This is a genomic window from Serpentinimonas maccroryi (assembly GCF_000828915.1).
Lineage (GTDB): Bacteria > Pseudomonadota > Gammaproteobacteria > Burkholderiales > Burkholderiaceae_C > Serpentinimonas > Serpentinimonas maccroryi.
The window spans coordinates 2,361,650-2,418,314 of record NZ_AP014569.1; the positions used below are offsets into that span (position 1 = coordinate 2,361,650).

Annotated in this window: 51 protein-coding genes and 1 pseudogene (2 of these 52 cut by a window edge); 18 read left to right on the forward strand and 34 right to left on the reverse strand. The window is 65.6% G+C overall.

Annotated features, from left to right (window positions below; all coding sequences use genetic code 11):
• From SMCB_RS10880 to SMCB_RS10915, 8 genes are all read right to left on the reverse strand, one after another.
• Positions 1-139 carry the start of a sulfate/molybdate ABC transporter ATP-binding protein gene (locus tag SMCB_RS10880; RefSeq protein WP_045536987.1) on the reverse strand. The gene continues 950 nt to the left of window position 1, outside the view, so only the first 139 of its 1,089 coding nucleotides appear in the window; the start codon lies at positions 137-139; its stop codon lies beyond the left edge, outside the window.
• The gene (gene cysW, locus SMCB_RS10885) at positions 136-1,041 is read right to left on the reverse strand and encodes a sulfate ABC transporter permease subunit CysW (RefSeq protein WP_045536989.1); all 906 of its coding nucleotides are present in this window, start codon (positions 1,039-1,041) and stop codon (positions 136-138) included. The genes SMCB_RS10880 and cysW overlap by 4 nt, the downstream gene beginning before the upstream one ends.
• Complete coding sequence (gene cysT, locus SMCB_RS10890) at positions 1,038-1,916, reverse strand: sulfate ABC transporter permease subunit CysT (RefSeq protein WP_045536991.1); 879 nt, start codon at positions 1,914-1,916, stop codon at positions 1,038-1,040. Before cysT ends, cysW begins: the two co-directional genes overlap by 4 nt.
• A complete protein-coding gene (locus SMCB_RS10895; RefSeq protein WP_045538062.1) occupies positions 1,917-2,933 on the reverse strand; it encodes a sulfate ABC transporter substrate-binding protein in 1,017 nt (338 codons plus the stop codon).
• Between the two features lie 120 nt (positions 2,934-3,053).
• Entirely contained in the window at positions 3,054-4,085 is a 1,032-nt protein-coding gene (locus SMCB_RS10900; protein ID WP_052468508.1) for a sulfate ABC transporter substrate-binding protein, read from the reverse strand.
• A gap of 135 nt (positions 4,086-4,220) precedes the next feature.
• Positions 4,221-4,763 carry a flagellar transcriptional regulator FlhC gene (gene flhC, locus SMCB_RS10905; protein WP_045536993.1) on the reverse strand — a complete coding sequence of 181 codons (543 nt, stop codon included), beginning with the start codon at positions 4,761-4,763 and terminating at the stop codon, positions 4,221-4,223.
• Between the two features lie 43 nt (positions 4,764-4,806).
• Entirely contained in the window at positions 4,807-5,169 is a 363-nt protein-coding gene (gene flhD, locus SMCB_RS10910) for a flagellar transcriptional regulator FlhD (RefSeq protein WP_045536995.1), read from the reverse strand.
• Between the two features lie 198 nt (positions 5,170-5,367).
• Positions 5,368-5,946, reverse strand: a complete 579-nt coding sequence (locus SMCB_RS10915) for a cob(I)yrinic acid a,c-diamide adenosyltransferase (RefSeq protein WP_045536997.1) — start codon at positions 5,944-5,946, stop codon at positions 5,368-5,370.
• Between the two features lie 106 nt (positions 5,947-6,052).
• On the opposite strand from SMCB_RS10915, the gene SMCB_RS10920 reads away from it, so the two are divergent.
• Positions 6,053-7,468, forward strand: a complete 1,416-nt coding sequence (locus SMCB_RS10920; RefSeq protein WP_045536999.1) for an FAD-binding oxidoreductase — start codon at positions 6,053-6,055, stop codon at positions 7,466-7,468.
• The gene (locus SMCB_RS12245; RefSeq protein ID WP_052468509.1) at positions 7,465-10,638 is read left to right on the forward strand and encodes an EAL domain-containing protein; all 3,174 of its coding nucleotides are present in this window, start codon (positions 7,465-7,467) and stop codon (positions 10,636-10,638) included. The genes SMCB_RS10920 and SMCB_RS12245 overlap by 4 nt, the downstream gene beginning before the upstream one ends.
• A gap of 102 nt (positions 10,639-10,740) precedes the next feature.
• Here the strand turns inward: SMCB_RS12245 and SMCB_RS10930 are convergent, their stop codons facing one another.
• Both SMCB_RS10930 and SMCB_RS10935 read right to left on the reverse strand, forming a co-directional pair.
• Positions 10,741-11,721 (reverse strand): ParB/RepB/Spo0J family partition protein, encoded by a 981-nt coding sequence (locus SMCB_RS10930; protein ID WP_045537001.1) that lies wholly within the window; start codon positions 11,719-11,721, stop codon positions 10,741-10,743.
• A gap of 48 nt (positions 11,722-11,769) precedes the next feature.
• Positions 11,770-12,543 (reverse strand): ParA family protein, encoded by a 774-nt coding sequence (locus SMCB_RS10935; protein WP_045537003.1) that lies wholly within the window; start codon positions 12,541-12,543, stop codon positions 11,770-11,772.
• Between the two features lie 186 nt (positions 12,544-12,729).
• Between SMCB_RS10935 and SMCB_RS13140 the strand changes: the two genes are divergently transcribed.
• A complete protein-coding gene (locus SMCB_RS13140) occupies positions 12,730-13,107 on the forward strand; it encodes a DUF4143 domain-containing protein (RefSeq protein ID WP_231851294.1) in 378 nt (125 codons plus the stop codon).
• A 180-nt stretch (positions 13,108-13,287) separates the two neighbouring features.
• Here the strand turns inward: SMCB_RS13140 and SMCB_RS10945 are convergent, their stop codons facing one another.
• Both SMCB_RS10945 and SMCB_RS12890 read right to left on the reverse strand, forming a co-directional pair.
• On the reverse strand, positions 13,288-13,710 hold the full coding sequence (locus SMCB_RS10945) for a DUF302 domain-containing protein (RefSeq protein ID WP_034114093.1): 423 nt from the start codon (positions 13,708-13,710) through the stop codon (positions 13,288-13,290).
• Positions 13,711-13,833: 123 nt separating this feature from the next.
• The gene (locus SMCB_RS12890; protein WP_052468511.1) at positions 13,834-14,046 is read right to left on the reverse strand and encodes a hypothetical protein; all 213 of its coding nucleotides are present in this window, start codon (positions 14,044-14,046) and stop codon (positions 13,834-13,836) included.
• 6 nt (positions 14,047-14,052) lie between these two features.
• On the opposite strand from SMCB_RS12890, the gene SMCB_RS12895 reads away from it, so the two are divergent.
• The gene (locus SMCB_RS12895) at positions 14,053-14,412 is read left to right on the forward strand and encodes a Crp/Fnr family transcriptional regulator (RefSeq protein WP_052468512.1); all 360 of its coding nucleotides are present in this window, start codon (positions 14,053-14,055) and stop codon (positions 14,410-14,412) included.
• A 15-nt stretch (positions 14,413-14,427) separates the two neighbouring features.
• Here SMCB_RS12895 and SMCB_RS10955 read toward each other — a convergent pair whose 3' ends face one another.
• The 7 genes and pseudogenes from SMCB_RS10955 to SMCB_RS10990 all read right to left on the reverse strand — a co-directional run.
• Entirely contained in the window at positions 14,428-15,132 is a 705-nt protein-coding gene (locus SMCB_RS10955; RefSeq protein WP_045537005.1) for an ABC transporter ATP-binding protein, read from the reverse strand.
• Positions 15,129-16,322, reverse strand: a complete 1,194-nt coding sequence (locus SMCB_RS10960) for an ABC transporter permease (RefSeq protein ID WP_034114097.1) — start codon at positions 16,320-16,322, stop codon at positions 15,129-15,131. Before SMCB_RS10960 ends, SMCB_RS10955 begins: the two co-directional genes overlap by 4 nt.
• Positions 16,323-16,346: 24 nt before the next feature.
• Positions 16,347-17,507 (reverse strand): efflux RND transporter periplasmic adaptor subunit, encoded by a 1,161-nt coding sequence (locus tag SMCB_RS12255; RefSeq protein WP_082027370.1) that lies wholly within the window; start codon positions 17,505-17,507, stop codon positions 16,347-16,349.
• 6 nt (positions 17,508-17,513) lie between these two features.
• A complete protein-coding gene (locus tag SMCB_RS10975; protein WP_034114106.1) occupies positions 17,514-17,792 on the reverse strand; it encodes an OsmC family protein in 279 nt (92 codons plus the stop codon).
• A 299-nt stretch (positions 17,793-18,091) separates the two neighbouring features.
• Positions 18,092-18,886, reverse strand: coding sequence for an NAD(P)/FAD-dependent oxidoreductase (locus SMCB_RS10980; protein ID WP_045537010.1), 795 nt, complete (start codon positions 18,884-18,886; stop codon positions 18,092-18,094).
• A gap of 9 nt (positions 18,887-18,895) precedes the next feature.
• Entirely contained in the window at positions 18,896-19,225 is a 330-nt protein-coding gene (gene fdxA, locus SMCB_RS10985) for a ferredoxin FdxA (protein WP_045535622.1), read from the reverse strand.
• A 157-nt stretch (positions 19,226-19,382) separates the two neighbouring features.
• Positions 19,383-19,682 (reverse strand): annotated as a pseudogene (locus SMCB_RS10990) (elongation factor 1-alpha C-terminal domain-related protein); the annotation flags it as partial.
• Positions 19,683-19,820: 138 nt separating this feature from the next.
• On the opposite strand from SMCB_RS10990, the gene SMCB_RS10995 reads away from it, so the two are divergent.
• Positions 19,821-21,161, forward strand: coding sequence for an IS1380 family transposase (locus SMCB_RS10995; protein ID WP_045537014.1), 1,341 nt, complete (start codon positions 19,821-19,823; stop codon positions 21,159-21,161).
• A gap of 186 nt (positions 21,162-21,347) precedes the next feature.
• Here the strand turns inward: SMCB_RS10995 and rsmG are convergent, their stop codons facing one another.
• Positions 21,348-22,010, reverse strand: a complete 663-nt coding sequence (gene rsmG / locus SMCB_RS11000; RefSeq protein ID WP_045537015.1) for a 16S rRNA (guanine(527)-N(7))-methyltransferase RsmG — start codon at positions 22,008-22,010, stop codon at positions 21,348-21,350.
• Entirely contained in the window at positions 22,007-24,010 is a 2,004-nt protein-coding gene (gene mnmG / locus SMCB_RS11005; RefSeq protein WP_045537016.1) for a tRNA uridine-5-carboxymethylaminomethyl(34) synthesis enzyme MnmG, read from the reverse strand. The genes rsmG and mnmG overlap by 4 nt, the downstream gene beginning before the upstream one ends.
• A gap of 257 nt (positions 24,011-24,267) precedes the next feature.
• Between mnmG and zorA the strand changes: the two genes are divergently transcribed.
• From zorA to nadS, 5 genes are all read left to right on the forward strand, one after another.
• The gene (gene zorA / locus SMCB_RS11010) at positions 24,268-26,325 is read left to right on the forward strand and encodes an anti-phage ZorAB system protein ZorA (RefSeq protein ID WP_045538073.1); all 2,058 of its coding nucleotides are present in this window, start codon (positions 24,268-24,270) and stop codon (positions 26,323-26,325) included.
• Entirely contained in the window at positions 26,322-27,032 is a 711-nt protein-coding gene (locus SMCB_RS11015; protein ID WP_045537017.1) for an OmpA/MotB family protein, read from the forward strand. The genes zorA and SMCB_RS11015 overlap by 4 nt, the downstream gene beginning before the upstream one ends.
• Positions 27,033-27,036: 4 nt before the next feature.
• Positions 27,037-28,866 (forward strand): EH signature domain-containing protein, encoded by a 1,830-nt coding sequence (locus tag SMCB_RS11020; protein WP_082027371.1) that lies wholly within the window; start codon positions 27,037-27,039, stop codon positions 28,864-28,866.
• Positions 28,867-29,156: 290 nt separating this feature from the next.
• Positions 29,157-32,630 (forward strand): SNF2-related protein, encoded by a 3,474-nt coding sequence (locus SMCB_RS11025; protein ID WP_231851207.1) that lies wholly within the window; start codon positions 29,157-29,159, stop codon positions 32,628-32,630.
• Positions 32,596-32,940, forward strand: a complete 345-nt coding sequence (gene nadS, locus SMCB_RS11030; protein WP_231851208.1) for a NadS family protein — start codon at positions 32,596-32,598, stop codon at positions 32,938-32,940. Before SMCB_RS11025 ends, nadS begins: the two co-directional genes overlap by 35 nt.
• Before the next feature lie 131 nt (positions 32,941-33,071).
• Here nadS and SMCB_RS11035 read toward each other — a convergent pair whose 3' ends face one another.
• The 13 genes from SMCB_RS11035 to SMCB_RS11095 form a co-directional block, all read right to left on the reverse strand.
• Complete coding sequence (locus tag SMCB_RS11035; RefSeq protein WP_045537025.1) at positions 33,072-33,965, reverse strand: lysophospholipid acyltransferase family protein; 894 nt, start codon at positions 33,963-33,965, stop codon at positions 33,072-33,074.
• A gap of 85 nt (positions 33,966-34,050) precedes the next feature.
• The gene (locus tag SMCB_RS11040) at positions 34,051-35,535 is read right to left on the reverse strand and encodes an aldehyde dehydrogenase (protein ID WP_045537028.1); all 1,485 of its coding nucleotides are present in this window, start codon (positions 35,533-35,535) and stop codon (positions 34,051-34,053) included.
• 15 nt (positions 35,536-35,550) lie between these two features.
• Positions 35,551-36,393: an ABC transporter permease gene (locus SMCB_RS11045; protein WP_045537030.1), complete on the reverse strand. Its 843-nt coding sequence runs from the start codon at positions 36,391-36,393 to the stop codon at positions 35,551-35,553.
• Positions 36,394-36,412: 19 nt separating this feature from the next.
• The gene (locus SMCB_RS11050) at positions 36,413-37,405 is read right to left on the reverse strand and encodes an ABC transporter permease (RefSeq protein ID WP_420834908.1); all 993 of its coding nucleotides are present in this window, start codon (positions 37,403-37,405) and stop codon (positions 36,413-36,415) included.
• The gene (locus tag SMCB_RS11055; RefSeq protein ID WP_045537032.1) at positions 37,366-38,469 is read right to left on the reverse strand and encodes an ABC transporter ATP-binding protein; all 1,104 of its coding nucleotides are present in this window, start codon (positions 38,467-38,469) and stop codon (positions 37,366-37,368) included. The genes SMCB_RS11050 and SMCB_RS11055 overlap by 40 nt, the downstream gene beginning before the upstream one ends.
• A 135-nt stretch (positions 38,470-38,604) precedes the next feature.
• Positions 38,605-39,735, reverse strand: coding sequence for an extracellular solute-binding protein (locus tag SMCB_RS11060; RefSeq protein ID WP_045537034.1), 1,131 nt, complete (start codon positions 39,733-39,735; stop codon positions 38,605-38,607).
• Between the two features lie 121 nt (positions 39,736-39,856).
• A complete protein-coding gene (locus SMCB_RS11065; RefSeq protein ID WP_045537036.1) occupies positions 39,857-41,251 on the reverse strand; it encodes an aspartate aminotransferase family protein in 1,395 nt (464 codons plus the stop codon).
• 76 nt (positions 41,252-41,327) lie between these two features.
• Complete coding sequence (locus SMCB_RS11070; protein WP_045537039.1) at positions 41,328-42,695, reverse strand: glutamine synthetase family protein; 1,368 nt, start codon at positions 42,693-42,695, stop codon at positions 41,328-41,330.
• 1 nt (position 42,696) lies between these two features.
• Complete coding sequence (locus tag SMCB_RS11075) at positions 42,697-43,545, reverse strand: gamma-glutamyl-gamma-aminobutyrate hydrolase family protein (protein ID WP_045537041.1); 849 nt, start codon at positions 43,543-43,545, stop codon at positions 42,697-42,699.
• A gap of 47 nt (positions 43,546-43,592) precedes the next feature.
• Positions 43,593-44,909: an NAD(P)/FAD-dependent oxidoreductase gene (locus SMCB_RS11080; protein WP_045537043.1), complete on the reverse strand. Its 1,317-nt coding sequence runs from the start codon at positions 44,907-44,909 to the stop codon at positions 43,593-43,595.
• A gap of 172 nt (positions 44,910-45,081) precedes the next feature.
• Positions 45,082-46,026 (reverse strand): agmatinase, encoded by a 945-nt coding sequence (speB, locus tag SMCB_RS11085; protein WP_045537045.1) that lies wholly within the window; start codon positions 46,024-46,026, stop codon positions 45,082-45,084.
• 25 nt (positions 46,027-46,051) lie between these two features.
• Complete coding sequence (locus SMCB_RS11090) at positions 46,052-47,347, reverse strand: YbfB/YjiJ family MFS transporter (protein WP_082027372.1); 1,296 nt, start codon at positions 47,345-47,347, stop codon at positions 46,052-46,054.
• A 66-nt stretch (positions 47,348-47,413) separates the two neighbouring features.
• Positions 47,414-49,735 carry a heavy metal translocating P-type ATPase gene (locus SMCB_RS11095; RefSeq protein ID WP_082027478.1) on the reverse strand — a complete coding sequence of 774 codons (2,322 nt, stop codon included), beginning with the start codon at positions 49,733-49,735 and terminating at the stop codon, positions 47,414-47,416.
• 104 nt (positions 49,736-49,839) lie between these two features.
• Between SMCB_RS11095 and SMCB_RS11100 the strand changes: the two genes are divergently transcribed.
• From SMCB_RS11100 to SMCB_RS11135, 8 genes are all read left to right on the forward strand, one after another.
• A complete protein-coding gene (locus SMCB_RS11100; protein ID WP_045537048.1) occupies positions 49,840-50,067 on the forward strand; it encodes a heavy-metal-associated domain-containing protein in 228 nt (75 codons plus the stop codon).
• A gap of 462 nt (positions 50,068-50,529) precedes the next feature.
• Positions 50,530-51,261 (forward strand): septum site-determining protein MinC, encoded by a 732-nt coding sequence (gene minC / locus SMCB_RS11105; RefSeq protein WP_045537050.1) that lies wholly within the window; start codon positions 50,530-50,532, stop codon positions 51,259-51,261.
• A 27-nt stretch (positions 51,262-51,288) separates the two neighbouring features.
• The gene (gene minD, locus SMCB_RS11110; protein ID WP_045537052.1) at positions 51,289-52,101 is read left to right on the forward strand and encodes a septum site-determining protein MinD; all 813 of its coding nucleotides are present in this window, start codon (positions 51,289-51,291) and stop codon (positions 52,099-52,101) included.
• Positions 52,102-52,106: 5 nt separating this feature from the next.
• The gene (gene minE / locus SMCB_RS11115) at positions 52,107-52,370 is read left to right on the forward strand and encodes a cell division topological specificity factor MinE (protein ID WP_045537054.1); all 264 of its coding nucleotides are present in this window, start codon (positions 52,107-52,109) and stop codon (positions 52,368-52,370) included.
• Positions 52,371-52,470: 100 nt separating this feature from the next.
• Complete coding sequence (locus tag SMCB_RS11120) at positions 52,471-53,697, forward strand: acetate/propionate family kinase (RefSeq protein WP_045537056.1); 1,227 nt, start codon at positions 52,471-52,473, stop codon at positions 53,695-53,697.
• A gap of 96 nt (positions 53,698-53,793) precedes the next feature.
• The gene (gene fabI, locus SMCB_RS11125) at positions 53,794-54,552 is read left to right on the forward strand and encodes an enoyl-ACP reductase FabI (protein WP_045538078.1); all 759 of its coding nucleotides are present in this window, start codon (positions 53,794-53,796) and stop codon (positions 54,550-54,552) included.
• Positions 54,553-54,654: 102 nt separating this feature from the next.
• Positions 54,655-56,610 carry a DUF47 domain-containing protein gene (locus SMCB_RS11130; protein WP_045538080.1) on the forward strand — a complete coding sequence of 652 codons (1,956 nt, stop codon included), beginning with the start codon at positions 54,655-54,657 and terminating at the stop codon, positions 56,608-56,610.
• On the forward strand, positions 56,607-56,665 hold the start of the coding sequence (locus SMCB_RS11135; protein ID WP_052468516.1) for a PEP/pyruvate-binding domain-containing protein. Its footprint extends 1,567 nt past the window's final position; 59 of the gene's 1,626 nt are visible here — the first part of the coding sequence; its start codon is at positions 56,607-56,609; its stop codon lies beyond the right edge, outside the window. Before SMCB_RS11130 ends, SMCB_RS11135 begins: the two co-directional genes overlap by 4 nt.

A 56,665-nucleotide genomic window follows, 5' to 3' on the forward strand; every position in this document is an offset into this window, starting at 1 on the left:
TGCGCAGCAGCGTGGTTTTGCCGCAGCCCGAGGGGCCCAGCAGCGCCAGCAATTCGCCCGAATCAATGTCGAGGTTGACGTCGCGCAGCGCCGTAAAGCTGCCAAACTGCTTGCTGATCTGGCGGATGGCTATGCTCATGATGCGTGGGTCCTTGGGGTGTAGGCAGGGGGGCTGGATGGGCGCTCAGGCGCCAGTTCGGCCAGGGTTTGCATTTCGCGTTCCATGCGCCATTCGGCCACGGTCTTGATCACCAGCGTCACCAGCGCCAGCAGCGCCAGCAGCGAGGCCACGGCAAAGGCGGCCACCGACTGGTATTCGTTGTACAGCACCTCCACGTGCAAGGGCATGGTGTTGGTCAGGCCGCGGATATGGCCCGAGACCACCGAGACCGCGCCAAATTCGCCCATGGCGCGCGCGTTGCACAGAATCACGCCGTAGATCAGGCCCCACTTGATGTTGGGCAGGGTCACGCGCCAGAAGGTCTGCCAGCCGCTCGCGCCCAGCACCAGCGCCGCCTGTTCTTCCTCGGTGCCCTGGGCCTGCATGAGCGGAATCAGCTCGCGCGCGATGAACGGGAAGGTGATGAACAACGTGGCCAGCACGATGCCGGGCACGGCAAAGATGATCTGGATGCCGCGTTCATCCAGCCACGGCCCAAACCAGCCCTGGGCGCCAAACACCAGCACATAGATCAGCCCCGCCACCACGGGCGAGACCGAGAACGGCAGGTCGATGAGCGTGGTCAGGAACGATTTGCCCCAGAACTCGAACTTGGCCACCGCCCACGCGGCGGCGACGCCAAACACCAGGCTCAAAGGCACGGTGATCGCCGCCACCAGCAGCGTGAGCCGGATCGCGGCCCAGGCGTAGGGGTCGCGCAGCGCCTCGAAGTAGGCCCCCACGCCCATGCGCAGCGCCTCGGTGAACACCGCCAGCAGCGGCAGCACCAGAAACAGCAGCATAAAGCCCAGCGCCAAGCCGATCAGGCACCAGCGCAGCCACGGCGATTCGCCGCGTTGCAAAGCGCGCCGGCCGTTCATGCGCCGTCTCCGGCGCGGCGACGCTGCCACGCTTGCAAGCTGTTGATGGCCAGCAGCATGATGAACGAGAACAGCAGCATCACGCTGGCCACCGCGGTTGCACCCAAGTAATCAAAGGCCTCGAGGCGGCCGATGATCACCAGCGGCGCAATCTCGGACACCATCGGGATGTTGCCGGCGATGAAAATCACCGAGCCAAACTCGCCCACGCCGCGCGCAAAAGCCATGGCAAAGCCGGTGAGCAGCGCCGGCAAGATGGTGGGGAAAATCACGCGCCAAAAAATCTGCCAGCGCGTCGCCCCCAGGCACTGCGCGGCCTCTTCGAGCTCTTTTTCGGCCTCTTGCAGCACCGGCTGCACCGTGCGCACCACAAAGGGCAGGCCGACGAAGATGAGCGCGATCACCACCCCGGTGGGGTTGAAGGCGAGTTGGATGCCAAAGGGCTCAAAGAATTGGCCGATCCAGCCGTTGCCGGCCAAAATCGCCGTGAGCGCAATGCCGGCCACCGCCGTCGGCAGGGCAAAGGGCAGATCGACCAGCGCATCGACCACCTTTTTGCCCGGAAAGCTGTAGCGCACCAGCACCCAGGCCACCAGCAAGCCCATGAAGGCGTTGACCACCGCCGCCAAAAAAGCCGCGCCAAACGAGAGCCGAAACGATGCCAGCACGCGCGGCGTGGTGACTGCGTCCCAGAAATCGGCCCAGCTCATGCTCAAGGTCTTGAGGATCAGGGCCGCCAGCGGGATGAGCACGATCAGGCTCATGTAAAACACGGTGTAGCCCAGCGCCAGATGAAAACCCGGCAACACCCGGCGCTGGGCCCGGCGCGGCGGCGCCGCCTCGGGCGCGGGCAAGTCGATGGCTGCGGTCGTCATTTAGCGCCTTTGAGCAAAAATCTGGTCAAACTGGCCGCCGTCGGCAAAGTGCTGCCGCTGCGCCTCGCCCCACGAGCCAAAGTACTGCCCGACCTCGAACAACCGGATCGGGCGCAGGTGCTGGCTGTGGCGCCGCAGCACCTCGGGGTTGCGCGGCCTGAAGTGGTTGCTGGCGGCAATCTCTTGGCCGGCGTCGCTGTAGAGGAACTCCAGATAGGCTTGCGCCAGCGCCCGGCTGCCGCGCTGGTTCACGGTGCGCTCGACCAACGCCACCGGGTTTTCGGTCAGCAAACTGGTGCTCGGGTGCACCACATCGACCCGGCCGACGCCGAACTCCCTCTCGACCGAGATCACCTCGGATTCGAAAGTCACCAGCACGTCGCCGATGTTGCGCTGCAAAAACACCCCCGTGGCGTCGCGCCCGCCGCGCGCCAGCACCGGCACGTTTTGGTACAGCTGGCGCACAAAGGCGGCGGCGTCGGCATCGCTTCCGCCTTGGCTGCGCACGAAGCCCCAGGCGGCCAGATAAGCCATGCGGCCGTTGCCGCCGGTTTTGGGGTTCACCACCACCACCTGCACCCCAGGGCGGATCAGGTCGCGCCAGTCGCGGATCTGCTTGGGGTTGCCGCGGCGCACCAAAAACAGCATGGTCGAGGTGGTGGGCGAGGCGTTGTGCGGCAGGCGCTGGCGCCAGTCGCGCGCCACCACGCCGCGCTCGGCCAAAAAGTCGATGTCGGTCACGGTGTTCATGGTCACCACGTCGGCATCGAGCCCGTCGGCCACGGCGCGCGCTTGGGCGCTGGAGCCGGCGTGCGACATGTTCACGCGCAGCGTCTGGCCCGTGCGCTGCTGCTGCTGGGCGATGAAGGCGGCGTTGATCTCGCGGAAATACTCGCGCGAGACGTCGAACGAGACGTTGAGCAGGGTGTCCACCGGATTGGCGTGGGCGCTGACGAGCGCAGCGGGCCCGAGGGCGGCGGCACCGAACAGGTGCAACAGGTGGCGGCGGGTGGTCATGGGGAAAATCTCCATCGAGGGTGGGCAGAGGGCGCAGTGTGCCAGCGGCGCTTCAGATTACAAACGACTTTGTTTTTGTTTTGTTATGCAGCTGGTGCATTAGGCGGGCAGGCGGCGGCATTAGCGCAGGGTGAAAATCTGGTCGAACACGCCACCGTCGGCAAAGTGCTCGCGCGTGGCCGCTGCCCAGCCGCCAAAGGCTTCGTCGATGGTGAACAGCGGTATGCGGGGCAAACGGCTGGCGTGGCGCGCCAGCGCCGCCGCCGAGCGCGGGCGGTAGAAATGGCGCCCGATCAGGTCTTGCGCTTCTTCGCTGTAGAGGTGCTCTAGGTAGGCTTGGGCCACGGCGCGGCTGCCTTTGCGGTCCACGTTGCGATCGACCAGCGTCACCGGCGGCTCGGCCAGAATGCTGATGCTGGGATAGACGAAATCCACGCGCTGGCCAAACTCTTTTTCCAGCAGATGGGCCTCGTTCTCCCAAGCCAGCAGCACGTCGCCCTGGTTGCGTTGGGCAAAGCTGGTGGCCGAGCCGCGCGCGCCCACGTCGAGCACGGGCACGTTGCGGTACAGGCGCGCCACAAACTCGCGCGCGCCGGCGGCGCTGCCGCTCTGGCGCCGCGCAAACTCCCAGGCCGCAAGGTAGTTCCAGCGCGCGCCGCCCGAGCTTTTGGGGTTGGGCGTGATCACGCGCACGTCGCTGCGCACCAGGTCGCCCCAGTCGCGGATGTTTTTCGGGTTGCCGCTGCGCACCACAAAAATAATGGTCGAGGTGTAGGGCGTGCTGTTGTGCGGCAGGCGCCGCTGCCAGTCGCGCGGCACCCAGTTGCCGTTGTTGTGCAGGGCGTCGATGTCGGCCGCCAGCGCCAGGGTGGCCACGTCGGCGTCGAGGCCGTCGATGATGGCGCGCGCCTGCCGCCCCGAGCCGCCGTGCGACTGCTGGAAGCGCAACTCCTGCCCGGTGCGCTCGCGCCAGCGCTGCGCAAACAGCGGGTTGTAATCGGCGTAGAGCTCGCGCGTCGGGTCGTACGAGACGTTGAGCAGCGTCAGCGGCGCGGCGGGGGTGGCGCGGGTGTTGGCGCTGGCAATGCCGAACGTGGCAGTTCCGAGAGTGCTGGCGCCCAGCAGGTGCAACAGATGGCGGCGGTTTGGCATAGATTCCTCGCAAAAAAGATCGTTGGGAGACCGATCATGCGAGAAAGTCTTAAAAACTCAAACGAATATAATTCAATTATTTTATGCCAAAAACATCTAATACATGGGCGGCGGCAGGGCAAAAAGGCCCCGCACTCACGCCAAGCGCAACCCGCCAGCCGCGCGGCCCTTGCCGGCGCGCGCTGGCGGTTTGCACAGTCCGCAGACGTAGTAGCGCGCGTTCTCGTAGGGGTCGGTGACGAAGTGTCCGCCGCAGCAGGTGCAGCGGGTGCGCACCAGCATGTTGGCGGCCATGAACTTGCTCAGACGCCAGGCGCGGGTGAAGCTCAGCAGCGGCTCGATGCCGCAGATCTGCATCTGCTCGGCGTAGAGCTGGTAGGCCTTCATCACCACCTCGATCGAATCGAGGGCCACGGTTTTGTCGAGGTAGCCGGCGATGTTGGCGTAGAGCGAGGCGTGGATGTTGGGCTGCCAGCTCAGAAACCAGTCGGTGGAAAAGGGCAGTTGGCCCTTGCTGGGCGATTTACCCGCCACCTCTTTGTACAGGCGCAGCAGCTTTTCGTAGGACAGGTCGGTCTCGCTCTCGAGCACCTGCAAGCGCGCCCCCAAATGGATCAGCGCCACGGCGCGTTCGATGTCTTTGCTTTCGCTGACCAGGCTTTTGGTGGCGGTGCTCATGGTGCTGCTCCTAATGGCTGTGTGCTGCGTTGGGGGAGCGGGTTCAGGCGTTGGCCAGCCGGCCGGCCATGAGGATGCTGGCGTGCAGCTGCTGCGTGGTGTCGTTGCCGCTGCGCTGCGGGCCGTGGCGGCTGGTGAGCAGGCTCCAGACCATGTTCTCGTCGGCGCGCATGCGGCACAGCAAGGTGTTGCTGCTGGCAAGCTTGAGCACCTGCGCCGGCGAGAGCGCCGCGATCAGCTCGGCCGACTCCTCGCTCACGCCCAAGCGGTACACCGCGGCCGCCAGATCGTGGCGGATCAGCTGCTGCGCCAGCATCAGGTAGGTGAAGTTGACTTCGCGGATTTGCTCCAGCAGCGGATCGGGGGCAGAGGTCGGGGCGGTGGCGGGGATGGCGGTGGCGTTCATTTTCACTCTCCAGTTAGGGCCTCAAAACGTCTGCCGGTGGCACGGCGCTAAAACGTTGAAGCGATGAAATGGATTGTGAAAGCAGGCCAGTTCTACTTGAATCAGAAGACGGCTGGTGCGTGCGTCGGGGTTTGCGCCGGGCCTTGTAGGGGGATTGCTGACACGGCGCAGAGGGGGCGTGGCGCCAGGAGCGCCACCCTAGGCCTGATCCGCCTCGGGCGCGGCGCGCTGCAGCCGGGTGCTGCGCCAATACACGTCGTCGCCGCCGTCGGCGCGGTTGAGCACGCGCGCCAGCACGAACAGCAGGTCGCTCAGGCGGTTCAGGTACTGGCGCGGGGCCTCGTGCAGGGCTTCTTCGTTGCCCAGCGCCACCAGCTGGCGCTCGGCGCGGCGCGCCACCGTGCGGCAGACATGCGCCTGCGCGGCGGCGCGGTTGCCGGCCGGCAAAATGAACTCCTGCAGCGGCGGCAGCTGGGCGTTGTAATGCGCCAGCGCCTCGTCGAGCTCCAGCACGGCGGCGCTGCCGAGCAGCTCGTAGCCGGGGATGCTGAGCTCGCCACCGAGGTTGAAGAGCTGGTGCTGGATCGAATCGAGCAGCGCGCGCACCTCGGGCGGCAGCGCCTCGCACAGCAGCAGACCGAGCTGCGAGTTGAGCTCATCGACCTCGCCCATGGCGTGGATGCGCAGGCTGCTCTTGCTCACGCGCTGGTTGTTGCCCAGCCCGGTGGTGCCGGCGTCGCCGGTGCGGGTGGCGATCTGGCTCAGGCGGTTGCCCATGTTGGTGCTCCTGTCATAAATGCCCCTTGCGTGGCAGTAAAATGTATACTATGCTAAAAGATTGCAATCCAAGCAGCGCGTGGGAGTACTTTCAATAGGCACTTACATGACCCATAGCCAAACCCAGCCGTCACCCCCGATGCCGCTTAGCGCCTCACCGGCGTTTTTGGCGGCACTGCGCCAGTGCTTCGGCGACCAGTGCAGCACCGCGCTGGCCGTGCGCGAGCAACACGGGCGCGACGAATCGGCCTACATCGACGTGCCGCCGCCGGTGGCGGTGGTCTATGCCGAATCGAGCGCCGACGTCTGCGCCGCGGTGCAGTTGTGCGCCGCGCACCAGGTGCCGCTCATCCCCTACGGCGCCGGCTCCTCGCTCGAGGGCCAGTTGCTGGCGCTGCACGGCGGCATCAGCCTCGATCTGAGCCGCATGAACCGCGTGCTCGCCATCTACCCCGACGACCTGTGCGCCACCGTGCAGCCGGGCGTGACCCGAATGCAGCTCAACGCTGCGCTGCGCGACCAGGGGCTGTTCTTCCCCATCGACCCCGGTGCCGACGCCAGCCTCGGCGGCATGGCCGCCACCCGCGCCAGCGGCACCAACGCGGTGCGCTACGGCACCATGCGCGACAACGTGTTGGCGCTCGAGGTCGTGCCGGCCAGCGGCGTGCCGGCGCGCACCGGCACGCGGGCGCGCAAATCCAGCGCCGGCTACGACCTCACGCGCCTGTACGTGGGCAGCGAGGGCACGCTGGGCGTGATCACCGAGCTCACGCTGCGGCTGTACCCGCTGCCCGAAGCGGTGGCGGCGGCGGTGTGCTCCTTTGCCACGCTCGAGGCGGCGGTGCGCAGCACCATCGCCATCATCCAGATGGGCATACCGATCGCGCGCTGCGAACTGCTCGACGCCGCCACCGTGCGCGCCGTCAACGCCTACGCCGGGCTGGGCTTGCGCGCCGAAGCGCTGCTGCTGATGGAGTTTCACGGCTCGCCAGCTGGCGTGCGCGAGCAGACCGAGCTGGTGCAAGCCATCTGCGCCGAGCACCAAGGCAGCGCCTTTGACTGGGCCGACACGCCCGAGCAGCGCAGCCGCCTGTGGCACGCGCGCCACCACGCCTACTTTGCCGCCTTGCAGACGCGGCCCGGCTGCCGCGCCATCACCACCGACGCCTGCGTGCCCATCAGCCGCTTGGCCGACTGCCTGCTCGCGTCGGTGGCCGACGCCGAGGCCAGCGGCCTGCCTTATTTTTTGGTGGGCCACGTCGGCGACGGCAACTTCCACTTCGGCTACCTGATCGACCCGCACAGCGCCGCCGAGCGCGCCCAAGCCGAGGTGCTGAACCAGCGCCTGGTGGCGCGCGCGCTGGCGCTGGGCGGCACCTGCAGCGGCGAACACGGGGTGGGGCTGCACAAGATCGAATTTTTGCAGCAAGAATGCGGCCCCGAGGGCATCGCGCTCATGCGCGCGCTCAAGCAGGCGCTCGACCCGCAAGGCATCTTCAACCCGGGCAAGGTGTTGTCATGAACCCAGCCCCGGCACAGCCGGAAAAACCGGCGCACCCAGCGCACCCGGCAGGCCCGCTGCCCAACGGCGTGCCCACCGGCCTGCCATGGCTGGCGATCGCGCTCATCAGCGCCGCGGTCATCGGCGCCAGCCTGGCTGCCGGCTGGTACGCCTTGCAACTGGCGCAAAAGCGCATCACCGACCAGATGCACGCCAGCGCCTTCATCAAGACCGAGCGCCTGGCCGACTGGCACAAGGAACGGCTGGCGAAGGCGCAGCTCCTGCGGCAGCGCGAAAGCCTCGCGCGGCTCTGGCTGCAACACCAGCGCAAAGTCCCCGGCGAGGGCATGGCCCTGCTGGACCGCTTTTTGGTCGACTACGCCGAAGCGCCTTCGGTGCAGCGCATCGAGCTCTTTGACGCCACGCTGGCGCAGCTCTGGGACTCCAGGGGCCAGGCCGCGGCCCCGCACCCGATCCTGAACGCCGGCTTGGTCCAGGTGCTGGCGCAGCGCCGCGCCGCCGCCGTGGGGCCGTGGCGCGACGCGCAAGGGCGGGTGCGGCTGGCCTACGTCGGCCTGATCGCCCCCCCGGGCCAGCCGCTCGCGCTGGTGGCGCTGCACGTCGATCCGCCACCCCACTTCCACGCCGCGCTGCAGCAGTGGCCACTGCCCTACACTAGGGGCAGCGCGCGCCTGCTCACGCTGCGCGACGGCGCGGTGCAGTACTGGAGCGACCTGCCTGCAGAGGCACACCCCGTGCCGGGCTTCGACCCCGAGCGCGCTTTTGCCCAGCGCCTGCTGCGCGGCGAGATCGAAGTCGGGCAGGTGGTGCGCGGCCACGACGACCACGGGCGCCCGGCGCTGGCGCTGCTGCAGCCGGTGGCCGGGACCGACTGGCTGGTGCAAGTCGAAATCGACCGCGCGGCCGTGCCGGCCAGCGCGCGCGGCACCCTGATCGGGGTTATGCTGTTTGGGCTGCTGGCGCTGCTGCTGGCGCTCGGCGGCGCGCGCCTGCTGCTGCAGCGCAACCAGCTGGCTGTGGCCCGGCGGGCCATGGCCGCCTTGCAACGGGCGCAGGCCGATCTGAGCCGCAGCGAAGCGCACTACCGGCTGCTGGCCGAAAACGCCACCGACGTGGTCTGGCTCTACGACCTCGAGCCGCAGCGCCTGAGCTACATCAGCCCCTCGGTCCAGCGCCTGCTCGGCTACACGTCCGAAGAGCGCGAACAGCTTACCATCGAACAACTGTTCGAGCCGGCCTTGGCCACACAGGCGCGGCAGTTGATCGCCAGCCACGTGCAGCGCTTTGTCAGCGGCGATACCACGGAGGCGCTGGTGATCGAACTGCAGCACCGGCACCGCAACGGCGCGGTGGTGCCGGTCGAAATCTCGGCCCGGCTGCTGCTCGACGCCCAAGGCCAGCCGGCGCAGATCTTGGGCGTGACGCGCGACATCCGTGCGCGCGTGCTGGCCGAACGGCAACTGCGGCTGCTCTCGCAAGCCACCGAACAAAGCCCGGTGGCGGTGATCGTCACCGACGCCGAAGGCCAGATCGAATACGTGAACCCGGCCCTCGAGCGCATCAGCGGCTACCGCGCGGCCGAGGTGCTGGGGCGCAACCCGCGCCTGCTGGGCTCGCAGCGCACCCCGCGCAACACCTTTGTCCAGATGTGGGACGCCTTGCGCAGCGACCAGACCTGGCAGGGCGAGTTCATCAACACGCGCAAAGACGGCAGCCACTACCACACGGCGGTGTCCGTCGCGCCGCTGCGCGATGCCGCGCAGCGTGTGCTGCAATACGTGTCGGTGCAGATGGACTTGAGCGCGCAGCGCGCCGCCGAACAACAAGTCGAGCTGCTGGCCTGGTTCGACCCGCTCACCGGCCTGCCCAACCGCAAGCGCCTGCTGGCCGAGCTGCCCCAGATCCTGCGCCAGCGCCCCGGCAACGGCGAGCAGGCGGGCTTGCTGATCGTGAACGTGGACCGCTTCAAGGCCATCAACGACGCGCGCGGGCGCAACCTGGGCGACGCGGTGCTGCTGGCGCTGGCAGACCGGCTGCGCCTGCAGCTGGACCCGGACGAGCTGCTGGCGCACCTGAGCGGCGACGAGTTCGCACTGCTGCTGCCGCACCTGGGCCACGAGGCCCCGGCCGCCGCCAGCAGCTTGCTGCGCCGCGCCGCCCGCTGGCACCAAATGCTGGAGCAGCCGCTCGAAGCCGGGGGCGAGCGGCTGCGCATCACGCTGAGCGTCGGCGCGACCTTGCTTGGGGGTATGGCCGCCGAGCACCCGAGCGAAGCCTTGCACCACGCCGACACCGCCTTGCACCAGGCCCAAGAGGCGGGCGGCAACCAGACCGTGTTTTTCGACCCGCACATGGGGCAGTGGGCGGCGGAGCGCTTTGCCTTGGAACAAGACTTGCGCCACGGCATCGAGCAGGGCGAGCTGCGGCTCTACCTGCAGCCGCAGGTCGATGCCCAAGGCCGGACCGTGAGCGCCGAAGCGCTGGTGCGCTGGCAGCATCCGCAGCGCGGCCTGCTCAGCCCGGCGCTGTTCATCCCGCTGGCCGAAGAGTCGGGCCTGATCGAGCCACTCGGGCGCTGGATGCTGGAGCAGGTATGCGGCTGGCTCGGGCGGCTGCAGGCGCAAGGGCGGCGGCTACCGCTTTCGGTCAACATCAGCCCGCGCCAGTTCCAGCAGAGCGATTTTGGCGAGCGGCTGCAGGAGCTGCTGCAGCGCAGCCAAGCGCAGGCCGGCGACCTGATGCTGGAGTTCACCGAAAGCGTGGTGCTGCACGATGTGGAGCGCGTGATCGAACGCATGGCCGCGCTGGCGCGCTTGGGGCTGCGCTTTTCCATCGATGACTTTGGCACCGGCTACTCGAGCCTGTCGTACCTGAAGAACCTGCCGATCCACGAGCTCAAGATCGACCGCAGTTTCGTGCAGGACGCGCCGCACAGCCCGAGCGACGCCGCGCTGGTGGCGGCCATGCTGGCCGTGGCCAGCCTGATGAAGCTGCAGGTGGTGGCCGAAGGCGTGGAGACCGAGGAGCAGTCGCTGCTCTTTAGGCACCACCCCGGGGCGCTGATGCAAGGCTACCTGTTTGGCCGCCCGGAGCCGGCCGAGGAGCTGATCAGGCGCTGGCTGGCCCAGACCGTGGCCCCGGATGCCCCAGACGCCCCAGATGCGGCTTGAGCGTGGCCGCTGTGTCGGCCCCCGCGGCCAGGGGGGCGCTCCACGGGCATGGGGGGGGGGGGCGTTTGGAGCGCTTGGCTGGCTTGGGCGCTGGACTGGGGTTTAGGCCGCGCGCAGGCGCTCGATCAGGCCGTTGAGTTCGTCGAGCGAGGCAAAGGCGATCGCCAACTCGCCTTGCGCGGCACCGCCGCCACTGCGCCGGCTGGGGTTTTTGAGCCGCAACTCCACCCGCGCCGTAAAGCGGTCCGACAGTTCTTCTTCCAGCCGCAGCAGCTCGCGCGGCTTGTCAGCTGCCGGTGGCACGGGGGTGAGGCGGAACTCGGCCGAGAGCTTTTTCACCAGCCGCTCGGCTTCGCGCACCGACAGCGCCTTGGCGCTGATCTGGTGCGCGGCCGTGATCTGCGTCGCCCCCTCCAGCCCCAGCAGGGCGCGGGCGTGGCCCATTTCGATGTCGCCGGCCAGCAGCAGGGCCTGCACCGGCTCGCTCAAGTTGAGCAGGCGCAGCAGGTTGCTGGTGGCGCTGCGCGAGCGCCCCACGGCCTGCGCGGCCTGCTCGTGCGTCAGGCCAAACTCGCGCAGCAGGCGCTGCAAACCCTGCGCTTCTTCGAGCGGGTTGAGGTCTTCACGCTGGATGTTTTCGATCAGCGCCATGGCGGCGGCGGCCTCATCGGGCACGTCGCGCACCAGCACCGGCACCGTGTCCAGCCCGGCCAGTGCCGCCGCCCGAAAGCGCCGCTCGCCGGCGATGATTTCGTACACCGGGCGCGCGCCGCGCACCGCCTCGGCCTGCCCCTGCTGCGCCTGCCACACAGCCAAGCGGCGCTCGCCATCGCCTTGCGCCAGCCGGCGCACCAGGATCGGCTGCATGATGCCCTGCGCCTTGATGCTTTCGGCCAGCTCGTACAGCGCGCCTTCGTCCATGCGCGTGCGCGGCTGGTAGGTTCCGGGAACCAGGTCGATCAGCGCCAGCTGGTGCGGCTGGTCGCGCTGCGCCGGGTCTAGGCCCTCGTGGCCTTCGTCGAGTCGCGGCCCCAGCAGCGCTTCGAGCCCACGGCCCAGTCCTTTGGTTTTTTTGCTCAACATGGTTTGTGCACAGGGGTCAAGCCCAGCGGGCGATGGATTGGTAGAAGTTCACAGCTGCCCGATGCGCGCCACCATTTCGTGCGCAAACTCGACGAAGGCTTTGCTGCCGCGGGCGCTGGGGTCGAACACCACGCCTGGCTGGCCGTAGCTCGGGGCTTCGGCCAGGCGCACGTTGCGTGGGATCACGCTGTCGAACACCTTGGCGCCAAAATGCGCCTTGAGCTGCTCGCTCACCTGCTGCTGCAAGGTGATGCGCGGGTCGAACATCACGCGCAGCAGCCCGATCAGCTTGAGCTCGCGGTTCAGGTTGGCGTGCACCTGCTTGATGGTGTCGACCAAATCCGACAAACCCTCGAGCGCAAAGTACTCGCACTGCATCGGCACCACCACCCCATTCGCAGCGCACAGGCCGTTGAGCGTGAGCAGGCTCAGCGCCGGCGGGCAGTCGATGAGCACGAAATCGTAATCGGCATCGACCGCCGCCAGCGCCAGCTTGAGCCGTTGCTCGCGCTGCGGCAACTCGACCAGTTCGATCTCGGCCCCGGCCAGCTCGCGGTTGGCGCCCAGCACCTGGTAGCCGCAACCGGGCCCGGCCGGCACCACCGCCTGCGCCAGCGCGGCGCTGCCGAGCAGCACGTCATAGACCGTGCGCTCGAGCGCGCGCTTGTCCACGCCCGAGCCCATGGTGGCGTTGCCTTGCGGGTCCAGGTCGATCAGCAACACCCGCTGCCCGACCTGCGCCAGGCCCGCAGCCAAGTTGACGGCGGTGGTGGTCTTGCCTACACCGCCTTTTTGGTTGGCGACACAGAAGGTTTTGGCCATGGAAAACGTGGACGGCGAGCGATTGAGAGTACGGCTGGGGGCTGGCTGCGGCTGGGCGCGCTGCGTTGCCGTGGGGCAGAGTGTAAGCCTAGTGCAGCGCAAACACCCGTGCCTGTGGCTGCCTGCCAACGGCACGCATGGCACCAGCGCCCACCCAAGCTGCAGTTTGTTGATTCTGGCTTGCTTGTGGCCTTGCTCGATCTGGGCGCCGAGGAGGTGCAGCTAGACCGCACGCGCTTTGACAACGTGCTCGAGACCTTTGTGCTTGCGGAACTGCTCAAGCACACGACCACGGCAGAGGGCGACTATCGCCTGCTGCACTACCGCGACGCCGACCAGGTCGAAGTCGATGTGGTGCTCGAAAATGCCGCCGGGCAGTTGGTGGGGGTCGAGGTCAAGGCCGCCGCCACCGTCAAGCCTAGCGATCTGCGAGGGCTCAAGAAGCTCGCCAGCCTCGCGGGCAGCCAGTTCAAGCTGGGCGTGCTGTTGTACGACGGCGCCGAGACGCTGCCCTTGGGCGACGGAATCTGGGCGGTGCCGATGTCTACGCTGTGGGGGGCGTAGGGCTGACTCTGGGGAAAATCTGGTCTGACAACGATGGCCTACTGGACGCCGCCGCCGCCGACCTGCTGGCGCTGGGTGCGCGCCGCGATCGAAGCCGGCGCTGGCGCTTCTGCAGCCACTGACCGCATCGTTGTCATCAACGGCACGGCACCTCGCAGGGCGCGACGGTCTCAGCCTCTCTCAGGGCGTGGCCGACCGCTCTGCGGCATTGAGCCGCTCAAGCACCCGGCGCAGCGTCGCGTGCGCCAGTTCGCAGGCCGCGTGCACGTCGGTGTTGGCGGACAGGGCGGCGATCACACGCGGGTCTTGCAGCACGATGCGCGTGCGGCCGGGGCTGGACTCGGTCGCACCGCCGCCGCACGGCAGCAGCGCCGCGATGTCGGGCTCGGCCTCCAGCAGCGCGTGCGCCACCTTCGGGCTGCAGATGCCCAGCAGCTTCTGCGGGTGCGAGTCGATGCCGAGTTTGGCCTTCAGTGTGGCCTGCACATCGACTTCGCTGACGATGCCCATCTGCTCGGCGGCCAGCGCGGCGCGCAGCGTCTCAATGGCCGCCGGCAGCGGCTGGGCGAGTTCGACGGCAAAGGCGTAGGAGGGTATGTTCATGAGGGAGGCCTCCTTTGCTTACTGGACTGTGTTGCGCAGGTCGCGCGCAGCGCGCAAGGTCGCTCGCGTGGATTTCCGTCACGCCTGACTGCCTTGCACTTTCCGCGCGATCCTAGAAGAACGTCAGTATGCCATCATGTCAGCGTGACCCAGCAGCTCCATCCCGCGCGCAACCGCTTGAACCTCGACGAAGCAACCGAGGAACGACACCTTGAACACGGGCGCTCTGCTGCTCGCCCGCTTTCCGGTGTTGGCCGAGTTGCCGGCGGTACGGCTGACCGAGTTGCTGGCCGCCGCACCGCTGCGCCAAGTCCCTGCGGGCAGCGTGCTGTTCAAGACCGCTTGCCGTGCGAGGGTTTCCTGCTGGTGCTCGAAGGCAGCGTGCGCGTGGCCAAGACCTCGCCGAATGGCCGCGAGATCGTGCTCTACCGCGTCAGCCCCGGCGAGGCCTGCATCCTGTCGGGCGGACGCTTGCTGAGCGCGACCGCGTATTCGGCTCGAGGCGTCGCCGAAACCGACGCGACGCTGCTGTGCATCCCAGCCCACTTGTTCCAGGAGCTGATCCTGCAGCACCCTGCCTTTTTCCACTTCGTGTTCGACATGTATGGAGCCCGGCTGGCCGAGGTGGTTGGGCTGATCGGGGAAGTCGCGTTCCGCCGGCTTGACACGCGGCTGGCGCTGCTCGAGTTTGCACAGCAATAGGCTCACGGCAGTCGCCTACGGCATGCGCTGCAGCACGCCGTCGTTGAGGTGATAAACGGTGTCGAAGCCTGCGATCATGCGGTGATCGTGGGTGACGGCGATCACCGCCGAGCCGCGCTCGCGCGCGATCTTCTTGAGCAGGGCCATCACCTTGGTGCCGCGCTCGGTGTCGAGTGCCGCGGTCGGCTCGTCAGCCAGGATCAGCGGCGGCTCGTTGGCTAGGGCGCGCCCGATCGCCACCCGCTGCTGCTCCCCGCCAGAGAGGTTGGCTGGCAGCCAATCGGCGCGGTGCGCGATCTCAAGGTAGCCCAACAGCTCCTTCGCGCGCCGCGTCGCCTCGCGCCGGCTGATGCCGTTCAACTGCATCACCAGGGCGAGGTTTTCGATCGCAGTGAGGAACGGGATCAGGTTGTGCTGCTGGAAGATGAAGCCGATGTTGCGGCGGCGGAAGGCACGGTCATCGACCTCCGTCCAGCCGTTGTTGTAGATCTCCTGCCCGCCGACCACGATGCGCCCGGTGGTCGGCTCTAGGATCAGGCTGATCGCCAGCAGCAGCGTGCTCTTGCCCGAGCCGCTGGGGCCCAGCAGCGCCGCGAGCTCGCCTTCTTGGACCGCGAACGAACAAGGCTTGAGCGCCAGCACGACCGTCTCGCCGCTGCCGAAGGTCTTGGACACGCCCTCGACCTCGACGACCGGCTTTTGGACATCGACCAACGTCATCCCCCGAGCGCCAGTTGCGGCGGCGTGCGCAGCGCATGCCAGATCGCCATCCCGCTGGCCAGCACGCCGCCGACCAGCATCACGCCGAAGGTGATGGCGGTCTCATGGGCCAAGAAAGCTAGGCTGCGCGGGAAGCCGGGGGCGATCAATTCGCGCAGCCCGTAGGCGAGCGCGAAGCTGGCCAGCGTCAGCACCATCGACTGCTCCATGATCAGGCGCACGATCACCCAGTTGGACGCGCCGATCAGTTTGAGCGTGGCGATCGAGCGGATCTTCTCGATCGTCAGCACGTAGATGATGAGCGCGATGATGACGATCGAGACGATCAGCAGCAGCACGCGGAACAGCCCGAGCACCGCCGACATGCGGGCGAGCCGGCCTTCGAGCATCAGATCGCGCTGCTCTTCGGTGGTATAGACGTTGAAGTGCAGCCAGTCGCGGATGTGCTGCGCGACTCGCACGCCGTCGGCGCCGGGAGCCAGCCTCACCAACACCGCGTTGACCGTATCGCCTGAGGTCGACAGCAGCGGCAATAGGCGCGCGGCCTGCTCGGACGAGTAGCCGGCGCGTTCTAGGCGTTGGAGGTTGGCTGCGCGCGCCGCGACCAGTGCCCGGTTGTCCTGCTGGAACTGCACCTGCTGCGCATCGGGCAGCGACAGGTAGAGCAGCGGGTTGCCGCCGGAATCGACCGCGCCCTGCGTGATGCCGACCACCGTGTAGTCATGAATGCCCAAGCGCACCTTGTCGCCGAGGTCCAAGCCGAGCTTGCCATCGGCCACCAGTTCGTAGCGCGCCGCCTCGATGCCGCGCCCGCGCGCGATGCGCGCGGGACCGCCCAGACCGCCGAACACGTCGTAGCCAATGATCGTGAACTGCTGGTTCCTGGCGCCGATCTGGCGCTGCGCCGAGAAGATCACCAGCGGGCTGGCCTTGGCCACGCCCGGCGTCGCAGCCACGCTCTTGTGGCTGTCCAGCGGGATGCGCGAGCTCTCGTTGAAGGGCCCGCCGCGCCCGCGCTCGACGACCCACAGGTCGGTGGCCGTGTTGTCGATCAGCCAGACGCCGTCGGCGATGTTGCCTCGGTAGATGCCGTTCATCACCAGCACGATGGTCAGCAGCATCGCCACGCCGACGATGGTGGCGATGAACTTGCCGAGGTGGCGGCGGATGTCCTTGAGGGCGAGGTCCATGACGTGTCTTGCGTGGCGCTTTGGTCAGCGCGCGGGCGCGTCGAACGCTTTCACACGCATGCCGGCCTTGACGCCGTCGGCCGCGGCGACGACGCGCTCGCCGGCGGCCAGCCCCTGGGTGATCAGCGCCAGCCGCCCATCGCTGGCGCCGGTCTGCACGGGCCGGAACTCGGCTCGCGCGTCCACCACGATCAAGACACCTTGGCGGCCCTCACGGTCGCGGGTCAGCGCCGTCATCGGCACCGCGATGCCCGCCACCGCGCCGGTATCAACCGAGACTTGGGCCTCTTGGTCGATCGCGAAGCGTGCCGGCGGTTTGTCGAAAGCGATGTTGACTTCGAGCTCGCGCGTCGCGGCGTCGGACTGGTGGGTGATGCGTGCGACCTTGCCCGGCAACACCTCGCCACTGCGCATGCGGATGCTCGCCACTTGGCCGATCAGCACGCGGGCGAGCACCGACTCGTCCACGCTCATCGCCACCCAGAGCGTGGCCGGATCGACCATGCGCAGCAGCGTGCTGCCCGGAACGACCGTGGTGCCGACCTCGGCTTGGCGCGCGATGATGACGCCATCCATCGGCGCCACAATGCGGGTGAACGACAGCACGGCGTCGGCATAGCGGGCTTCGTGCTGCAGCGCGCTCGCTTCGGCCGCGCGCGCGGCGTGGGTCGCGCGCGCGTTGTCTAGGTTGGCCTGCGCGGCGCGCAACGCGGCGTCGGCGCCATCGAGCACGGCCTGCGAAACAAACCCGCTGCGCAGCAACTCGGCGTCGCGCTGTTGCTTGCTGCGCGCCAGCTCGAGCTCGGCCTGCGCCTTGGCGACGCTCGCCTTGGCCGCGTCGACGTTGCGCGCCAGCGCCGTCTGCTGGGCGCCGACCACACCGCGTTTGGCAGCGAGGTCGCGATCGTCGAGCTGCACGAGCGCTTGACCGCGCCTAACCTCGTCGCCTATGTCCACGTTGACCTGCTGCACCGTGGCCGTGATGCGCGCGGCCAGCGTCACCGGCACGCGCGCCTGCAGGGTGCCGGGGCCGACGACGCGCTGGGCCACCGTGCCCTGCACGGCCTCGACGATCGGCACTGCGACAGCCCGTCCGAAGTGCCAATAGCCGGCCCCCGCTGCGACCACCAGCACGAGGCCGACGACGAGCGCCGGGACGCGCCGCTTGCTTCGTTTCACTGACATACGACCTCAGGCACCCTGCTCGTTAGGCGTCAACTCTCCGCTCGCTTCAGCACGCAGCGTGCTGGGCGTCTGCTTAAACTTGGGCATGCAGAACAGCAGGCTCGACGACAGGCAGTTGGCCACCGCCGCGCCGATCAGGCGGGCTGCGTTCGGACCAGCCGGGTGCCCGAGCCGCTCCGGTTCGTCGAGCAGCAACTCATCGACCCCGGGCCAATCGAACTTGACCCGAAATTCATAGTCGCTTTGCTGCTCCAGTTCGAGTTTAAATGACGGCATTTCGCTCATGGCATGGCCCTTTTTTTCAAAACTCGACACCAACGGTATGTCGGCGGTTGATTGTACTTGGGGCCGCTGGGCACGGTCTGCAACCAGAGTGGCTGATGGGGGGTGCGTTGGTCGAAGGCAGCGCGAGCCCGCAAGGAGCCTCAACGTCGGAGCGCCGACGCCGTTTCACCCGCAGCAGGTGCGCGCTGGATATCTATGATTCGGCGATGCCTTCCCATCTAAGGGGCCAGAACCAGCGAGCGCAACTGCGGCGGTTTGCCGGTCACACCGGTCCTGCTGCTGGCCATCCTGCCCCCGCCTCACCCCCCCACCCCCAGCAACTGCTGCAGGCGCGGGCTGGTGGTGGTGTATTGCAGCAGCTGGCGTTGGCCGGGGCGCAGTTGGGCGGCGGCGGCGAAGGCGGCCAGGGTGGCTTCGTGGAAGGCGCAGACGATGAGTTTGCGCTTGCCGGGGTAGTGGTTGATGTCGCCCACGGCGTAGAGGCCGGGTTCGGCGCTGGCCATGGTGGCGCTGTCCACGGGCAGCAGTTTGCGCTGCAGCGCCAGCTCCACCGCCGCCGCATCGCCCCCGTACACCACGACGTGCCGTGCAGTGGCCAGTGCGGCCTTGGTGGGCCGGCCATGGTAGCAGACTTGGACTGGCGCGCTGTGCTCGAAGGGTTCGAGCTCGGGCAGGGCTTCTTTGCGTGGCACAAAGGCGCCGACGCCGGCGGCGATGAACACCGTGGGCGCCAGCCACGCCTGAATGTTGTTTGGCCCGTTGTTCTGCCCATTGCTGCGCACCAGCCAGCGCCCGTCGGGCTGGCGCTGCACGCTGCTCACGAGCTGACCCAGATGCAGCGGCGGGTTGAAGGGGCGCAGCTGCTGCAGCAGGCGCTCGGTGAGCTCGCGGCCGCTGCACACGGGCAGGCCGGGCAGGTCGTAGATCGGTTTGTCGGGGTAGAGCGCGGCGCACTGGCCGCCGGGCTCGGGCAGCACATCGACCAGGTGGCAGCCTATCTCTTGCAGCCCGAGCTGAAAGGCCAAAAATAGCCCAGCCGGCCCGGCCCCGATGATCAGAGCCTCGGTTTCGATGGGCGGTGGCGTGGCGGCCAAGGGGAGTTGTCAGCGTTTGAGCAGAGGCAGCTTGCCGGTCATGTCTTTGTGGTCATCGGCGTCGGGCAGCGGTGACTTGCGCTTGGTGATGCTTTTCCAGCCTGGCAGGCGCGCCAGTTCGGCATTGAGGGCGATCATATGCTGCTGGTCGTTGGGCACGTCTTCCTCGGGGTAGATGGCGCTCACCGGGCACTCGGGGATGCAGACGGCGCAGTCGATGCACTCGTCGGGGTCGATGGTGAGGAAGTTGGGGCCTTCGCGGAAGCAATCCACGGGGCAGACATCGACGCAGTCGGTGTATTTGCAGGCAATGCAGGCTTCGGTAACTACGTGGGTCATGGCTCGGTGACTCGGTGGCTCGGGGCGCGGGCTAAAGGACGGGGAAGGGCGAAAGCTCGGATTTTAGGGCTTCGGGGTGCGCCCGTGAGGGGTGCGCCCGTGAGGGGGGCGCCCGTGAGGGGGGCGCCCGTGAGGGGGGCGCCCGTGAGGGGGGTGGTCAATCCAGTAGCACGGCGGCGGCGGTGCGGTGGCTGGCGCTGTCCACCAAAATCAAGGCCCCGAGCGCGCGCGACTGCGCGTAGCCCAGCGCCGGCAGCGGCGCTTGCAGTTGCAGCTCGACGCGGCCGATGCCGTTGGCTTCCAGCCGCTCGGCGCTCTGTTGCTCCAGCGTGTGAATGTCGAGCCGGTGCAGCACCCGCGTGACCTTGGCCTTGACCCAGCGGTGCTGGTGCAGCGCCCAGTACAGGCGCCCGGGTTGCAGGGGTTCGTCGTCGAGCCAGGCCAGGGTGGCGCTTAAACCCAGATTTTCCATTAGCCCCGCCAGCCCCGGTTGAGCGAGAATGAAGCGGGGAGTTGGTGGCTGATACTGGGCGGAGGTTCTAATGGAAACCATTAGCCGAATCCTTTGCGGATCATTTGGTTACGTGAGGGTTGCATGAGTCGCGTGCTATCTGGGGATGGGTTCTCGGTCGGTTTTACGGATCGCGAAGTGACCGCGTGGGGTGGTCTGGCGCTTCTGAAGCGGATGCTTGACAGCATGGAATTCCAGCAAGCGGTCGCGGGATGGGGATTGCCGGAGTCGGGATCGAATCGGGGGTATCCCGCCTTGCAACTGGTCGAGCAATTCATCGTCTCGATCTGGTGCGGAGCCTGCCGCTTCGCCCATGCCGAGGTCGTACGGCTGGACCGCACGCTGACCCGGCTGTTCGGGTGGAAATGCGCAGCGGAGTTCAAAGCCATCCAGCGGTTGTTTGCGCGCTTCGACATGCTGGCCAATGAGCGCGTGCTGGCCGAGTCTTATCGATGGTTCTTTGGCAAGCTGGCATCGCTGTCCAGACTGACGCTTGATCTTGATTCCACGGTCGTGACGCGCAACGGAGAGCAGGAAGGGGCGAGCCGGGGCTACAACCCCGCCAAGCATGGCCGGGCAAGCCACCATCCGCTGCTGGCCTTCGTAGCGCAAGCCCGCCTGGTCGCCAACTTCTGGCTCAGACCGGGAAACGCCGCCAGCGCCAACAACGTCCTGCAATTTCTCGAACCCACGCTGACGCACCTGGGCGACAAGGTCGTGGGGCTGTTGCGCGCCGATAGCGGATTCTTCGACAACGCCTTCCTGACCGTCCTCGAAGCCAAGCAAATCCCCTACGTGATCGCCGCCAAGCTGACCCAGGCGTTGCAGCGCACGATCTATCAGACGGGAGGCTGGTGGGCACTGGAAACGGGACTGGAACTGACCGAGCTTCGCTATCAGGCGCAAGGCTGGGCCGCACCCCGGCGGATCATCGTGGTGCGCCAGTCGGTCAAGCGCAAGACTGCGCCCGGAAAGAGCCTGTCCCTGTTTGCCGACGACCCGGACATCCAGGGCTGGCGCTATGGGGCCTTCGTGACCACGCTGGAATTGCCGATGCTCGAGGTCTGGCGCCTCTACCGGGGGCGTGCGGACTGTGAGAACCGGATCAAGGAGTTGAAGGCCGATTTCGGGCTGGATGCCTTCAACATGCGCGACTTCTGGGCGACAGAGGCCGCCCTCGGCTTTGCCATGCTGGCCTACAACCTGATGAGCGTCTTGCGCCAGGCCGTGATGAGAAGCCAGGTTCAGCATACTCTTTCCACCCTGCATGGGCTGGTTCTGGCTATCGGCGGCTCTTGGGACAAATGCAGCGACAAGAGCCATCTGCTCCTATCCCTTCCGCGTCGAAAACGCGACTGGTTCTCCGGCCTCTGGGCCAACGCTTCGCGCCCTCCTACCATCAGCTTCGCCCCTCAAAGTGGCTAATGGAAAATCTGGGTTAAAGCGGATCACGACGGACGCGACGCCGACCTTTGCACGCTCATTACGGTCGCCCTGCAAAACGGCGGCCTGATCTCCCAGAACAAGCGCAAGTCATACGCCGACCGTGTGCCTGAACGGGTGTTCGATGCCATCGATGCGCTGTGCACAGCGCGGCTGGCGGCCAAGGGTTCAGACGCCGCCGCGCCGCCGCATCCAGACCAAGCAGCGCTCGGCGTCTAGGCCGGGCACGCGCACCGGTTCCACGTGAAACACCTCGATTTCGGGCGGCAGCGCCGCGATTTCGTCGTGCGGCACCTTGCCCTTGAGCGCCAGCCACAGCCCCTGCGGTGCCAGCGCCCCCTGCGACAGCCGGGTGAAATCGGCCAACGAGGCGAAGGCGCGCGACAGCACCAGATCGTGCGGCTGCACGATGTGCTCGACGCGCGCGTGCTGCCCCTGCAGATTGGGCAGGCGCAGCGCCGCCGCCACTTGGCTGATGAACAGCGCTTTTTTGGCCACCGCATCGACGCAGCGCAACGACAGCACCGGGCAGGCAATGGCCAGCACCGCGCCCGGCAGGCCACCGCCCGAGCCCACATCGAGCAACCGTGGCGCGTGCGGCAGATCGAGCGCGCTCAGCTGGCGCTGCACCGGCACGCACACCGCCAAGCTGTCGAGCAGGTGGTGCGTGAGCAGCTGCTGCGGCTGGCGCAGCGCCGTCAGGTTATAGACCCGGTTCCACTTGGCCAGCCAGTCGGCGTAGTCGAGCAGGGTTTGCTGCTGCGCTGCGCTCAAGCTCAGCTGCAAGGCGTCGAAGCCGTCGCGCAGGCCTGCGGCGAGCGGGTGGCTCATGCGGCGCCGGTGGCAGCAAAGTCGCGGCTGCGGCTGCGCTTGAGGTGGATGAGCAACAGCGAAATCGCCGCCGGCGTGACGCCCGAAATGCGCGCCGCTTGGCCCAGCGTCTCGGGGCGCTGCGCCGTGAGTTTTTGCCGCACCTCGATGCTCAAAGCCGTCACCTGGTGGTAGTCCAAGTCTGCCGGCAGGCGCAGGTTTTCGTAAGCGGCGCTGCGCTCGACCTCGTCGCGCTGGCGCTCGATGTAACCGGCATACTGGGCGGCGATTTCGAGCTGCTCGACCACGGCCTCGTAGTCGGCGCCCAAGGTTTCACGTGAAACCAAGGGGCGCGGGTCATCAGTCACGTCCACAGCTGGGGACGGCCGCCAGCGCCCGCCTTCTAGGCTCAGCAGCGCCTCGTAGCCCACACCGGGGCGGCGCAACAGTTCGAACAGAGGGTACTCGCGCTCGATCGCCTTGCCCAGCACGCGCTCGGCCTCGGGCGCCGACAGGGTGCGCGGATGGACCCAAGTCGATTTTAGGCGCTCGCTCTCGCGCGCCAGCGCGTCGCGTTTGCGGCTGAAGGCGCTCCAGCGGGCGTCGTCCACCAAACCCAACTCGCGCCCGATTGCGGTCAGGCGCAGATCGGCGTTGTCTTCGCGCAGTTGCAGCCGGTATTCGGCGCGGCTGGTGAACATACGGTAGGGCTCGCTCACGCCCTGGGTCACCAGGTCATCGACCAGCACGCCCAGATAGGCCTGATCGCGCCCCGGCAACCACGGCTGCTGCCCGCGCACCTGCAAGCCGGCGTTGAGCCCGGCGTAGAGGCCCTGCGCCGCCGCTTCCTCGTAGCCGGTGGTGCCGTTGATCTGCCCGGCAAAAAACAGGCCGCCGATCTGGCGCGTCTCGAAGCTGCTGCGCAGCGCGCGCGGGTCAAAATAGTCGTACTCGATGGCGTAGCCGGGGCGCAGGATGTGCGCGCGCTCCAGGCCCTCGATGCTGCGCACCAGCGCGAGCTGGACGTCGAAGGGCAGGCTGGTGGAGATGCCGTTGGGGTAGAACTCGTGCGTGCTCAGGCCCTCGGGCTCGAGGAAGATCTGGTGGCTGCCCTTGTCGGCAAAGCGCTTGACTTTGTCTTCGACGCTTGGGCAGTAGCGCGGCCCCACGCCCTCGATCTGGCCGCTGTACATGGGGCTGCGATCAAAGCCGGAGCGGATGATGGCGTGCGTGCGCTCGTTGGTGTGCGTGACCCAGCACGGCAGCTGGCGCGGGTGCATCTCGGGGCGGGCCATGAAGCTGAACACCGGCAGCGGCCGCCCGGCGCTGTCGGAGCCCGGCATGCCGTCGCCGGGCTGCTCGACACAGCGCGCAAAGTCGATGCTGCGACCATCGAGCCGCGGCGGCGTGCCGGTTTTGAGCCGCCCTTGCGGCAGTTGCAGCTCTTTGAGCCGCGCCGACAGGCGCTGCGCCGGCGCCTCGCCAGCGCGGCCGCCGGGGTGGTTATCCAGCCCGATGTGGATTTTGCCATCCAAAAAGGTGCCGGCGGTCAGCACCACGGCGCGGGCGCGAAAGCGGATGCCGGTCTGCGTCACCACGCCGGCCACGCGCGCGCCGCTGCCGTCGCCGTCCAGCAGCAGGTCATCGACCGCTTGCTGGAACAGTTGCAAATGGGGCTGGTTTTCCAGCCGCTGGCGGATCGCGGCTTTGTACAGCACCCGGTCGGCCTGGGCGCGGGTGGCGCGCACCGCCGGCCCCTTGCTCGAGTTGAGGATGCGAAACTGGATCCCGGCGGCGTCGGTGGCCAGCGCCATGGCGCCACCGAGCGCATCGACTTCGCGCACCAGATGCCCCTTGCCGATGCCGCCGATGCTGGGGTTGCAGCTCATCTGGCCCAAGGTCTCGATGTTGTGCGTGAGCAGCAAGGTGGCGCAACCCATGCGCGCCGCCGCCAGCGCGGCCTCGGTGCCGGCGTGCCCGCCACCGACCACGATCACATCAAATTCTTCCGGGTACCACATGGGGCTCACAATCTAGGGCCTGGGGTTGCACATGCGCAGCCAGCCATCCGGGGCTGGGCTGCAGGCTGACGATTGTACGAGTCGGGGGCGGTTTCACGTGAACGATGGTGCAGTGCCATTGTGTATGGCCGAGTATCGTGATTGAGCGCGCCTCAGCCTTTAAGCTAGACTACAGGCGCGAGGCCACGGGTCGTTACAAGGCTAAACAAGGGATAGCAGCCAGCAGGCTGCCGCAACAAGAAATCGAGTCACGCCCTATGAATTTTCAGATCCTCTCCTCCATTCCGCTTCACCTTGCCATCACCGGCGGCGCCCTTTTGGTCCTGCTGCTTGTGTTTCTCATAGGTTTTTGCATCCCAGCTTGGCGCCAAACTCGTCTCTTGAAGAATGTTCTTCGGAGCCTTGAAGACAAGAGCCTCAAGGATGCAAGAGACCCGCAGGCGTTGGATGTGGCGTTCCCAAAGGAGGGTGAACTTGCCCACTTATGGCGCGAGTACAAGAAGACCCTATACGCCGTCCCAGGCGAAGCAACCGACGGCATCTCGACGGTTCGTTGGGCATCCACTGCACCAGCAGAGGTGGTGTGGAACTCGCAACTTGCTGTTGACCAGCGAGTTGGCGCAGAGTTTTTTAAACACGTGCCCGGAATGTTCACGGGGCTGGGCGTCATCGGCACCTTCTTCGGTCTAATCGAAGGCCTGCGCCGTTTTGAAGTCAGTGCCGACGCCGACGTAGTTCGAGGAAGCCTCGAGTCGCTCATGCACTCAGTGGGCGAGGCCTTCCTCATATCGGCTGCAGCCATCACCTTGGCTATCGTCGTCACTTTCGTCGAGAAGCTGGTGCTTACCAATCTTTACGGAAAGGTGGACGCCATCGCTTCGAGCCTTGACCGCAGGTTCCAAGCCGCCGTCGCCGAGAAGTTTCTTGAGCTGACAGCAGCTCACACTGAAGAGACTGCAACGCAGCTCAAGCACCTCAAGGGAGAGCTCCTCAAGGACCTTCGTCCGATTCTTCAAGATCTCAGCGACAAGCACACCGCCACTCTAGAGCGCCTAGCCACAGCACTTCAGGAGCGTTTAACCGAAGGAACGCATACTCAGATTGAGGCTGCCCGAGACAACAACCTAGCGCTTGGGTCAACAATCTCCAGTGCCATAACGGGTAGCCTTGCAGCTCCGCTGCATGACATCAAGACCGCCGTCCAACAGGCCAGCGGCGACCAATCAGCCGCTGCCATCAATATGCTCCAAGACGTCATGACGAGCTTCAGCCAGAAGCTAAACGACCTGTTTGGTGGTCAAATTTCTGGTATCAACGAGCTCAATCAGCGCACCGCACAAACCATGCAAGACGCAGTCACCAAGCTCAACGAACTGGCGGTTGCCCTGCAAGACGCTGGCAAGGTGTCAAGTGACGAGATGACCAAGCGCATGGCTGAAGCCATCGAGAAGATGGAGCAAAGGCAGGAGAGCATAAACACGCGTACCATGGAGCTTGTGGACCAAATCAATACTTTGGTCGCCTCCTCGCAAACCGAAACGAGTGCAAAGGTGCAGTCCACCCTCCAAACACTGGGCGAGCAGATGGGTGGGATGCTCCAAAAGTTCCAAACCGAACAGCGCGATGCCATGGATGCCGGCCGCAAGCGTGAACAGGAGACGAACGAGCGAACTCAGTCCGCCGTTTCCGGGCTAATGGGCTCAGTCGAGCAACTGGTGCAGCAGATTGCCACCGCGTCTACAAAAATGCAAGAGAGCACCGCCTCTCTCGGCGCCACGACAACATTGGCCATCTCTCGGCTCAGCGTCGGCGCGGATCAAATCAACACTGCAAGTCGAAACTTCACCGCCGCCTCAGACAAGGTTGCTGGCGCTATGAATCAAGCCGCAACAGTCACAACCAAGCTGTCCGACTTGACCACGTCGCTCACCGTCGCAGCGTCATCCTTGCATCAAGGGGTTCAAGACTACAAGGTGCATCGTGATTCTGTCGGTAAACTTGTCAGCGAACTGAACGGTCTGGTCGCGAACGCCAAGACTGACGTCAGCATTACCTCGGATGTGCTGCGCCGTATTGAAGCAGCCGCCAAGGAGCTCAGTAAGGCCCAAGTTCAAACTGAGCAGTTCATGGCTGGCGTAGCCAACGTCCTTGCTAAGGCGCACGAGTCATTTCGCGAAGCCATGCTCAAGACCGTGCAGGATAACACCCACGATTTCCATACCAAGCTTTCATCGGCCGTGGCGCTCCTTGGAACTTCCATTAAGGAGCTCGATGATGTGCTTAGCACCGCGACTCCCAAGGAGCGAAGCAAGTGATTGGACGCCGTAGCCCCTCTCAGCAACGGGGCAAGGACGAACCCGAGAAGCCGTTCTGGATTTCCTTTGCCGACCTCATGACGGCACTCATGGTCCTGTTTTTGGTTGTAATGGCTATTGCCCTGCTTGCCGTGACGAGAACCGTCTCTGAGTTGGAGAAGCGCGAGGCCGAGTACAGGGCAGACATTGACAACTGCATGATTCTAGCCGTAGAGGCAGCCAAGCGACATGAGGGAGTGAGGGTCGACCTGCGCCGAAACGTTATCGACTTCGGTGACCGAGCCCGCTTTGCTTTCAACAGCTCATTACTGAGCCCTGAACAAGAAGGTGTGCTGCGGCGTTTCGTTCCCGAACTCTTGTCAATGGCAGACAGCGATTCCTGCAAGCGCGTCATGAAGCGAATCATCGTCGAGGGTCATACCGACAAGACGGGCAGTTATCTGGCCAACCTCAACCTGAGCCTCATGCGCAGTCAGCGCGTTCTGTGCGCCATGTTCAAGACTGATGGCCCAAATCCTTTGACAGATGCGCAGAAGGCGCAAGTACGTGATGTCTTTCTAGTAGGAGGCTTCGCGTTCAGCGCATCAAAAGACACTCCTGAAGAAAGCCGGCGAGTCGAGATGCGCATCGAGTTTCTGGGGATTGATGAGAAGCGCGTTAAGCCGCCACAGGGTGCGACTGGCGGCTTCGGAACCTGCGCTATTTGACACCATGGACCCGCTAGCACTCCTATCCGACCTGCTCAGGCAAACGAGCAACCAGAGTTCGGTACCCATGCGCCAATGTACCGAGATTGATGGGGTGCTTGCTGAGCTCGAAAAGCGTGTACGTAGTGGCAGCTCCAGCTATGAACCGAATGACCTACAGGTTGAAGCAGTAAAAAATTTCTGGGATGCACGTGGGTTTGAGTCCCTGAGACAGGCTCGACTGGTTTCCTTTGGACTTGCCGTGCGCCCGTGGAACGACCGCCGATGCCTGATCGAAGAGCCAGAGCGCTTCGGTGCCGCCCTCACTGGACTGCGCAACTGGGAGTCCAGCCCAAGGCAGTTTCGCAGATGCTATCAGGGCCTTGTGCGCAGCTATTTCGACTACGACGGTCTTGGGCGCGATGTGCCTGCTACTGGCCACAGGAACTGGCGACAGCTTCAGGCTTACCTTTGTGATAAGGCCAAGCTCATCAGAGATGCCGCCATCAATCCCGACTGGGTCGAGTGCGCCCTTGAGAACAAAGGGCTGTTCTCGCCAACACCATGCGCCTCATATGCGCAGGACTTGCTTGATGGTCGGGAAGACAAGGTTAGGCAAGTCCGTGAACTACTGGGCATCAACGACGCGAGTTGGTTCACACGTGAGCTCGTGCTTGCGCATATCAAAAGGGCGTGCGAGCTTGAAGATACCGCATTCACCAACATGGTCGGGCGCCTTCTAGCGCTTCTAGGCAGAAATGAAGTACTCAGAGACCGTGGTCTTCGGGTGATACTGGAACGTTACGCCGAGGTTGCGCAGATGCCTCAGCATTCGGGCCTAAAAGACTACAGCGTGAACGCTTGGGGAAACCCTTGGCTTCCCTCGAACGAGCACCGCTGGGGCGGGGTCACAGATGATGCCCGACAAATGGTCGGAGACTGGCTCAAGCTTGAATTTATTGAGCTGTTTTTCACAAAGCTGGTCCAAGATGGGCGTAGCGACACCCGTCGGGTGAAATTCTGGGCCAAGTATGTTCCGCTCATCGAGAACATTCACTTCGCACTAGGTACGCACGCCAAGTACTCCCACGAACCCGACTTTGTGGCGCTGCGAGCAAAGTTGAAGGGCTTAACGGTCAGCCTTCAAGATAACAAGCCCTTCAACAACGCCTTTGTTATGACCATGGGTGACTTGGTGGCAGTCGAGTTCAGCGGCGAGTCGAACGCCTTCTATGGCTACAGCTTCAAGCGCAGCCTACCGTTCGACCTGTCCAAGCCGGTCCGAAGCGCTCCGGTCAATGGCAGGAACTCCCTCAAAAACGACGCACGTGTTTTGTACTTGACACATCAAGACTCTGTACGCGGATACTCAGGATGGGAAGACCGCTTCAAGAAAGAACTCCAAGACAAGTTCGGGCTAGTTCCTAGTCGGCAGTCTGCTCCGCTCGTTGTGTTGAGCCCTGCGTCTACTGGCAGCCATACACCTCTTGCTCAACCCGCAGTACCGCCACAGCAATCAACCTCCCCCGCTGCCGATACGACGCGCCAGAACATCTCGCCCCAGAGCTTCGGTGTTCTTCGGCCGTCTGCAGCGCCAGTTCAATCACAGGTTGCTCCAAGAACGCCGACAGCTCCGGAACAGAAGACCCTGCCTATCCCTGCTTCTGAGGTCTACAACGAGGTCAACCTCCGAAAGTTAGCATGGCGATTTAGCGCATCTATCGTTGACCGGAGGGAAAAAGGTGGATCTCTTTGGCTGGTGATGGCAAACGCGCCGGAAGCGCGGCGAATCCTGAAGGCTTGGGGCTTTCAGTACTCTGAGGGCAAGGGTTGGTGGAAGAAGGACTTGGAATGAGCATCTTCAGTTTGTTCAAGAGGTCCACCGTGAGTGAGCAGCACAAGCGTTGGCACCGGACACTCACTGAAGCAGGCGTGACGCTTAGCCCTCGAGCTGCTGAAGGTGAGCCGCTCCAAGCAACGGGGTTCGGTGGCGCCCTTCGGCAAATGCTCGACGATGGGCTTGCGAATGAAGCTGGAGAGAGATACTTACTGACATGGGACTGCCTATTCGAAGCACTCAGCTTGCCCGCGTACGATGGGCTGTCGGAGGCGCTTGAGCTACCAACAACTACCAAACTTCGGCCCATGCTGTCGTCGCGTGGTGCTTTGGTCGATGAGGACTTTGCTATCAGCCTCGGTCCTTGGGTGGATGCGGAAGGCCAAGATTTCAGTCCGGAATACCGAGGAGCATCGCTTCAGATTGGAAGTCGCTCCGAGCTAATGACACCTGAACAGTGGGGGCTCCTCAAAGCTGTCAAGAGCTTCGCTCAGCGGCCTCCCGAGCAGCGCGCTGAACATACACAGCGCCTTGCTTGGGGGCGCATTCGACGACATGCATTGGCGGCTAGAGCGGTTCTGGGTGACTTCTTGGTCAAAACCGTTGTTCTGACTCCTGAGCGTCTCGACCTAGCGTTCAGGAAGTCCGATGCGGTGACGGACGATACCGTAATCGAGGTATTGCCGGGGTTCGAGGACGCCCCTGCTGATTGGCTCACCCAATTCGACCGATTTGACCACGTATCCAGCCGGTATGACCTGCCCACCCAAGACGGGGGCCTTGTGCAAGTTGTCATATCTCCAGCGGTTCGAACAGTCTTAGAGCAGGTCAAACGGCTCCCTGCACGCCGTATCGCAGGTGCGCGAGCGCAAGCGTTTCTGGTCAACCCCTTCGCGACGCTAGGCGAAGCAGCCTCCAAGGTCATCGACGAAGCGCAGTTTGAGCAGGCGAAGTTAGATGCCGGTCTCTTCTTCGAGCGGTTCACGCCCTTGGTGGAGCGAACCGAGGATGGAGTACCGTCAAAGGTGGGGCTCAGCATCGAACGGGCTGACGATACAGGGTTGGCTTCCGCTAACGTCATTTATTTATCAGATGAAGAGCTGAGGCGCTTTATTGGGCGGCTTGAGCATGCGATAAAGCGCGGTCATCAACTGGTATTCTGGGAAGGTCGAGAGCTTGAACTCCTTCCGGAAGCCGAAGAACACCTCAAGACTCTTCGTCTCGCTCTCGATCAGCGGTTGATGCCGAGGGTTTTGGTCACATACGACCAAGTTCATGACCTGTCTGCCTACTCGTCTCGGGTCGAGGGAGTTGGGGTCGAGAAGCCGTACTACTCCCCCTTCATCGCCAAGAAGAAGGAGGATGAGGGGTGGTTCCCTGAAAACGTTTACCCCATCATCGCCTACACCCCTGAAGGTAGTGCCGAACAGGTCGCGATACCCGTCAATGACGAAGCTATCGATACACTGCGTAAGGCCGCTCACGAGGCGGAGCGCCGTGGAGAGGCCGAAGTCACCCTCCCCTGGCTGCCGAAGCCCATCAAGGTCGAGGAGGCCAAACGAATTGTCGGCACTTTCGTTGAGGTCTTGGATGAGGTCAAGGAACGCAAGTTCGACCCTGAGAAGCGAAAGCCAGCCGGGCCCAAGTCGAAGAAGACTCTGTTACTGCGCCCAAACATCGACACCGTTGACTACGAGGAGAAACGATCGGCAGCGCTTCGACTGAAGCAGCATGACCCACGTGTCCCGCGCACACTTGCGCCTGATGCCAAGTTGCTCGATCACCAGTTAGAGGGTGTCGGCAGACTGCAACACCTCTTTGGTCTGCGCACGGGACTGAACATCCGGGGCATGGTTTTGGCAGATGACATGGGCCTTGGGAAGACACTCCAGTTGCTCACGCTTATGGCCTCTATCCTCGAAGAGGAACCGGCGACGAAGCCCATGCTGGTGGTGGCGCCTGTGACGCTGCTGGAGAACTGGAAGGAAGAAGCGCAGAAGTTTTACCCGGGTGCGTTCAGCATTTTGACTGCCTACGGAGAGGCGCTCGCTCCACTTCGCGTGCCCCGGGAGAGCGTTGATGAGCGACTCAGGAACGAAGACGGTTTGGTCAAATTCTTGAAATCAAACTGGGTGGGTGATGCCAAGCTCGTTTTGACCACGTACGAGACACTGCGCGACCTAGAGTTCTCGTTTGCATCTCAGCACTGGACGTTGATGGTCTGCGACGAAGCCCAGCGCATCAAGAATCCATCGGCGATGGTTACGCGGGCAGCCAAGAAGCAAAACGCAGAATTCAAGATAGCCTGCACTGGCACACCTGTCGAAAATACCTTGGCTGACCTGTGGTGCCTCTTCGACTACGTCCAGCCCGGGCTATTGGGTGCGCTCAATGAGTTTTGCCGCATGTACCGCCGACCGATTGAGATTGATGACCGAGACGAGAAGGGCAAGAAGCGCATCGAGGACTTGAGGCAGCGTATCGACCCGCAGATTCTTCGTCGAACCAAGCTGGAAGTAGCTAATGACCTGCCGAAGAAGGTCGTGGTGGATGACTGCCGCCGCCTACCGCTCTCGACAACTCAGCGTCAGCTCTATGCTAGGGCTATCGAGGACTTCAAGACGCGTGGCGACCCAGAGTCGCACACACCGTTCAAAAACCACCTCGGCCTTCTGCAGTACCTTCGTCTTGTGTGTACCGACCCCCGTAGGCATGGCCTGACAGTCTTCAAACCCGAGCCACTTGAACAGTACCGCAAGGCTGCCCCCAAGCTGGACTGGCTATTGACTCAGTTGCGCCGAATCGAAGCAAAGGGCGACAAAGTCATCATTTTTTGCGAGTTCAGGAACATTCAAAGGCTATTGCAGCATTACATTGCTGAAGTTTTTGGGTTCGAGGCAGACATTATCAATGGCGACACGACAGCATCGGCTACGAGTGCTATGAGTAGGCAGAAGCGCATTAAGGCGTTCCAAGCGAAGCTTGGCTTTGGCGTAATTATCCTGTCCCCTCTTGCTGTAGGCTTTGGAGTCAACATCCAGGCAGCGAATCACGTCGTCCACTACACACGCACTTGGAACCCAGCGAAAGAGGACCAAGCTTCTGACCGAGCTTGGCGTATAGGTCAGAAGAAAGATGTGTTCGTCTATTACCCGGTAGTTGCGGCTGATGACTTCACAACCTTTGATGTCAAGCTAGATCAACTATTGGAAAGAAAGCGCTCTCTAGCTGGTGACATGCTAAACGGCTGTTCCGATATCAGCGCTGCAGATTTCCGGGTTGAGGAAGTCGTGCCAGGAGATTTCATCCAAGACATCGACGAAGTCGTAACGCTAGACACAGCAATGCGGATGGAATGGCGGCACTTTGAGGGACTTGCGGCAGCTCTGTGGAGCAAGCAAGGTTTCGATACCGTCTATTGCACTCCGGCTAGTAACGACAACGGGGTCGATGTCGTGGCAATACGCGGAGCTTACGGAGAGCTCGTACAAACCAAGTCTTCTGCTGCAGATGGGCGTCTGCTGAGCTGGGACGCCGTAAATGAGGTAGTTGCCGGCGAGGCGTTCTATCGTCGCAGGCATCCAGGGGTGACCTTCAAGAAGGTGGGTCTCACGAACCAGTTTTTCAACAGCGGCGCGCATGAGAAGGCTACTTTGAACGATGTAGAGCTTCTCGACCAAAGTCACCTTGCCCAGTTGCTAGCCAAGCATAGCGTGACAATGCTTGATGTGGAAAGACTTTTGTACCATGATTGGCAGCAACAAAGTGACTGCCGGGTTTAGGGTGAAGGATCTACGCGCTATGGAACAAGCATTGTTTGATGACCTGGTGCAAAGCCTAAAAGAAGCCAAGGCGATTGCTCGCGACCAAGCGAGCGCCTCGCGCCGGTTCAAGGTGACAACGCCGGACGCCAAGTCGGTGCGTGAACAAATCGGGCTGTCGCAAAGCGAATTTGCTCAGTTGATGCAGGTCAGCGTCAAAACGCTGCAAAACTGGGAGCAGCATCGCCGCAACCCGACGGGCCCGGCGGCCGCCTTGCTCAAAATCATGCGCTCCGCGCCAGAGGTGGCGCTCAAAACGCTGCACGCCTGATCAACGCGAACAATCCGGGTCACCGATACAGCCAAGTGCCAGGGGAAAGTATTCTGACTTGGGGGGTGGGGTGGCGTAACGCCTGCTGCCCACGTTCCACGTGAAACTTGGGCCAAGCACCGGGCCCGGCTCTAGTACAGCCCCTGCTCGCCCTCGGGCCGGCTCTTGAAGCGGCGGTGCAGCCAGTGGTACTGGCCCGGGCTGATGCGCACCGCTTGTTCGAGCGCGGCGTTCATGCGCTGGGCGTCGGCGCTGTCGTCGCCGCTGGGGAAATCGGGCCACGGTGGCGAGACCTCGAGGCAGTAGCCGCTCGCCGTCATGCGGCAAAACAGGCTGACCACCGGCGCTTGCGCGGCGCTGGCGTAGCGCGACAGGGCGGTCACCGTAGCCGCCGGGACGCCAAAGAAGGGCACGAACACGGCGTTTTGTGGCCCCAAGTCCATATCGGGCAGCAGCATCAGGGCCGCGCCCTGGTGCAGGCCGCGCAGCACCGGGCGGATGTTTTCGCGGCGCGAGTGCAGCAGCGGGGCCCCGAAGCGCGCCCGGCCCTGATTCACCCAGCGCTCCATCCAAGGGCGCTTTTGCGGCGAATAGACGGTGATCCAAGGTCGCTCGACTTCGAGCGTGATGCGCGTCCAGCAGGCGTCGAGGCCGCTCAGGTGCGGGGCAAAAAACACCACCGGGCCGCGCAGTTGCAGCGCCTGCGCCGGATCGACGAGCTGCACCCGCTGCCTGATGCACGCCGGGCTGGCGTGCCAGAGCCAGACCCGATCGAGGGCCGATTGGCCGAAGTGCCTGAAGGTCTGCCTCAGCCAGAGCTGCCGCTGCGCCGGCGTGGCCTCGGGAAAGCAAAGCTCGAGGTTGCGCCGGGCGATGTGGCGCCGGCGCCGGGCCAGCAGGTACAGCAGCGCCCCCAGCAGCGCCCCCAGCAGCCGCCACAGCGGCAGCGGCAGGCGCGCCAGCAGGCGCAGCCACAGCGGGCCGGGCGGGCGCCCCGGTGGGTGGGATGCGCGGTCAGGGTTCATGCAATGGGGTGGGTGTGGTGCAAGGGCCGTCAACCCAGTGCGTGGGTGATTCGACCAGCCCACGCAAAAAAGCGGGTGCAGCCATTCAAACCGGGCTGTCGATGCGCAGCCAAGTGGTTTTGAGTTCGGTGTATTTGTCGAGGGCGTGCAGCGATTTGTCGCGGCCGACGCCGCTTTGCTTGTAGCCGCCGAAGGGCACGGTGATGTCGTCTTCGTCGTACTGATTGACGTGGATGGTGCCGGCGCGCAAGGCCCGGGCTACGCCGTGGGCGCGGTTCAGGTCGCGGCTCCAGACCGAGGCTTGCAGGCCGTAGATGCTGTCGTTGGCGATCTGCACCGCTTCGGCGGCGTCGGCAAAGCGCAGCACCGCCAGCACCGGGCCAAAAATTTCCTCGCGCGCGATCTGCATCTGGTTGTGCACGCCGTCGAAAATGGTGGGTTGCAGGTAGCAGCCGCCCGCCACCGGGTGCACGCGCTGGCCACCGGCGAGCAGCTGCGCGCCCTCGCGCTGGCCGGCCTCGATGTAGCGCAGCACGGTGGCGGTTTGGGCCTCATCGACCAGCGCCCCCTGCACCGTTTGCGGCAGCAGCGGGTGCGCGGGCTGAAACTGCGGCAGCAGCTCGAGCGCGCGCGCCATGAAGGGCGCGTGGATGGCGTGGTGCAGCAGCAGCCGCGTGGGGGCGTTGCAGCTCTGGCCGCAGTTGAAAAACACGCTGCCCAAGGCCGCCTGCACCGCGCGCTCGAGGTCGGGGCAGTCGTCAAAGACGATGAACGGCGATTTGCCGCCCAGTTCGGTCCAGGCGCGCTTGAGGTTGCTCTGCCCGGCCATGACGTGGATCTGCTTGCCGACTCGCGTGCTGCCGGTGAAGGCGATGCAGTCCACATCCGGGTGCAGCGCCAGCGGGCTGCCGGCTTCGGGGCCAAAGCCCGGCAGCACGTTGAGCACCCCCGGCGGCAGGCCGGCTTGCAGCCCCAGATCGGCCAAGCGCAGGGCGCTGAAGGGCGATTTTTCGCTGGGCTTGAGCACCACCGCGTTGCCCGCCGCCAGCGCCGGCGCAATCTTCCAGACCGCCATCAGCAGCGGGTAATTCCAAGGCACGATCACGCCCACCACGCCCACCGGCTCGCGCTGGATCAGCGCCAGCGCATGGTCGGCCGTGGGCGCGATCTGGTCATAGACCTTGTCGGTGGCTTCGCCGAACCAGCGCAGGCAGTTGGCGGCACCGGCCACATCGACGCTCTTGGCGTATTGCAGCGGCTTGCCCATATCCATCGCTTCGGTCAGGGCCAGCTCGTCGGCGTGTTGCAGCAGCAGCTCGGCCCAGCGCAGCAGCACGCGCTTGCGCTTGGCTGGGGCCTGACTGGCCCAGCGCCGGTCGTTGAAAGCCGCGCGCGCCGCCGCCACAGCCAAGTCAACATCGGCGCTGGCACAACGCGCCACCTCGGGCAGGGCGCGGCCGTCGATTGGGGAGGCCTTGGTGAACGTGGCACCATCGCGCGCGGCCACGCGCTGGCCGTCGATGAAGGCGCGGCCGTCGAGGCGCAGGGTGGATTCGTCGATAACGGTCATGGCGGGTCTCCTAGATCAAGCGCCGCGCAGCGCCTCGGCCATTTCGCGCTGGCGTTTGCGCGTCGAGTGCAGCACCCAGAAGGCATAGGTGACGACAAAGGTGGTGACGGTCAGAATCAGCAAGGTGGCGGCGGCGTAGATGGTCGGGTTGATGCCGCGCACGGCATAGTTGAAGATCACTTGCGGCAGCGTGCTCACCCCGGGGCCGGAGAGGAACAGGGTGATCACCACGTCGTCGAACGAGAGCGTGAAGGCGAGCAGAAAAGCCGCCAGAATGGCCGGCGCGATGTTGGGCAGCGTGACCAGAAAAAACACCTGGTGCGGGCGTGCGCCCAAGTCCATCGCCGCTTCCTCGATGCTGCGGTCCACCTCTTGCAGGCGCGACTGCACCACCACCATGGCAAAGGCCATGCCGAACAGGGTGTGGCCGATGATGATCGTGATCAGGCCGCGCTCGGGGCCGCCAAACAGGTTGAACGAGCCCACCATCAGCAGCAGCAGCGACAGCCCGATGATGACCTCGGGCATCACCATGGGTGCCACCGCCATACCCGAAAACACGGTGCGGCCCCAAAAATGCTTGTAGCGCACCAACACAAAGGCAGCAAAGGTGCCCAGCACCGCCGCCAGCAAGCCGGTGACAAAGGCCACTTGCAAGGAGACGATAAAGCCCTCGACGATGCGCGTATCGGCCAGCAGCGCTTCGTACCAGCGCAGCGAAAAGCCGGTGAACGTGGCGTGCTGGCGCGTGCTGTTGAACGAAAACAGGATCATGAACGCCAGCGGGGCGTACAAAAACAGGAACACCAGCGCCAGCCAGACTTTGCCGAGGTGCTTGTTGAGCCAATTCGATTTCATGGTTCAGGGTCCGACGGTGTCAACGGGCATCGCTGTCGCGCATGCCGTAGCGGAAATACAGCATCATGGGAATGATCACCAGCAGGATCATCAACACCGCCAAGGCCGATGCCCGGGGCCAGTTGTTGGCGATGAACATCTCGTCCCAGACCACGCGCCCGATCATGATGTTGTCGGCCCCGCCCAGCAGCGAAGGCACCACGAATTCCCCCATCGAGGGGATGAAAACCAGCATCATGCCGGCGATGATGCCGGGCTTGGACAGCGGCACGGTGATTAGCCAGAAGGCCTTGAAGGGCGAGGCCCCGAGGTCGTAGGCGGCCTCGAGCAGGCGAAAGTCCATCTTCACCAAGTTGGCGTAGAGCGGCAGCACCATGAAGGGCAGATAGACATAGACCATGCCGATGAGCATGGAAAAATCGGTGTAGATCAGGCGCAGCGGCTCGTCGGTGAGGCCGATGAAGATCAAAAACTGGTTGACCACGCCGAAATCGCTCAAAATGCCCTTCCAGGCAAAGACGCGCAGCATGAACGAGGTCCAAAACGGCAGCATCAGCAACATCAGCAAGATCAGGCGCATCTCGGGCGCGCTGCGGGCGATGAAGTAGGCGAAGGGGTAGCCGATGATCAGGCACAGCAGCGCCGTGATGAGCGCGTAGGCGATCGAGCGCACATACGATTCGACGTACAGGGTCTGGAACAGGGCGCCGTCGGGGCCGGTGCGGAAAATGCTCCAGTAGTTCTCGAACTTGAGCAGCAGCACGCCTTGCTGCGGGTCCCAGAGCGGCTGGAAAGGGTGAATCTCGTTGCCCATATCGACAAAGCTGATGTACAGCAATATCAAAAAAGGCAAAAAGAAGAAAATCAGCAGCCAGACATAGGGCACGCCGATGACGAAGCGCCGGCCTGGCATGGACAGTTTCAGGGGTTTGGCCACGGTGTTTCGCCTGGGTTTAGCGTTGGCAGGGGCGATCAGTCGCGCAGCACCACGCCGGCGCGGTTGCTCCACCAGAAAAAGACCTCGTCTTCCCAGGTGATGTCGGACAGGTCGTGGCGCGCCGTGTTGGGCTCGGTGATTTTGACTTTCTGGCCGTTGCTGGCCTGCACCAAAAAGGTGCTGTAGGAGCCGAAATAGGCGATTTCCTTGACCCGGCCGCTAAACAGGTTGCAGTCCACCCCATGCGGGCGGGTTTTGGAGATTTCAATTTTTTCGGGGCGCACCGCCACCGCCACCGGCATATTCAGCGAGCCGCTGACGCCGTGCCCAATCTGGATCTCACCGATCTCGGTCTGCACCGCGCAGTGGTCGATCTCATCGACGCTCAGGCGGCCGTCGAACAGATTGACGCTGCCGATGAAGTCGGCGACGAAGCGGTTGGCAGGAAATTCGTAGATGTCTTGCGGCGCCCCGACTTGCAGCACCCGGCCCTTGCTCATGACGGCGATGCGCTGGGCCATGATCATGGCTTCTTCTTGGTCGTGGGTGACCATGACGCAGGTCACGCCCACCTTTTCGATGATGTTGACGAGTTCGAACTGGGTCTGCTCGCGCAGCTTTTTGTCCAGCGCGCCCAGAGGTTCGTCGAGCAGCAGCAGCTTGGGCCGCTTGGCCAGGCTGCGCGCCAGCGCCACGCGCTGCTGTTGCCCGCCCGAGAGTTGGTGCGGCTTGCGCCGCGCGTAGTCGCCCAGCTGCACCAGATCCAGCATTTCGCCCACGCGGCGCTTGAGTTCTTCTTTGGGGCAACCCTCGCGCTTGAGGCCAAAAGCCACGTTCTCCCAGATGTTTAGGTGCGGAAACAGCGCATAGCTCTGGAACATCATGTTGATCGGGCGCTCGTAGGGCGGCATCTGGGCCACGTCCTGGCCGCCGAGCAGGATGCGGCCCGAAGTCGGCTTCTCGAACCCGGCCAGCATGCGCAGCAGGGTCGATTTGCCACAGCCCGAACTGCCCAGCAGGGCAAAAATCTCGCCCTGGGCGATCGACAGCGAGACCTCATCGACGGCCAGCGCCTCGTCAAAGCGCTTGACCACCTTTTCGGTCACCAAAAATCCTTCTTTGCTTACGTCTTGGAGCATGTGCGCGCCTCGGTCTGCCCTGTGCAATATGGAAGGCCGCCGCACCCCGATCGGGGTGGCAGCGGCCTGTGAAAGGTGCGAGCGGTGCACCGGCGCTTTGCGCCCGGCTGGCTTGGGGCGCTCAGACCCCCGCGCTCAGCGGCCTTGCTTGAAGCTATTGTAGGCCGTCGCCATGGCTTCGCGCGCCTCGTTGGAGAGGCGGCCGGGCTGGATCATGCGCGGCATGTAGTCGGCCGGCACCATGATGGTCTTGTTGCCGGCGATCTCGGGCCGGATCAGCGGCATGGCGGCGAGGTTGCCGGTGGCGAAGTTCATCTCGTTGGCCATGCGCGCTGCGTTTTCGGGGCGCAGGAAGAAGTTGATGAAGGTGTGCGCGTTGTTGGGGTGGCGCGCGTCGCGGGTGATGGCCATGGTGTCGATGAAGATCAGGCCGCCGGTGCTGGGCAGCAGGGCTTCGAGCACGTCGGTGTTGCCCATTTCACGCGCCCGGTTGGCGGCGATGTTGATGTCGCCCGACCAGCCCAGCACCACGCAAGCTTGGCCGCCGGCAAAGGTGTCGATCATGGTCGAGGTGAAGATGCGGATGTGCGGACGCACGGTCATCAGCATCTCGAGCGCGGCCTGGTAGTCGGCCGGGTTGTTGGAATAGGCTTCGCGGCCGATGAAGTGCAGCGCCGGCGGGATGACCTCAGACGGAGCGTCGAGGAAGGCGATGCCGCAGCGCTGCGCCAGCGCGGTGTATTTGGGGTTGAACACCAGCTCCCAGGCGTTTTCGGGCATGGGGGTGTTGCCCAGCGCGCGCTCGAGGCGTGTGCGGTTGATGCCCACGGTGGTAAAGCCCCAGGCCCACGGCACCAGGTGGCGGTTTTCGGGGTCGGCCTTGGTCAGGGTGGCCATCAGGGCCGGGTCCAGATTGGCCAGATTCGGGATCTTGCTTTTGTCCAGCGGCTGGAAGAAGCCGGCGGCGATCTGCTGCGCCGCAAACACGCTGCCCGGCACCACGATGTCGTAGCCAGTGTTGCCCGCCACCAAGCGCGCGTGCAAGACCTCGTTGGAGGCGAAGGTGTCGTAGGTGACGTCGATCCCGGTTTCCTGCTCGAAGGCTTCGATCAGGCCGGGCGGGACGTAGTCGGGCCAGTTGTAGATGTTGAGCACCTTGGGCTCGGCCGGCGGGGCGGCCGGGGCCACTGCGGCGGGCTGCTCACGCGGTCCGCAAGCCACCAGAAAAGAGGCCGCCAAGGCGGCCGCCAGCAAGGTCTTCAACATGGTTTCACTCCAGCAAGTAAAGAGCAAAAAAGGGATGGGGGCAGCCGCACACACAGACTGCGGCCTGCACAGCCTATGCAAACCGCGTGCCAAGCGCTATTTTAGCCACAAGGTCAAGGACTCAGAACCATCCTTTGGCGCGAAGTTCCGCCAGCGTGGCGTCGAGCGCGCGCTCGATCAGGCCCAGCATTTCGTCGATCTGCGCGCGCGTGGTGATCAAGGGCGGGGCGATGATCATGCGATCACCCACCGCCCGCATCACCAGCCCGCCCCCAAAACAGTGCGCGCGGCACCGCATGCCCACCGCCTGCTCCTCGGGGAAGGGCAGGCCGCGCGCCTTGTCGCGCACCAAAGTGAGCGCGGCGACGAAGCCGCAGCTCTGGACGCGGCCCACCAGCGGGTGCGCCTCCAGCTCGGCCAGGCGCTGCGCCAGGTAGGGGCCGGTGTCGAGCCGCACCCGACCCGGCAAATCTTCGCGCTCGAGCAGGTCGAGGTTGGCCAGCGCCACCGCGCACGCCACCGGGTGCCCGCTGTAGGTGTAGCCGTGGTTGAACTCGCCGCCGCGCTCGATCAGCACCTGGGCCACGCGCGGCCCCACCAGGGTGCCGCCCAAGGGCACGTAGCCGCTGGTGACGCCCTTGGCAAAGGTCACCAGATCGGGGCGCAGACCGAATTTTTCGTAGGCAAACCAGTGCCCGAGGCGGCCAAAGGCGCAGATGACCTCGTCGGAAATCAACAGGATGCCGTAGCGATCGACGATGCGCTGCACCTCGGGCCAGTAGCTGTCTGGCGGGATGATGACGCCGCCCGCGCCCTGCACCGGCTCGCCGATGAAGGCCGCCACGCGCTCGGGCCCGAGTTCGAGGATTTTGGCTTCCAGCCAGCGCGCCGCGCGCAGGCCAAAATCGTGCTCGCTCTCGCCCGCAAGGCCGTGCTGCAAAAAATGCGGCTGCTCGATGTGCACGATGCCGGGGATGGGCAAATCGCCCTGGGCGTGCATGGCGCCCATGCCGCTGAGCGAGGCCGCCGCCACGGTGGAGCCGTGGTAGGCGTTGCGGCGGCTGATCACGGTTTTGCGCTGCGGCTGCTCGAGCAAGTCCCAGTAGCGGCGCACCAGCCGCAGGTTGGTGTCGTTGGCCTCGGAGCCGGAGCTGGAGTAAAACACATGCTCGAAGCGGCGCCCGGCCACCGGCGGCGCCAGCTCGGCCAAGCGCGCCGCCAGCCGCACCGCGGGCTCGTGCGTGGTCTGGAAAAAGCTGTTGTAGTAGGGCAGCTTGAGCATCTGCGCGTGTGCGGCATCGGCCAGCTCGCGCCGCCCGTAGCCGACGTTGACACACCACAGCCCGCTCATGGCGTCCAGCAGCCGCTGGCCCTCGCTGTCCCAGACGTAGATGCCCTCGCCGTGGGTGATCACGCGCGCGCCCTTGGCCGCCAGCGCCTGGTGGTCGGTGAAAGGGTGCAGGTAGTGCGCGGCATCGAGCGCTTGCAGTTCGGCGGTCAGCGGGGTGGGGGGCATGGGGGCTCCAGATTGAGGGCGCTCAGAGGCTGGGAGGCAATTGGGCGGGTTTGAGTGAGCGGTGCCTCCCAACCACTTAGACGTGCAGCAGCAGGTGCTCGCGCTCCCACGGCGAAATGACTTTCATGAACTCCTCGAACTCGAGCTCTTTGATTTCGGTGTAGATGGTGATGAACTCGCGCCCCAGCACCTCGTGCAGATCGCTCTCACGGCGCAGCCAGTCCAGCGCCTCGCCCAGCGTGCGCGGCAGCGCGTAGGGCGAGAGGTAGGCGTCAGACTTCTTCTCGGGCTTGGGCGCGATCTTGTTTTTCAGCCCCAAGTAGCCACAAGCCAGGGTCATGGCCAGCGCCACGTAGGGGTTGGCGTCGGCGCCGATGACGCGGTTTTCCAGCCGCCGCGACTGCGGCACCGCAATCGGCGAGCGGATGCCGACGGTGCGGTTGTCGTGCCCCCACTCGATGTTGATCGGGGCGGCGGTGTTGCGCGACAGGCGCCGGTAACTGTTCACATAGGGGGCCACCAGCGCCATCGCCGCCGGTATGTAGCGCTGCAAGCCGCCGATGTAGTGGTAGAAGGCCTCGCTGGGCGTGCCGTCGAGCTGGCTAAAGAGGTTGCGCCCGCTTTCTCGCTCGACGATGCTCTGGTGCACGTGCATGGCGCTGCCGGGCTCGCCGGCGATGGGTTTGGCCATGAAGGTGGCGTACATGTCGTGGCGCAGCGCCGCCTCGCGCACCGTGCGCTTGAAAAAGAACACCTCGTCGGCCAAGTCGAGCGGGGCACCGTGGAAGAAGTTGATCTCCATCTGGCCGGCCCCGACTTCGTGGATCAGGGTATCGACGTTGAGCTCCATCTGGTCGCAGTAGTCGTAGATTTCCTCGAACAAGGGGTCGAACTCGTTCACGGCGTCGATGCTGTAGGCCTGGCGCGAGGTTTCGGCGCGGCCGCTGCGGCCGATGGGCGGCTTGAGCAGGGTGTTGGGGTCGGTGTTGCGTGCCGTGAGGTAAAACTCGAGCTCGGGTGCCACCACCGGCGACAGGCCCATCTCCTCGTACAGGTTGCAGACGTGGCGCAGCACGCTGCGCGGGGCAAAGGGCACGCGCTTGCCGGCGTGGTCGAAACAGTCGTGGATGACTTGCGCCGTGGGGTCGGTGGCCCAAGGGACGATGCGCACCGTGGACGGATCGGGGCGCAGCTGCATGTCGCGGTCGGTGGGGTCGATCACATCGTAGTAGGGCCCGCTCTCGGGGAACACGCCGGTCACGCCCATGGCCACCACCGCCTGCGGCAGCCGCATGCCGCGGTCTTCGGTGAATTTGCCGCGCGGCAAAATCTTGCCCCGCGCCACGCCGGTGAGGTCGGGTACCAGGCACTCGATTTCGGTCACGCGGCGCTGGTTCAGCCACTGTTCGAGTTCGTTGAAGCTCTGCGGTGGGTTGCTTTTCATCTCATGCTCCGGTTGCGCTGGGTGCGCCGGTTGTGGACTGGGCCAGCTGCGCTTGCAGGCGGCGCTGCTGGCGCCGCCGCAGCGCCTGGCCAAAGGCTTCAAAGGTGGTGGCGTAAAAGGGGTTTTGCTCGCAGCGCCACTCGGGGTGCCACTGCACCGCGTAGGCAAACTCGGTCGCGCCCTGCACCTCGATGGCCTCGACCAACCCATCTTCGGCCCATGCCAGCGCCCGCACACCGGGCGCCAAGCGGCCGATGCCCTGCCCGTGCAGCGAGTTGACCATGGCCTGCGTGCCGCCAGCCCACTGCGCCAGCGCCGAGCCTTCCGCCAGCCGCACTGGGTGGCTGGGGCCGTACTGCTGCTCGAGCGGCAGGCCGTCGGGGTCGCGGTGGTCCATCAGCCCCGGCACGGCGTGCACGGTCTGGTGCAGGCTGCCCCCCAGGGCGACATTGATCTCTTGGAAGCCGCGGCAGATGCCCAGCAGCGGCACCTGCTGCGCGATGCAGGCGCGCACCAGCGCCAGCGTGAGCGCGTCGCGCTCGGGGTCCAGCGGCAGCGTGGGGTCGTGCACGTCTTCATCGAAGTGCGCCGGGTGCACGTTGGAGGGCGAGCCGGTGAGCATCACGCCATCGACTAGCGCCAGCAACGCGCCCACCTGCGCCGCCTCGGCCAGCGGGAACAGCACCGGCTGCGCCTGCGCGCCGACCTTGACCGCGCGCGCGTACTTGTCGCCCAGCAGCAGATAGGGCATGTCGTTGGGGCCCAGCTGACGGTGGTCGGCGGGCAGCCAGACCAAGGGCGGGGTGGCGGGCGCAGCGGAGTGGGCGGAGGCAGTAGGGTTCGGGTTCATGGTGCGCGGTAAGCCTTGGACGGTGATTGTGGCAGAGGCTGAGCCTCTCAGCCCAGCGCCTCGCGCAAGCGCTGCCACGCCATGCCCAGCGCCAGCAGCGGCGTGCGCAGCCACGGCCCACCGGGAAAAGGGTGGTGTTTTAGCCGCGCATAAACATCGAAGCGCTCGGCTTGGCCGCCGATGGCCTCGGCCACCAAGCGCCCGGCCAAACCGGCCAGCACCACGCCGTGGCCGCTGAAGCCCTGCAAATAATAGACCTGCGGCGACAGCCGGCCAAAATCCGGGGCCCGGTTCATGCTGATATCGACAAAGCCGCCCCACAGGTAGTCGACCGGCACCTGCGCCAGATCGGGGAACACCGCCAGCAGGCGCTGGCGCATGAGGGCCTGCAGCTGCGCCGGGGTGCGGGTGGTGTAGCTGACACGGCCACCAAACAGCAGCCGCTGCTCGGCGCTGAAGCGAAAGTAGTCGAGCACCAGGTTGTTGTCGCACACCGCGGCGGCGCTGGGGATCAGGCGCCGGCTCAGGGCAGTGGCCACCGGGGCGGTAGCCACCAAGTAAGTGCCCACCGGCATGATGCGCCGCGCCAGCGCCGGCGCCAGCGCCGGGGCGTATTCGGGCAGCAGGCAGTTGCCCGCCAGCAGCGCGTAGCGCGCCGACACCTGGCCGTGGGCCGTGTGCGCCGTGACACCGGCGGCGCATTGGCTCAGGCGCAGCACGGGGCTGTGCTCGTGCAGCACCACGCCGGCGCGCTGCGCCGCCTGCGCCAACCCCAGCGTGTACTTGAGCGGGTGCAGGTGGCCGCTGAGGGGCTCAAAGGCGGCGGCGTGGTAGCGCGGGCTGTCGATGTGGCGGCGCACCTCGGGCCCGGTGGCCACCTCGCACGCCAGGCCGTAGTCGCGCTGCTGCTGCTCGACCTCGGCCAGCAGGCGCCGCGCCTGGCGTGCCGAATCGGCCACCGTCAGGTAGCCGCGCTGCCAGTCGCAGTCGATGCGCTGCTGCGCGATGCGCTGCCCGATGAGCTCGATGCCCTCCAGCGTCCAGTCCCAGAGCCGGCGCGCATCGGCGCGCCCGAGCTGCTGCTCGAGCTGCCCTTGCCCACAGGCATAGCCCACCAAGGCCTGGCCGCCATTGCGCCCGCTGGCCCCCCAGCCGATGCGTTGCGCCTCGAGCAGACAGACCTGCAGCCCACGCTCGGCCAGCTCCAGCGCCGCGCTCAAGCCCGCCAGCCCACCGCCCACCACCAGCACATCGGCGCGCTGCTGGCCCTGCAGCGGCGGCAAGACCGGTGCACGCTGCACCGTCGCCTCGTAGTAGCTGCGCTGGTTCAGTAGGGTGTCGGATTGCAGCAGGGAGGATGCCATAAAGTAAGCGTAGCATAGGCTTGGAGCTGCGCTTTTGTTGAGGCGTGGTGAGACAGACAAAAGTGCCACAGCCTGTGGCACTTGCTACAGATCTCATCCGCTGCCCATCTGCGCAAGGGCAAGACAGCCTACAACTTTTCCTAAAACTCCCGAAGGGGTGGCGTGCAGAGGGTCAGGCACCTGCACCCGCGCCGCGCCCCAGCGCCACCTGCCCGGCCAGCCAAGTCCAGACCAAGGTGGCGGCGGCGCTGCTGGTGAGTTCGGCGTGGTCGTAGGCCGGCGCCACTTCGACGCAGTCCATACCCACCCAGTTCAGGTCGACCAGCTCTTCGACCACGGTCAGCACCTGGCTGCTGCTCAGGCCGCCGGGCTCGGGGGTGCCGGTGCCGGGGGCGAAGGCGGGGTCGAGGCAGTCGATATCGATCGTCAGGTAGCAGGGCCGCTCGCCGATGCGCTGGCGGATCTCGCGCAGCAGCGGCTGCAAAGCCGCGCCGTCGAGGCCGCGCAAGTCGCGCGCGGTGTAGATCAGGCCGCCTTGGTCGCGCACGTACTCGCGTGCCGCGCGCTGGCCGCTGGAGCGCAGCCCGATCTGCACCGTGTGCGCCGGGCTGACCAGGCCCTCTTGCAGCGCCTCATAGGTCCAGGTGCCGTGGCCCGCAGGTTCGCCGCAGTGATCGGTCCAGGTGTCGCAATGGGCGTCGAAATGCACCAGCGCCAACGGCGCGCCTTGGCCATAGACGCGGCGCGCGGCGCGCAGCAGCGGCAGGGTGATGGAGTGGTCGCCGCCCAGAAACACGCAGCGGTGCTGGCCCATGAGGGCCTGCGCCTGCTGCTCGATGCAGGCCTGCAGATGGGGCAGCGCGGCGGTGTTGGGCAAGCGCAGATCGAGCGCGTCGCCCACGTGCCCAACGGGGCTGCAGTTGAAGTGCGGGTGCTCGCCGTCGCACAGCATCAGGCTGGCGGCGCGAATGGCTTGCGGGCCAAAGCGCGCCCCGGGGCGGTTGCTGACGGCGCCATCAAAAGGCACCCCGACCAGCGCAAAGGGCTGGTCGGCCAGTGGCGCGCAACCCAAAAAGCGGTTGCAGTTGTTGGCGTAGGCAAAGTCTCCGATGGCCATGGGGTGCTCCTGCGGTGTGCAAAGTTTAGTGTGTAGGGCGGCCGGCGCTCTGCAGCGGCCGCTGGCGCCACGCCAGCGCCGCGCCCAGCCACAGCGCCAGCGCCGAGTAGAACAAGCCGCGCTCGAGCCCGCCCGGGCCGTCGGCGATCCAGCCCACCGCCGTCGGGCCCACGATCTGCCCGGCCGCAAACACGATCGTGAAGGCGCTGATGCCGCCGGCCCACTGCTCCGGTGGCAAATTGTGGCGCACCAGCGCCGTGGTCGAGGCCACCACCGACAAAAAGACCGCCCCGAACAACAGCCCCGAGGCCAGCAACGCCGGCCAAGCCGCCGTGAGCGCGGGCACCAGCGTCGCCAAGCCGAGCAGGGCGCTGAGGCGCGCCAGCGCCTGCCCGCCGCGAAAACGATCGAGCCAAGCGGCCCACAGCCGCGCCGAAATCACCACCCCCAAGCCCAGCAGGGTGTAAAACAGCGTGATCGCCCCGGTGGCGTGCCCCTGCTCGTGCAGCAGCGCGATGACGAAGGTCATGTAGCCGATGTAACCCAGACCAAACAGGGTGTAGGCGGCCAGCGCCCAGCCAAAACTTTGCACCAGAAGCGCCCAACCCAAGGCCGGGCTGGGCGGCGCGCCGGGGCCGGCACGGTACACGGGCGCGGCATCGACTTCCAGCCCCAGCTGGCGCAGCGCCCGCAGCAGCCCCCACAGCGATGCCGTGGTGAGCAAACAGACCAGCGCCAGCAGCCACCAAGCCCAAGCCCAGCCGTGCGGCACGCTGGCGGCCCAGCCCAGCACCGGCGGCACCGCCAGCGCCGACAGCACGATGCCCCAGCCCACGCCGCCGTAATACAAGCCCAGCAACCAACCGCTGTGCGCCGGCCAAACCGTGCCCAGGCGCGCCGCCAATAAGCCCCCGGCCACAAAAACCCAGGCGCTGAACACGCCCGCCGCCAGCCGCTGCGCCAGCAGCGGCGCGCTGGCGCTAAAAAAACCGCTGCTGGCCATGAACACGCTGGCCAGCAAGGCCCCAGCCAGCAGCAGCGGTCCAGCCCCCAAGCGGCGCAGCAGCCACGGGGCCGTGAGCGCCCCCACGAGGTAGCCGACGGCGTTGAAGGTGTTCATGGCCCCGGCCAAGGCGTAGGTCCAGCCGAGGTCGGCGCGCATGGGCGGCAGCAGCAAACCGTAGGCAAAGCGCGTGATGCCCAGCGCCACCGCCGCCGCCAGCGAGAGCCACAGCGCCAGCAGCACCCCGCGCCACCAAGGGGGCAAGGGGGGTCGGATCGCGGACAGGCTGGTGGGAGGGCCCGCGCTGGGTTCGGCCATAGGCTTCGATCCTAAACCCGCGCGCACCCGATTTGCCGGCGCAAGCGCAAATTGCCTCCCAGCCCCTCAGCTCCGCGCCGGCGGCCGCCAGCGCTTGAGCAGCAAGGCGTTGCTCACCACGCTCACCGAGCTCAGCGCCATCGCCGCCCCGGCCAGCACCGGGCTGAGCAGGCCCAGCGCCGCCAGCGGGATGCCGACGGTGTTGTAGATGAAAGCCCAAAACAGGTTTTGCCGGATTTTGGCTACCGTGCGGCGCGATATGTCGAGCGCCGCCGCCACCAGCAGCGGCTCGCCGCGCATCAGGGTGATGCCGGCGGCGTGCAGCGCCACATCGGAGCCGCCTTGGGCGTGGCTCATCGCCAGCCCGACATCGGCCGCCGCCAGCGCCGGGGCATCGTTGACGCCGTCGCCCACCATCGCCACCACCCGGCCCTGGGCTTTGAGTTCGGCCACCAGCCGCGCCTTGTCGCCCGGCAGCACCTGGGCGCGCACCTCGCCCGCCGCTGGGTCTAGCCCTAGGCGGCGCGCCATGGCCTCGGCGGCGCGCTGGTTGTCGCCCGAAATCATCAGCACCCGCAGACCCAGCGCACGCAACTCGGCGATGGCTTGGGCCGAACCGGGTTTGGGTTGGTCGGCAAACGCCAGCAAGGCCAGCGGCTGCCACCCGTGCTGCTGCGCCAGCACCGACACGCTGCAGCCTTGGGCCGCCCAAGCCTCGGCCTGCTCCTGCCAGCCCCGCAAATCGGCCCCGAGCCCCTGCAGCCAGTCCCAACTGCCCAGATACAGCACCGTGCCCTGCACCTCACCATGGCAGCCGCGCCCCGGCACCGCCTGCACCGCGCTGGCTTGCAGTTCCAGCTCTTGCGGTTCCAATTGGGCTTGCGCCGCCTGCAACACCGCGCGCGCCAGCGGGTGCTCGCTGTGGCGCTGCAAGGCCGCCGCCGCCTGCAGCGCCACCGCCGCATCCACACCCGCAGCCGGCAACAGGTGCCGCAACACCGGCTGCCCTAGGGTGAGGGTGCCGGTTTTGTCGAAAGCCACCGTGTCCACACGGCGCGCGGCTTCGAGCGCCTCCGGGTCTTTGATCAAGATGCCGTGCTGCGCCGCCACCCCGGTGCCGGCCATGATCGCCGTCGGCGTGGCCAGCCCGAGCGCGCACGGGCAGGCGATCACCAGCACCGCCACCGCCGCCAGCAGGGCCTGCTCAAACGGCGCCTGCTGCCAGCCCCACCAGAGCGCAAAGGTGGCCAGCGCGACCAGCAACACCACCGGCACGAACACCGCCGCCACCCGGTCCACCTGGCGCTGCACCGGCGGCTTGACCGCTTGCGCGTCTTGCACCAGCGCGATGATGCGCTGCAGCACCGACTGCGTGCCCACCGCCGTCACGCGCAGCTCGATGGCGCCGTCGCCGTTCAGGCTGCCGCCGGTGACCGTGTCGCCCACCAATCGCAACACCGGCAGCGGCTCGCCGGTGAGCAGGGATTCGTCGATCTGCGTCTGCCCCTGCTCGATCACGCCGTCGGCAGGCAGGCGCTCGCCCGGGCGCACCAGCAGCCGGTCGCCCGGCAGCAATTCGGCCACCGGCACGTCCTGCAGCTGCTCGCGCCGCACGCCGTCGGGCAGCAGGTGCGCCACCTCGGGGCGCAAGGCCTGCAGGGCGCGTATGGCGCTGGTGGTCTGGCGCTTGGCGCGCGCCTCCAGCCATTTGCCCAGCAGCACCAGGGTGATGATCACCGCCGCCGCCTCGTAGTACAGCGGCACCATGCTGCCAGGCTCGGCGCGCCACCACAACCAGGTGCTCATGCCCCAAGCAGCCGTGGTGCCGATGGCCACCAACAGCTCCATGTTGCCGCTGCCGGCGCGGATGGCGTGCCAACCGGCGCGGTAAAACCGCGCCCCAAGGATGAACTGCACCGGCGTGGCCAACAGAAACTGCCACAGCGGCCCCAACATCCAGTGCTCGCCCCAGAGCTTACCCACCATGGGCAACGCCAGCGGCAGCGTGAGCGCCATGGCCAGCAGCACCGGCCAAAAATCGCGCCGCACGCCCCACAGGCGGTCTAGGGCCGGGTCGGCTTCTGCGGCCTGCGTCAGGGGCACCGGTTCATAACCGGCGTCGCGCACCGCGCGGTGCAGCCGCGCTTGCCAGAGCGTGGCCTCGTCGGCCTCTACGCCCATGCCCACGTTCAGACCCATACCCATTTCTGCAGCGCCCTGGCCTGGGGCGCCCTGGGCCGGTGCACCGCCGCCATTGGCTGCACCTTGCACGGGCGCCGCCACCCGCACACGCACCGTTTCGGTGGCCAGGTTGACGCTCACCTCCTGCACCCCGGGCAGCTTGGCCAAGGCGCGCTCGACCCGCGACACGCACGAGGCGCAGGTCATGCCCACGATTTTGAACTGGCTCTCAAACGGCGGCGCGGCAGGGTTCACTCAAGCTTCCAGTAAAACTCACATACTACGGACTTTAACCAGTAAAGGACTCTACCATGGACACCCACCACTTCACGGTTCAGGGCATGAGCTGCGGCCACTGCGATCAGGCGGTGCGCCAAGCCATCCGCCGCCTCGACGCGCAGGCCGAGGTGCAGATCGAGCGCAGCAGCGGCCGCGTGACGGTGCGCAGCAGCATCTCCCGCGGTGCGCTGGCCAGCGCGCTCGACGACGCCGGCTACCCCGAGATCCCACCCGAGGCCGGCGACTCTGACCCAGCTTAAAACAGGATTTGCCGCCGCACAAGGATGCAAACCTTCGCGCGTCGATGCCGTACCAACCCATGCTGGGCAAGATCGCTGCACAAGGCTGTGGATAGCTCGCGCACAATGTGTCGGTTATCCACAGGAGGCGCCGAACAAGGCCACTTATGCAGCGCTGCAAGAATTTGTCCAGCCCCGCTCTGCACACCTAAAAATGGGTGCAACAGATTGAATCCAAAAGAAATAATGAGTTGTTCAGTGAATCGGGATGGGCCTACTACTACGACTATGCTTTAAATCAAGATATTGGAGATAGGGGAAGACACCGGCCACCCCCGCGGCTTCGGCGCCGTGCTGCATCTGTCGCGGCCCGTCTGCCGTCCGGCCGCGCTTTGGCCTTCCGGTTTGGCCGGGCTGTTAAGATTTGCCCTTGAACCCCTCCTGCTCTCCCCACCATCCCCCCTTGCGGCCTCTGACCCCTCTATGAGTTTCGAGCTCAAAAGCACCCACTGGCCCTTGTTGGCTTTGGCGCTGCGCAGTGCCGACACCCAGCGTCTGATGCAAGACTGGCAGCAGCGCTACGGCGATGCAGCGGGATTTTTCGACCAAGACGCGCTGTTGCTCGACTTCAGCGCCCTGCCAGACAGCGAACCAGCCCTTGCCGATTTGTCGGCGCTGCTGGCGCTGTTGCGCGCGGCCCACTTGCAACCTGTGGCGTACCGGGGTGGATCGGCGGCCGTGCGCCAGCAGGCCGCGGCGGCTGGGTTGGTACGTGCCGACGATGCAATGGATGCCGTGCAGGCACTCACAGCCAGCGCAGCCAGCAGCGCAATCGAGCCCACCCCAACCCCTGCCCCGGAGCGCCTTGCGGTGGGCGCGCTGCTGATCGACCGCCCCTTGCGTTCGGGGCAGCAGGTGTATGCGCGCGGCCGCGACCTGATCGTCACCGCCATGGTCAACCCTGGCGCCGAGGTGGTGGCCGATGGCCACATCCACATCTATGCGCCGCTGCGCGGCAAGGCCATCGCCGGCGCGCGCGGCGACGAAAACGCGTGCATTTTTGCCACCTGCCTCGAGGCCGAGCTGTTGTCCATCGCCGGCACCTACCGCACCAGCGAAGTGCCGCTGCCGCCAGAGGTGCGCTCCAAAGCCGCGCGGGTGCGGCTGCAGCGCCACAACGATGCCGAGCGGCTGCTGATCGAAGCCATCGCTTAAAAAATTTGTATAGAAAGTCATGACCACATGAGCAAAATAGTCGTCGTCACATCCGGTAAAGGCGGGGTGGGCAAGACCACCACCAGCGCCAGCTTCGCCGCCGGCTTGGCCCTCAAGGGCTTCAAAACCGTGGTCATCGACTTTGACGTCGGCTTGCGCAACCTCGACCTGATCATGGGTTGCGAGCGCCGCGTGGTCTACGACTTCATCAACGTCATCCACCAGGAAGCCAATCTGAACCAGGCCTTGATCAAAGACAAGCAGTGCGAAGGCCTGTACGTGCTGGCGGCCAGCCAGACGCGCGACAAAGACGCCTTGTCGCAAGAGGGGGTGGAGCGCGTGCTCAACGATCTGGCTGGCATGGGTTTTGATTACATCGTCTGCGACTCGCCGGCCGGGATCGAGGCCGGCGCCTTGATGGCCATGCACTACGCCGACGAGGCGCTGGTGGTGACCAACCCCGAGGTCTCCAGCGTGCGCGACTCGGACCGCATTCTGGGCATGCTCAGCAGCAAAACGCGGCGCGCCATCGAGGGCCGCGAAGCCATCAAAGAGCACCTGCTGATCACGCGCTACAACCCGAACCGGGTGCAAGAGGGGCAGATGCTGTCGCTGCAAGACATACAGGACATTCTGCGCATTCCGCTCATCGGCGTCATCCCCGAGAGCGAAACGGTGCTGCAGGCCTCGAACCAGGGCCTGCCGGCGGTGCACATGCAGGGCACCGAGGTCTCGGAAGCCTACAAAGACGTGATCGAGCGCTTTTTGGGCCAGGAGCGGCCGCTGCGCTTTGTGGACGCGCAAAAGCCCAGCTTGCTCAAACGCCTGTTCGGGAGGTGAGCGCCATGTCCTGGTTGTCATTTTTCCTGGGCGAGAAAAAGCAGACCGCGTCGATCGCCAAAGACCGTCTGCAGATCATTTTGGCGCACGAGCGCAGCGGGCGCAACGCCAGCGAGCCCGACTACTTGCCGCAGTTGCAGCGCGAGCTGATCGCCGTCATCAGCAAGTACGTGCACGTCAATCCGGGCGACATCCGCGTCAACCTTGAGCGCCAGGAAAACCTGGACGTGCTCGAAGTAAAAATCGAGCTGCCCGAAAAACAGCGCTAAAAGCGAGCGCCTGTGCGCCGCCATTCGGAGGCGCGTTTTGTCAAATTACCTGCCTATACTGGATCGGGTCGCTTCTTTGCGCCTTTGGGCGCCGCTCGCCATGCCTCTGTTGCTCACGCTCAACGCCGGATCGTCGTCGATCAAGTTTTCGCTCACCGCCTTGCCGGAAGGATCGCTTGGCTCGGCGCTGCAAGGCGGCTTGCCGGCGCCGCTGGCGCATGGGCAGGTGTCTGGCATCGGCGGCGCAGCGGCGCGGCTGAGCATCGAGTCGAGCACGCACAGCAAGCAACAGCACACGCTGCCCGGCGCGGATGCAACGCGCAGCGGACACGAGCAGGCGCTGGCTGCCGTGCTGCACTGGCTGGAGCAAAACCTGCCTGAGCAAAAAGTGGAACTGGTGAGCCACCGCGTGGTGCACGGCGGCGTGCACTATGCCCAGCCGGTGCGCATCGACGCGCCGGTGCTGGCGCAGCTCGAGGCGCTGGCGCCGCTGGCGCCGCTGCACCAGCCGCACAACCTGGCCGGCATCCGCTCGGCCATGGCGGCCTTTGGGCAGGCGCTGCAAGTGGCGTGTTTCGACACCGCCTTTCACCGCCAGCACCCCTTTGTGGCCGACACCTTTGCGCTGCCGCGCCGGTTTTATGACGCCGGCGTGCGCCGCTACGGTTTTCACGGTTTGTCTTACGCGTACATTGCCCGCGCGCTGCAGCAGCAGTGGCCGGCGCTGCACCAAGGGCGGGTGATCGTGGCCCACCTAGGCAACGGGGCTTCGATGTGCGCGCTGCGCCACGGGGTGTCGATCGATTCGAGCATGGGCTTCACCGCCCTCGACGGCCTGCCCATGGGCACGCGCTGCGGCCAGATCGACCCCGGCGTGCTGCTCTATCTGCTGACCGAAAAAGGCTACAGCCCGGCCCAGTTGACCGAGCTGCTGTATCAGCAATCGGGGCTCAAGGGCATGTCGGGCCTGAGCAACGACGTGCGCGAGCTGCTGCAGTCGGCACAGCCCGAGGCGGCGCAGGCGCTGGACTACTTTGTGGCGCGCTGCAAGCGCGAAATCGGCGCCTTGAGCGCCAGCCTGGGCGGGCTCGATGCGCTGGTGTTTACCGGCGGCATTGGTGAAAACGCGGTGGCGATCCGCGAGCGTATCCTGCAAGAGCTGGGCTGGATCGGGATCGACTCCGACGCGCAGGCCAACGCCCACGCGTGCGCTGGCCGCGGTGGCCCGATCAGCCGCGCCGGCTCGCGCGTCACGGTGCTGGTGCTGCCCACCGACGAAGAGCGCATGCTGGCCGAACACGCCCTTGCGCTGTGGCAGGCAGACTGAAATTTTAGGCAATCCCGGAGCAGTCCCATGTTCATCGACCCCCACTCACGCGACCCCCTGCCCAAGGTCTGGGACGAAAACACCCGCATCGGCGACATGCTCAAGGGCAAGCGCGGCCTGGTGGTGGGTGTGGCCAACGCCGACAGCATCGCCTTTGGCTGCGCCGCCAAGCTGCGCGCCTTTGGGGCCGAGATCGCCCTCACCTACTTCAACGACAAAGCCAAAAAATTCGTAGCACCGCTGGCCGAGCAGATCGACGCCACGCTGCTGTTGCCGCTGGACGTGAGCCAACCGGGGCAGATGGAGCAGGTGTTTGAGCAGATCAAGGCGCACTGGGGCAGCCTGGATTTCGTCATCCACTCGATCGCCTTTGCCCCGCGCGAGGATCTGCATGGGCGCATCATCGACTGCACGCAAGCCGGCTTCTTGCAGGCCATGCAAGTGTCTTGCCACTCCTTCATCGAAATGGCGCACCACGCCGAACCGCTGCTGCGCCCCGGCGGCGCGCTCGTGACCATGAGCTACTACGGTGCCGACAAGGTGGTGAACAACTACAACCTGATGGGCCCGGTGAAGGCGGCGCTGGAGTCGGCGGTGCGCTACCTGGCCAAAGAGCTGGGTGAGCAGGACATCCGCGTCTATGCGGTCTCGCCCGGGCCGCTCAAAACGCGCGCTTCCTCGGGCATCGCGCATTTCGACGAGCTGATCGAGATGGCGGTGACGCGCTCCCCCGGGCGGCGGCTGGTGGACATCGCCGAAGTCGGGCGCGCGGTGGCTTTTTTGGTCGGTGGCGCGGCCTCGGGCATCACCGGCGACGTGATCTACGTCGACGCCGGCTTGCACCACATGGCTTGATCCAGCGCGCCGGCGCCGGCGCGGGCGGCGGTGCAGTGCCAGCGCTTCACGAGCCTGACACACACCCAAGGCAAACTGCGCGCTACCGCCAAGATTTGCACCATGGACAAACAAAAAGCCGTCGCCACGCTGGGCCAAAATTCGTTGCTCTTGCCGGCCTGGATCACCGCCGCCCTGCTGGCCAACGACCGCCTCAAGCTGTATCTGTCGGTGCTGCAGTCGGCGGCGGCGCACGCGGCCGACCCGCAGGCTCCGCTGCCCGACTGGAGCGCCGAGCTGCGCCAGCACGGCCAAGCCGACTTGCTCTGGCTGGGCGAACTCGCCGCCAACGCCTTTGTGCAGGATGCGCTGCTGGTGTTGCCGCAGCTCGATGCCCTGACGCAGGCCATTGGCGACGATTTGCAGACCATGGCCAAGCCGGTCTGCGAGTCCGGCGGCGCGCCCGAGCCCGCGCTGTGTCAGCGCCGCGAGCAGTGGCTGGCGTTTCTGGAACGGCTCAAAGAGCAGGAAGCGCTGCACCCCGGCGACCTGATCGCCCTCACCCACGGCGAGCGCAAGGCCGGCGACAGCCTGCACCTGCTGGTCATGGACCTGCACAAGCGCCTCAACGCCTTGTCGGCGCAGATCGCCACCGAAAACATCGACGGCGCCCACGCCTGGCAGATCGACCCCGACGACCGGCCGCTCATCCAAGCCTTTATGCGCGGCCTGCAGCGCACCGCGCCGCTCAAGTTTGGCCACCCCGGGCTGGCCACGGCGGTCACGCGCCACGGCAAAAAGCTGCTGATTCAAAACGACATCGGCACCAACGACGCGCACGTGCTGGTGCTCGAAGTCAGCGCCAAAACGGTGCGCCTGACCTACTCCGACCTGCACCAGGTGCGCTTCGATTTTTTTCGCCAGCAATTGGAGTCGCTCGGCTTCAGCTGGGAGCTGCTGGCGCCGCAGCGCGCCGATGGGCTCAACCAAGGCCAACCCTACGTGCTCGGCCACGCCACGCTGCAAGTGCGCCAGCCGGCGGCGCTGTTGCAGGGGCTGGAGGCGGCGGCCTCGCGCATCGTCTTTCTGATCGACTGGAACCGGGCCCGCAAGCGCCTGCAGCTGTTCGTCGGCAAGGCGCTGGCCATCGACATTTTGAGCCATTGCGCCAAGACCGAAGTCGGGCACATGGCTTGGCTGCTGGCGGGCGGCGAGCAACTGGTCTATGAAGCCATGCAGGCCGTCGATAGCCACGCCTTTCGCGTCGGCGAACGGCTCGACTTGGTGCTGGGCGAGGCGGCGGCGCGGCAGTTTTTGCAGGCCCTGCTCACCGAGGCCAGCATCAAGCTGCGCCAGCAACTGCCGCTGGCCATGGTGCAAGACGAAGCCCGGCTGCTGCTGGCGCGCGCCATGCGCCAGCGCAGCTTCGAATTCGACCTGCTGGCCGAACACGCGGCCTTGCAGCACGCCCTGGCCAGCGAGCTGTGCCAGGCGCTGGCGCAAGCCGGCCGCAGCGAGCCGCAAAACTGGGAGCGCACGCTGCAGCGCTGCAAAGCCTGGGAGCACCAGGCCGACCAGCTGCTGACCACGGCGCGCGAGCGCACCCGCCGCCACGAGCGCTGGCGGCCCCTGCTCGAGCTGCTCGACGCCATGGACGACGCCGCCGACACGCTCGAGGAGGCGGCCTACCTGCTGATGCTGCTGCACACCGAGCCCTTGCGCGGGCTGCCGGCGCGCATCGTCGAGGCGCTGCTGCGCCTGGCCGAAACCACCTTGGCGGCGATCCAGGACCAGATCAAGGCGATCGAAATCGCGCGCCACCTGAGCCTGCAAGCGAACCGGGTCGATGAAGAGGCTTTTCTGCAGGCCCTGTGGCGCACGCTGCGCGCCGAACGCCAGTGCGACGAGCACTACCGCCAGACGCGGGTGCAACTGGTGCAGGAGCTGGCGCAGCAGCCGGTGCTGTTTGGCTTGGGCAACGAGCTGGCCGGGGCGCTGGAAGCGGCCACCGACCACCTGCTCAAAGCCGGCTACGTGTTGCGCCGCATCGTGCTCGGCCCCGCCGGAGTGGTGACATGAAAAAATCCGCTGCCGCTGCGTCCGCTTGGCCGCGCCACCTGCACCTGATCGGCCC

Bases quoted from the DNA above. Each gene is read 5' to 3' on its own strand.
- cysW (WP_045536989.1), bottom strand. From the start codon at position 1,041: ATGAACGGCCGGCGCGCTTTGCAACGCGGCGAATCGCCGTGGCTGCGC.
- cysT (WP_045536991.1), bottom strand. From the start codon at position 1,916: ATGACGACCGCAGCCATCGACTTGCCCGCGCCCGAGGCGGCGCCGCCG.
- SMCB_RS10895 (WP_045538062.1), bottom strand. From the start codon at position 2,933: ATGACCACCCGCCGCCACCTGTTGCACCTGTTCGGTGCCGCCGCCCTC.
- SMCB_RS10900 (WP_052468508.1), bottom strand. From the start codon at position 4,085: ATGCCAAACCGCCGCCATCTGTTGCACCTGCTGGGCGCCAGCACTCTC.
- flhC (WP_045536993.1), bottom strand. From the start codon at position 4,763: ATGAGCACCGCCACCAAAAGCCTGGTCAGCGAAAGCAAAGACATCGAA.
- flhD (WP_045536995.1), bottom strand. From the start codon at position 5,169: ATGAACGCCACCGCCATCCCCGCCACCGCCCCGACCTCTGCCCCCGAT.
- SMCB_RS10915 (WP_045536997.1), bottom strand. From the start codon at position 5,946: ATGGGCAACCGCCTGAGCCAGATCGCCACCCGCACCGGCGACGCCGGC.
- SMCB_RS10920 (WP_045536999.1), top strand. From the start codon at position 6,053: ATGACCCATAGCCAAACCCAGCCGTCACCCCCGATGCCGCTTAGCGCC.
- SMCB_RS12245 (WP_052468509.1), top strand. From the start codon at position 7,465: ATGAACCCAGCCCCGGCACAGCCGGAAAAACCGGCGCACCCAGCGCAC.
- SMCB_RS10930 (WP_045537001.1), bottom strand. From the start codon at position 11,721: ATGTTGAGCAAAAAAACCAAAGGACTGGGCCGTGGGCTCGAAGCGCTG.
- SMCB_RS10935 (WP_045537003.1), bottom strand. From the start codon at position 12,543: ATGGCCAAAACCTTCTGTGTCGCCAACCAAAAAGGCGGTGTAGGCAAG.
- SMCB_RS10945 (WP_034114093.1), bottom strand. From the start codon at position 13,710: ATGAACATACCCTCCTACGCCTTTGCCGTCGAACTCGCCCAGCCGCTG.
- SMCB_RS10955 (WP_045537005.1), bottom strand. From the start codon at position 15,132: ATGACGTTGGTCGATGTCCAAAAGCCGGTCGTCGAGGTCGAGGGCGTG.
- SMCB_RS10960 (WP_034114097.1), bottom strand. From the start codon at position 16,322: ATGGACCTCGCCCTCAAGGACATCCGCCGCCACCTCGGCAAGTTCATC.
- SMCB_RS12255 (WP_082027370.1), bottom strand. From the start codon at position 17,507: ATGTCAGTGAAACGAAGCAAGCGGCGCGTCCCGGCGCTCGTCGTCGGC.
- SMCB_RS10975 (WP_034114106.1), bottom strand. From the start codon at position 17,792: ATGAGCGAAATGCCGTCATTTAAACTCGAACTGGAGCAGCAAAGCGAC.
- fdxA (WP_045535622.1), bottom strand. From the start codon at position 19,225: ATGACCCACGTAGTTACCGAAGCCTGCATTGCCTGCAAATACACCGAC.
- SMCB_RS10995 (WP_045537014.1), top strand. From the start codon at position 19,821: ATGAGTCGCGTGCTATCTGGGGATGGGTTCTCGGTCGGTTTTACGGAT.
- rsmG (WP_045537015.1), bottom strand. From the start codon at position 22,010: ATGAGCCACCCGCTCGCCGCAGGCCTGCGCGACGGCTTCGACGCCTTG.
- mnmG (WP_045537016.1), bottom strand. From the start codon at position 24,010: ATGTGGTACCCGGAAGAATTTGATGTGATCGTGGTCGGTGGCGGGCAC.
- zorA (WP_045538073.1), top strand. From the start codon at position 24,268: ATGAATTTTCAGATCCTCTCCTCCATTCCGCTTCACCTTGCCATCACC.
- SMCB_RS11020 (WP_082027371.1), top strand. From the start codon at position 27,037: ATGGACCCGCTAGCACTCCTATCCGACCTGCTCAGGCAAACGAGCAAC.
- SMCB_RS11025 (WP_231851207.1), top strand. From the start codon at position 29,157: ATGCTGTCGTCGCGTGGTGCTTTGGTCGATGAGGACTTTGCTATCAGC.
- nadS (WP_231851208.1), top strand. From the start codon at position 32,596: ATGATTGGCAGCAACAAAGTGACTGCCGGGTTTAGGGTGAAGGATCTA.
- SMCB_RS11035 (WP_045537025.1), bottom strand. From the start codon at position 33,965: ATGAACCCTGACCGCGCATCCCACCCACCGGGGCGCCCGCCCGGCCCG.
- SMCB_RS11040 (WP_045537028.1), bottom strand. From the start codon at position 35,535: ATGACCGTTATCGACGAATCCACCCTGCGCCTCGACGGCCGCGCCTTC.
- SMCB_RS11045 (WP_045537030.1), bottom strand. From the start codon at position 36,393: ATGAAATCGAATTGGCTCAACAAGCACCTCGGCAAAGTCTGGCTGGCG.
- SMCB_RS11055 (WP_045537032.1), bottom strand. From the start codon at position 38,469: ATGCTCCAAGACGTAAGCAAAGAAGGATTTTTGGTGACCGAAAAGGTG.
- SMCB_RS11060 (WP_045537034.1), bottom strand. From the start codon at position 39,735: ATGTTGAAGACCTTGCTGGCGGCCGCCTTGGCGGCCTCTTTTCTGGTG.
- SMCB_RS11065 (WP_045537036.1), bottom strand. From the start codon at position 41,251: ATGCCCCCCACCCCGCTGACCGCCGAACTGCAAGCGCTCGATGCCGCG.
- SMCB_RS11070 (WP_045537039.1), bottom strand. From the start codon at position 42,695: ATGAAAAGCAACCCACCGCAGAGCTTCAACGAACTCGAACAGTGGCTG.
- SMCB_RS11075 (WP_045537041.1), bottom strand. From the start codon at position 43,545: ATGAACCCGAACCCTACTGCCTCCGCCCACTCCGCTGCGCCCGCCACC.
- SMCB_RS11080 (WP_045537043.1), bottom strand. From the start codon at position 44,909: ATGGCATCCTCCCTGCTGCAATCCGACACCCTACTGAACCAGCGCAGC.
- speB (WP_045537045.1), bottom strand. From the start codon at position 46,026: ATGGCCATCGGAGACTTTGCCTACGCCAACAACTGCAACCGCTTTTTG.
- SMCB_RS11090 (WP_082027372.1), bottom strand. From the start codon at position 47,347: ATGGCCGAACCCAGCGCGGGCCCTCCCACCAGCCTGTCCGCGATCCGA.
- SMCB_RS11095 (WP_082027478.1), bottom strand. From the start codon at position 49,735: ATGACCTGCGCCTCGTGCGTGTCGCGGGTCGAGCGCGCCTTGGCCAAG.
- SMCB_RS11100 (WP_045537048.1), top strand. From the start codon at position 49,840: ATGGACACCCACCACTTCACGGTTCAGGGCATGAGCTGCGGCCACTGC.
- minC (WP_045537050.1), top strand. From the start codon at position 50,530: ATGAGTTTCGAGCTCAAAAGCACCCACTGGCCCTTGTTGGCTTTGGCG.
- minD (WP_045537052.1), top strand. From the start codon at position 51,289: ATGAGCAAAATAGTCGTCGTCACATCCGGTAAAGGCGGGGTGGGCAAG.
- minE (WP_045537054.1), top strand. From the start codon at position 52,107: ATGTCCTGGTTGTCATTTTTCCTGGGCGAGAAAAAGCAGACCGCGTCG.
- SMCB_RS11120 (WP_045537056.1), top strand. From the start codon at position 52,471: ATGCCTCTGTTGCTCACGCTCAACGCCGGATCGTCGTCGATCAAGTTT.
- fabI (WP_045538078.1), top strand. From the start codon at position 53,794: ATGCTCAAGGGCAAGCGCGGCCTGGTGGTGGGTGTGGCCAACGCCGAC.
- SMCB_RS11130 (WP_045538080.1), top strand. From the start codon at position 54,655: ATGGACAAACAAAAAGCCGTCGCCACGCTGGGCCAAAATTCGTTGCTC.